The organism is Bradyrhizobium sp. CCBAU 51765, assembly GCF_015291725.1.
GTDB classification, from domain to species: Bacteria; Pseudomonadota; Alphaproteobacteria; order Rhizobiales; family Xanthobacteraceae; genus Bradyrhizobium; species Bradyrhizobium liaoningense.
In genome coordinates, this window is record NZ_CP030038.1 from 393,264 (window position 1) to 450,255 (window position 56,992).

The window sequence follows — 56,992 nt, forward strand, 5'->3', positions numbered from 1 at the left end:
GCTGGGGGCTGAGGAATCCGGAACCGAAAGGACCGGGTCAACGCACGGGACTCTATATCGCAGTGCAGGGCGGCGGGCGGTGGGCGGAAAAGCGGCGATACTATGATTCCTGCTAACGATCCCGTGACGGTTTGCCGCGACAAAGTTCCACCCCTGCGTGTGCCCTGACTCGCAGCCAATTCGGTGGGTTGAGCCCCTTGCGGCGCGGAACGGTTGGCGCAATCATGCAATTGTCATGAGCGCGGTTCCGGGGACGGTCTTCGCGGACGCGGTCATGGCATGCGATGAGGAGGCGCTTCCCATGAGCCTGATGTCGGAGGATGCCGATCCGAGCGAGCAGCGCGCGGCGGCGCGCCCCGCCGCTGCGAATGCGCAGCCGAACCGGGTGACGTTCAACCGGCTCGAGTTGCACCGGATTCTCAATCTCTACGGCCGCATGGTTGCCGACGGCGAATGGCGCGACTACGCCATCGACTTCCTGAAGGACCGCGCCGTGTTCTCGGTCTATCGCCGCGCCTCGGAAGTGCCGATCTATCGCATCGAGAAGGACCCGCGGCTCGCGCGCAAGCAGGGCATGTACAGCGTGATCTCGGCCACCGGGTTGATCCTGCGCCGCGGCCACGAGCTCGAGCGGGTGTTGCTGGTGATCGATCGGAAGCTGGCGGTGGTGTGACGACCTTCGGCGTCATTCCGGGGCGCGCAAAGCGCGAACTCCGTCGCGCGATTGTGCGCCCGAGAATCCAGAGGTTATAAGCCATACGAGGTCGAGATTACGGGTTCGCGACCTGGTCGCGCCCCGGAATGACGAGCTGCCCTACGTCCCCGGCACCGTGCTTGCGCCCTCGCCGAGCTCCAGCTGCATCATCACCGTGTCCAGCCAGCGGCCGAATTTCAGCCCGACATTGGGATGTGTGCCGATCATCTTGAAGCCGCACCGGGTGTGCAGGCCGATCGATCCGGCGTTGGCGGAATCGCCGATCACCGCGATCATCTGGCGAAAGCCGCGCGCCTCGCATTCGGTGATCAGCCGTTCCAGCAGCAACGAGCCGACGCCGCGGCGGTGGAAGGAGGGATCGAGATAGATCGAGTTCTCCACCGTGAAGCGGTAGGCCGGCCGCGGCCGGTAGGCGCCGGCATAGGCATAGCCGGCGACGCGGCGGTCGAGCGTGGCGACGAAATAGGGATAGCCGCCGTCGATCAGCGTGCGGTAGCGACGCGTCATCTCGGCGAGGTCGGGCGGCTCCAGCTCGAACGTCGCCGTGCCCTCGCGGACGGCCTGCTGGTAGATGGCGGTGATGGCGGGAAGGTCGGCCTCGGTGGTGGGCCTGATTTCGGGTGCGGACATGGCGGGAAGATAGCAGCGGTATCGCAACGAGCAACGCTGTTTCCGCATGCGTCATGCCCGGGACAAGCCCGGGCATGACGGCGTGTTACGCAAACAAAAACCCCGGCCTTTCGGCCGGGGGTCGTGTCCGTTCTCTCTCGTCGTTGCGCTTACTCGCGCTGGCCGAGCAGCTGCAGCAGCAGCGTGAACAGGTTGATGAAGTTCAGGTACAGCGACAGCGCGCCGGTGATGGCCGCACGCTCTGCGATGTCACCGCCGGCCGAGGCGTAGCCGTAGATGTAGTCGTTCTTCAGCCGCTGCGTATCCCAGGCGGTGAGGCCCGAGAACACCAGCACGCCGACCACCGACACGATGAACTGCAGCATCGAGCTGGCCAGGAACAGGTTCACCAGACTGGCGAGGACGATGCCGATCAGGCCCATGAACAGGAACGAGCCCATCCCGGTGAGGTCACGCTTGGTGGTGTAGCCGTACAGGCTCAGCGCACCGAAGGTCGCCGCGGTGATGAAGAACACCCGCACGATCGAGGTGTGCGTGAACACCAGGAAGATCGACGACAGCGAGATGCCCATCAGCGCCGAGAACACCCAGAACAGGATCTGGGCGGTCGAGGGGGCGAGACGGTTGATGCCCGCCGAGATCACGAACACCATCGCGAGCGGCGCGAGCATGAACAGCCACTTCAGGGGGCTGACGAACATGGCGTAGCCGAACGGCGTCAGGAACAGCTTGCCGACGCGGACCGCTTCCGGGGTCGCAACGTCGGTCACGGCGGCCATGTAGACGCCGAGGGCGGCAAGGCCAGTGATGGCCAGGCCAATGGTCATGTAGTTGTAGATGCGCAGCATGTAGGCGCGCAGGCCGGCATCGACCGTCGCGGCGTCAACACGCCCGGCGGCCCTGCCGAAAGGAGAAGCGTAGTTACGGTCTAGGTCCGACATGGTCGAAATCCCGCTGGTTGGCCGGTCCGGCATGAGGGTCGCCATGCCGCCGGTTCGTCAATTCTATCTCGGATGCCGATGCCAGCCGACTAAATTTTGGCTAACAATCGGGACTCCGAACCCATTCGATATGTGGGAAACTAACACATTCGCTGCAACCGTCCACGCGCGGCCGAATGTCGCCCTCACCCACAATCCAGACGAGCAGTCGTGGTTAATCGCAGGAATCGTGCGATTCCGCTCCCGCGCGGCGGCCCGCTACATTTTGTCACAAATTCCGCAACACCGTCGCGGGCTTTTTGTTCAACGCCAGCAGCGTGCCGGCGAGCCCCAGCCCGACGGTGACCACGAGGGCGGCCGCGACCACGCCGGCCGCGCTGCCGGCCTGCCAGACGAAGCTGAGCGTCATCAGCCGCGTCACGATCATCCAGGCTGCGATGCTGCCGGCGATCACGCCGAACACCGCCGTGGCGAGCCCGATCAGGAGGTACTCCAGCGCGTAGGCGCCGAGCAGCCGCAGCCGCGTCGCGCCCAGGGTCTTCAGGATCACCGCATCGTACACCCGGTGGCGGTGGCCGGCTGCGAGCGCCCCGCCCAGCACCAGGATCGCCGAGATCAGGGTGACGGCACTGGCGCCGCGGATCGCCAGCGCCAGGTTGGTCACCACCGAGCCGACCGTCTCCATCACCTCGCGCACGCGCACGCTCGTCACCATCGGATAGGCGTCGGCCACCTGCTTGATGATCTTGCCGTCGCCCGCGGCATTGCCGCCGGCCTCGGTCAGCGTTGCGATATGGGTATGTGGGGCGCCCTTGAAGGCGTTCGGCGAGAAGACGAGGACGAAGTTGATGCCGAGCCCCTGCCAGTCGATGGTGCGCAGATTGCCGATTCTCGCCGGGATGTCGCGGCCGAGCACGTTGACCACGATCTCGTCGCCGAGCTTGAGGCCGAGTCCGTCGGCGATCTTCTTCTCCATCGAGACCAGCGGCGGCCCGGAATAATCGGCGCTCCACCATTCGCCCTCGACCACCTTGGAACCTTTCGGCAGGTCGCCGGTGTAGGTCAGGCCGCGGTCGCTCTGCAGCACCCATTCGGAATCGGTGGTCGGCTTGAGTTCCTCGGCGCGGACGCCGCGCGCCGCGACGATGCGCCCGCGCAGCATCGGCACGTCCTCGACCTTCGCGCCGGGTGCGATCTGGCGCAGATAGAGGTCGAACTGCTCGGCCTGCGCGCTCGGAATGTCGATGAAGAAAAAGGACGGCGCTTGATCGGGCAGAGCTGCGAGGAACTGCCGGCGCAGATTGCCGTCGATCTGGGTGATGGTGACGAGCACGGCGAGGCCGAGCCCCAGCGACAGCACGACCGAGGGCGTCAGCGCGCCCGGCCGGTGGATGTTGGCGATCGCCAGGCGCAGCATCGGCAGCCGTGTCCGCGGCAGCCGCCGCGCGATTGTCATCAGCAGGGCGGCGATGCCGCGCAGCAGGACGAACACGACCACTGAGGAGGCGACGAACACCGCGGCGATGCGCTTGTCGAAGGCGAGGCCGATCACGACCGCGATGAGCAGGGCGATCACGAGCCCCATGAACAGGAGATAGCCCAGGCGCGGCCGGTGCCATTCCGAGCTGATGGTGTCGCGGAACAGCGCGGCGACCGGCACGTCGTGCACGCGGCCAAGCGGCCACAGGCCGAAGGCGAGCGCGGTCAAGAGGCCGTAGACGAAGGACAGCGTGAGCTCGTCGGCATGCACGGCCGGCACCACCGGCAGCGGGAGCAACTTGCCGAACAGGCCGACGATCGCAAACGGCATGGCGGCGCCGAGCGCGAGGCCGATCACCGAGCCGATGCCTGCGAGCAGTATGACCTGCGCAAGATAGATGCCGAAGACGTCGCGCCCGGTGGCGCCGACGGCCTTGAGGGCCGCGATCACCTCGAGCCGGCGGTCGATATGGCTCTTCACGGCATTGGCGACGCCGACGCCGCCGACGAGAAGGGCGGCGAGGCCGACCAGGGTCAGGAACTGCGTGAAGCGGCTGATGTTGCGCTCGAGTTGCGGCGAGGCATTGGAGCGGCTGCGGATCTCCCAGCCGGCCTGCGGCGCGGCGTTGCGGGCGTCGGCGATGAAGGCTTCGGTGGCGCGCTCGCTGTTCGCGGCATCGGGCAGCTTGACCCGGTAGACCCAGCGCACCAGGCTGCCGGGCTGGATCAGGCCGGTGGCGCGCAAGGCCGCCTCGCTGATCAGGAAGCGCGGCCCGAAGCCGATGCCTCCGGCGAGCTTGTCGGGCTCGGCTTCGACCGTCGAGCGGATCTGGAAGGTCGCCGAGCCGATGGTGACGCGGTCGCCGGTCCTCAGCGAGAGCCGCGCCAGCAGCGTCGGATCGGCGGCGGCGCCGAACGCGCCGTCACGCTCCGCGAGCAGGTCGGACATCGGCAGGGGCGGTGTCAGCGTCAGCTGTCCCAGCAACGGATAGGTGTCGTCGACCGCCTTCATCTCGACCAGCGCCAGCTTGCCGTCGGTCGTGCGCGCCATGCCGCGCAAGGTCGCCGCCGTCGACAGCGTGCCGCGCGAGCGCAGGAAGGCGACCTCTTCGGGCTTGGCCTCGCGCTGGAACAATACGAAGGAGACGTCGCCGCCGAGCAGCGTGCGGCCTTCGCGCGCGAGGCCGTCGGAGAGGCTCGCGGACACCGAGCCGACGCCGGCGATCGCCATCACGCCGAGCGCGATGCAGGCGATGAAGACATAGAAGCCGCGCAGGCCCCCGCGCAATTCGCGCAGGGCGTAGCGCAGCGACAGCGCGACGCCGCCCGGCCTCGCGAATGGTTCGACTGCCGCGCTCATGCCGGCGCAGACTGCGTGTCGATGCGCCCCGAGCGCAGGCGGATGACGCGATCGCAGCGATGCGCGAGCGAGGAATCGTGCGTGACCAGCACCAGCGTCATGCCGCGCTCGGCGTGCTTGCTGAACAGGAGATCGACGATCTGTTTTCCGGTTGTCTCGTCGAGATTGCCGGTCGGCTCGTCGGCGACCAGGATCGCGGGATCGGGCGCCAGCGCGCGCGCGAGCGCAACGCGCTGCTGCTCGCCGCCGGAAAGCTGCGTGGGATAGTGATGCAGGCGGTCGCCGAGCCCGACCGATTGCAGCTCCTGCGCCGCGCGCCGCGCAGCATCGGGATTGCCGGCAAGCTCAAGCGGCACGGCGACGTTCTCCAGCGCCGTCATGGTTGGAATCAGATGGAAGGACTGGAAGACGATGCCGACCTGGCGGCCGCGGAAGCGGGCCAGCGCGTCCTCGTCGAGGGCATTGAAAGGCGTGCCTGATACCACCACCTCTCCGCTATCAGGACGCTCCAGCCCCGCCATCACCATCAGCAGCGTGGATTTGCCCGAGCCTGACGGGCCGATCAGGCCGATCGTCTCGCCCGAGGCGACCCGCAGGCTGATATCCTTGAGGATGTGAACGCGTGCCGCGCCCGTGCCCAATGAGAGATTGACGTTGGAGATGGCGATGGTGTCCGCGGCGGTAGCGGCGAGCGAAGAGGGGTCGATGCGAGTGTCCATGGTCCGGTCATATGGCAACTTCGATAGCGCGGTCGAGGGGCGTTACGGATTGTTCATGCACATAGCCGTGTTGATGCTCGCTTTGATGACGATCGCACCCCCCGCCTGGGCAGAAGCCGCAAAGCCGATCAGGCTCGTCGTTCTCGGCGATTCCCTCAGCGCCGGCCTTGGCCTCCCGGCCCAGGAGGCGTTCCCCCAGAAGCTCAAAAAAGCGTTGCAGGCCAAAGGTATAGAGGTCGACATGATCAATGCCGGGGTGTCCGGCGACACCTCCTCCGGCGGCCGCGACCGGCTCGACTGGTCGGTGCCCGATGGAACCGATGGCGTCATCGTCGAGCTCGGCGCCAACGATGCGCTACGCGGCATCGATCCCGACCTGACGCGCGCCGCGCTGACCGACATCATCCAGCGGCTCAAGGCGCGCAAGATCGCGGTGATGCTCTGCGGCATGCTGGCGCCGCCGAATTACGGCGCCGACTATGCCGCGCGCTTCAATTCGATTTATCCGGATCTGGCGAAAAAATTCGACGTGCCGCTCTATCCGTTCTTCCTCGAAGGCGTTGCCGCCGACGCCAAGCTCAACCAGGCCGACGGCATCCATCCGACGGCTGAAGGCGTCGACATCATCGTCGGCAACATCATGCCCACCGTGGAGGCATTCATCGGCACGATCGCTGAGCAGCGGCGTTGAAAAGCAGGCAGCGCTAACCCTAATTCCCAGGGTTTTACCGGAGTAAGGCGAGCGATGCTTCGCAGAGTCACACAACTGCGATAGGAATCAGGGTACCGGTGATTCGTCGCCGGCTCTAATTTGGATATGGTCCTTGCCTCAAGGGCTGTACCCAAGCATCGGGAGTGCGAAACGATGCCGCGTTTGTTCACGGGTCTGGAGATTCCGGCCGAGATCGGCCAGTCGCTTTCCAACTTGAGGGGCGGCCTCCCCGGCGCCCGCTGGATCGATCCCGAAAATTATCACGTCACCTTGCGCTTCATCGGCGATATCGACGGCGCCTCCGCCAACGAGATCGCCTCCTTGCTGTTTCGCGTCGACCGCAAGCCGTTCGAGGTCAAGGTGCAGGGGCTCACGAGCTTCGGCGGCCGCAAGCCGCGCGCGGTGGTCGCCACCATCGCGCCGAGCAAGCCGCTGATGGAATTGCAGGCCGAGCTCGAACGCATGATGCAGCGGATCGGCCTTGATCCGGAAGGGCGCAAATACATCCCGCATGTGACGCTGGCGCGCCTGCACGACGCCTCCGACCGCGACGTCGCCGACTATCTGTCGCTGCGCGGCTACTTCCCGAGCAAGGCATTCATGGCCGAGCGCTTCGTGCTGTTCTCGTCGCGCGCATCGACGGGCGGCGGACCGTATGTGGTCGAGGACGCCTACGAGTTGTGTGCTTAGGGTTGCTCTCGTGCCCCGGCCGTAGAGCCGGGGCCCAGCGCTCCGCGATGAACGAAATAGTGGGTCCAGGCTCTGCGCAGCAGCGCAAGAGCGCTGCAGCGCGTCCGGGACACGAAACCGCATAGCCAGTCCACCAATTCACGGCTTGCAATTTCCGCCGGTCTCTGGCGGTAAAGGGCCATGCTCTCCACGCCCAGTTCCCCCTTCAGCGAAGCCTATCAGGCCCAGATCGCCTCCGGCGCGATCGAGCCTGATGCCGCGCAGGCCGAGGTCGCCGAGGCCTATGCGGCGCTGGACCTGCGGCTTGCGAATTACAGCCCCAGGCGGAAGCAGGGCCTGCTCAGCCGCCTGTTCGGCGGTGGTGACAGGGACGATGTGCCGCGCGGGCTCTACATCCATGGCGAGGTCGGCCGCGGCAAGACCATGCTGATGGATCTGTTCTTCCAGCACTCCGATGTCGAGCATAAGCGCCGCGCGCATTTCCACGAATTCATGGCCGACGTGCATGAGCGCATCTACGACTACCGCCAGAGCATCGCGCGCGGCGAGATCGCCGACGGCGACGTCATCGCGCTGACCGCGAATGCGATCTTCGAGGAGAGCTGGCTGCTCTGCTTCGACGAATTCCACGTCACCGACATCGCGGACGCGATGATCCTGGGACGCCTGTTCGCGAAACTGTTCGAGCTCGGCACCGTCGTGGTCGCGACCTCGAACGTCGCGCCCGACGATCTCTACAAAGGCGGCCTGAACCGGTCGCTGTTCCTGCCCTTCATCAAGCAGATCACCGACCACATGGACGTCGCGCGGCTCGATGCGCGCACCGACTTCCGGCTCGAAAAGCTCCAGGGCGTGCCGATGTGGCTGACGCCGGCCGACGGCGATGCGGACGCCGCGCTCGACCGCGCCTGGGCCAAGATGACCGGCAACGCCAAATGCAAGTCGCGCGACATCACCATCAAGGGCCGTACCTTGCACGTGCCGTGCTCGGCCCACGGCGTGGCGCGGTTCACCTTCGCCGATCTCTGCGAGAAGCCGCTCGGCGCATCGGATTACCTCAGGCTGGCGCACGACTATCACACCATCCTGGTCGACCATATTCCAGTGATGGACGTCTCCCAGCGCAACGCCGCCAAGCGTTTCATCACGCTGATCGACACGCTCTATGACAATGCGGTGAAGTTGATGGCCTCAGCCGACGCCAACCCGATCTCGCTTTACCTCGCCCATGACGGCGTTGAGGCCATGGAATTCAAGCGGACGGCCTCGCGTCTGATCGAGATGAGCTCGGAATCCTATCTGGCGCTGGCTCACGGCCGCAAGGATTCCACCGCCAGCGGCTCGACCAAGGGCCTGGTCGAGACTTAAGTCCTATCCCCGCCGTCATTCCGGGATGCGCCGACAGGCGCAGGCCCGGAATCCATTGCGCCACGAACTCTGCCGTCCGATGGATTCCGGGTTCGTGCTCCGCACGCCCCGGAATGACAGGGCTGCGTGCCCGTGGCCGCGCCGAGCCCGACAATTGGGCATTCGGCGACTTGAACGGGGGAGGCGAAAGGGATAACCACCCGTCTCAGTTTTCCCCTCCTTACGTGTCTAAAGGACAGGTTCACATGGCGCGCGACAAGATTGCTTTGATTGGCTCCGGTCAGATCGGCGGAACGCTGGCTCATCTCATCGGCCTGAAAGAGCTGGGCGACGTGGTGATGTTCGACATCGCCGAGGGCGTGCCGCAGGGCAAGGCGCTCGACATCGCGCAGTCCTCGCCGGTCGACGGCTTCGACGCGCACTACAGCGGCGCGAATTCCTACGAGGCGCTCGACAACGCCAAGGTCTGCATCGTGACCGCCGGCGTGCCGCGCAAGCCGGGCATGAGCCGCGACGACCTCCTCTCCATCAACCTCAAGGTCATGGAGCAGGTCGGCGCCGGCATCAAGAAGTACGCGCCCGACGCCTTCGTCATCTGCATCACCAACCCGCTCGACGCCATGGTCTGGGCGCTGCAGAAGGCCTCGGGCCTGCCGCACAAGAAGGTCGTCGGCATGGCCGGCGTGCTGGATTCGGCCCGTTTCCGCTACTTCCTGGCGGACGAGTTCAACGTCTCGGTCGAGGACGTCACCGCCTTCGTGCTCGGCGGCCATGGCGACACCATGGTGCCGCTGGTGAAGTACTCCACCGTCGCCGGCATCCCGCTGCCCGACCTCGTCAAGATGGGCTGGACCTCGCAGGCGCGCCTCGACGAGATCGTCGACCGCACCCGCAACGGCGGCGCCGAGATCGTCAACCTGCTCAAGACCGGCTCGGCCTTCTATGCCCCGGCCGCGTCCGCGATCGCGATGGCCGAGAGCTATCTGAAGGACAAGAAGCGCGTGCTGCCCTGCGCCGCCTATCTCAACGGCGAGTACAGCGTGAAGGACATGTATGTCGGCGTCCCCGTCGTGATCGGCTCCAAGGGCGTCGAGCGCGTGGTCGAGATCGAGCTCGCCGGCAAGGACCGCGAGGCCTTCGACAAGTCGGTCGGTGCCGTGCAGGGCCTGGTCGATGCCTGCAAGAAGATCGCCCCCGATCTTCTCGGCCGCTAAGCCGCAAGCAATACCCCGCCGAAGATCGAAACCCGGTCTTCGGCGGTTTCACTTCCGAAACCCGTGACCGGCGGGTTCCGGCGCAGTCCAGATCTCGAAGTCAAAGAATCCAGGTTGCGGTTCCTGTGGTATATGGTATGCCAGCCACAAGACTGAGGTGGGCCCATGAGGTCACCGCCCGCGGGTTCAGGGAGCGACCATATGAATATCCATGAATATCAGGCCAAAGCGCTGCTGGGCGAGTTCGGCGTGCCGATCTCCAAGGGCGTCCCGGTCCTCAAAGCCGCCGACGCTGAAGCTGCGGCCAAGGCGCTGCCTGGCCCGGTCTGGGTGGTGAAGAGCCAGATCCATGCCGGCGGCCGCGGCAAGGGCAAGTTCAAGGAAGCCTCTGCCGGCGACAAGGGCGGTGTCCGCATCGCCAAGTCGGCCGCAGAGGTCGCCGAATTCGCCAAGCAGATGCTGGGCGCGACGCTCGTGACAGTGCAGACCGGCCCGGCCGGCAAGCAGGTCAACCGCCTCTACGTCGAGGACGGCTCCGACATCGACAAGGAGTTCTACCTCTCGATCCTGGTCGACCGCGAAACCTCGCGCGTCTCGTTCGTCGTGTCGACCGAAGGCGGCGTCAACATCGAGGACGTCGCGCACAACACGCCCGAGAAGATCGTGACCTTCTCGGTCGATCCCGCCACCGGCATCATGGGCCATCACGGCCGCACCGTCGCCAACGCGCTGAAGCTCTCCGGCGATCTCGCCAAACAGGCCGAGAAGCTCACCGCGCAGCTCTACGCCGCCTTCGTCGCCAAGGACATGTCGATGCTGGAGATCAACCCGCTGGTGGTGACCAAGCAGGGCCAGCTCCGCGTGCTCGACGCCAAGGTGTCGTTCGACGACAACGCGCTGTTCCGTCACCCCGAGGTGCTCGCGCTGCGCGACGAGACCGAGGAAGACGCCAAGGAAATCGAGGCGTCCAAGTACGACCTCAACTACGTCACGCTCGACGGCAACATCGGCTGCATGGTCAACGGCGCAGGTCTTGCCATGGCGACGATGGACATCATCAAGCTCTACGGCATGGCGCCGGCCAACTTCCTCGACGTCGGCGGCAGCGCCAGCAAGGAGAAGGTCGCGGCCGCCTTCAAGATCATCACCGCCGATCCCAACGTGAAGGGCATCCTGGTCAACATCTTCGGCGGCATCATGAAGTGCGACGTGATCGCCGAGGGCGTCACGGCGGCGGTTCGTGAAGTCGGCCTCAACGTGCCGCTGGTGGTTCGCCTCGAAGGCACCAATGTCGAGCTCGGCAAGAAGATCATCGATGAATCCGGGCTGAACGTCGTTGCGGGCGACAATCTCGACGATTCCGCGCAGAAGATCGTGAAGGCCGTCAAGGGAGGCTAAGGCCATGACCCAGGACCATCTCGCCGCATCATCTCCGCTTCCCGAGCACGCGCGTCTCGCCGCGTTCGCCGGCGAATGGAATGGCGAAGAGGTGGTCTTCCCGTCGCGCTGGACGGAAGGCGGGCCGGCGACCTCTCGCGTCGCCGCCCGCATGGACCTCAACGGGTTCTACCTGATCCAGGATTCGGCTCAGATGCGCGACGGCAAGCAGGTCTTCGCCACTCACGGCATCTTCACCTACGATCGTGACGACCGGACCTACAAATTGTTCTGGTACGACTCGCTCGGCTACACGCCGCCCTCGCCCGCTTCGGGCGGGTGGGTCGGCAAGACCCTGACGCTGGTGCGCGGCTCGCTCCGCGGCAATGCGCGCCACGTCTACGAGATCATCGACGACGATTCCTATTCGTTGAAGATCCAGTTCTCGCCGGACGCGGAAGGCTGGGCCGACGTGCTCACCGGCGTCTACCGCCGCATCCACTGACCTCTCACTCGTTAGTTCGCGAAAGCAGACCTCATGTCCATCCTGATCGACAAGAACACCAAGGTCATCTGCCAGGGCTTCACCGGCAAGAACGGCACCTTCCATTCCGAGGCCGCGATCGCCTACGGCACCAAGATGGTCGGCGGTACTTCGCCCGGCAAAGGCGGCTCGACGCATCTGGGCCTGCCGGTGTTTGACACCGTACGCGAGGCGCGTGAGAAGACCGGTGCCGATGCCTCGGTGATCTACGTGCCGCCGCCGGGCGCGGCGGACGCGATCTGCGAAGCCATCGACGCCGAGATCCCGCTGATCGTCTGCATCACCGAGGGCATTCCTGTTCTCGACATGGTGCGGGTGAAGCGTTCGCTGGCCGGCTCCAAGTCGCGCCTGATCGGGCCGAACTGCCCCGGCGTCATGACCGCCGGCGAGTGCAAGATCGGCATCATGCCGGCCAACATCTTCAAGACCGGCTCGGTGGGCATCGTCTCCCGCTCGGGCACGCTGACCTATGAGGCCGTGTTCCAGACCTCCCAGGAAGGCCTCGGCCAGACCACCGCGGTCGGCATCGGCGGCGACCCGGTCAAGGGCACCGAGTTCATCGACGTGCTGGAGATGCTGCTCGCCGACCCCAAGACCGAATCGATCATCATGATCGGCGAGATCGGCGGTTCCGCCGAGGAGGACGCCGCCCAGTTCCTCAAGGACGAGGCCAAGCGCGGTCGCAAGAAGCCGATGGTCGGTTTCATCGCCGGTGTCACCGCCCCTCCCGGCCGCCGCATGGGGCATGCCGGCGCGATCATCTCGGGCGGCAAGGGCGATGCCGGTTCCAAGACCGATGCGATGAAATCGGCTGGGATTACAGTGTCCCCGTCGCCCGCCCGCCTCGGGCACACGCTTGCCGAAAAGTTGAAAGGCTAATTCACTCCTTCGTGCTTTTCCGGGCGAAGTTTCGCAGCAAATAGGGTAAAGGGTGCCTGTCGCGCCGAGCCTCTGCCGGGGAGCTCGGCGCCAGCGCCGTTTGTTATGCGCGAACCGAAATCGCCAGGAACTCCAGTATGTCTCGCCAGGACGCGAACGCAGCCTTTGCCTTGTCTTCCTTTTTGCAGGGCACCAACGCCACCTACATCGACGAAATCTACGCCCGCTACGAGAAGGACCCGTCCTCGGTCGATGCCGAGTGGCAGGAGTTCTTCAAAAGCCTCAACGACCAGCCCGCTGACGTCCGGAAGAACGCCCAGGGTCCGTCCTGGGAGCGCGCCAACTGGCCGCTGACTCCGAACGACGATTTGACCTCGGCGCTCGACGGCAACTGGGCCGAAGTCGAGAAGACGGTCGGTGCCAAGATCGCTGCCAGGGCGCAGGCCAAGGGAGGCGACAAGGGCGCCGATATCTCCTCCGCCGATCTGCTCCAGGCCACGCGCGACTCCGTCCGCGCCCTGATGCTGATCCGCTCCTACCGCATGCGCGGCCACTTCCATGCCAAGCTCGACCCGCTGGGCATCGAAGCGCCGCGCAACCGCGAAGAGCTCGATCCGCGCACCTATGGCTTCACCGAGGCCGACTACGATCGCAAGATCTTCCTCGATCACGTGCTCGGCCTCGAATACGGCAGCTTGCGCGAGATCACCGCGATCTGCGAGCGCACCTACTGTCAGACGCTCGGCGTCGAGTTCATGCATATCAGCAATGCCGCGCAGAAGGCCTGGATCCAGGAGCGCATCGAGGGACCCGACAAGGAAATCTCGTTCACCCGCGAAGGCCGCAGAGCCATCCTGATGAAGCTGATCGAAGCCGAAGGCTTCGAGAAGTTTTGCGACACCAAGTTCACCGGCACCAAGCGCTTCGGCCTCGATGGCGGCGAATCGCTGATCCCGGCACTGGAGCAGATCATCAAGCGCGGCGGCAATCTCGGCGTGAAGGAGATCGTGCTGGGCATGCCGCATCGCGGCCGCCTCAACGTGCTGACCCAGGTGATGGGCAAGGCACACCGCGCGCTGTTCCACGAATTCAAGGGCGGCTCGGCCAATCCCGACGCGGTGGAAGGCTCCGGCGACGTCAAATATCACCTCGGCGCCTCCTCGGACCGCGAGTTCGACGGCAACCGGATCCATCTGTCGCTGACCGCCAACCCCTCGCATCTCGAGATCGTCGATCCCGTCGTGCTCGGCAAGGTACGTGCGAAGCAGGACCAGCACGGCGATCCGCCGGACATGCGTATCTCCGTCATGCCGCTCCTGATGCATGGCGACGCCGCGTTCGCCGGACAGGGCGTGGTGGCGGAGTGCTTCGGCCTGTCGGACCTGAAGGGCTACCGTACCGGCGGCTCCGTGCACTTCATCGTCAACAACCAGATCGGCTTCACGACCTATCCGCGCTACTCGCGCTCCTCGCCCTATCCGTCCGATGTGGCGAAGATGATCGACGCGCCGATCTTCCACGTCAACGGCGACGATCCGGAGGCCGTCGTGTTCGCGGCCAAGGTCGCGACCGAATTCCGGCAGAAGTTCCACAAGCCTGTCGTCATCGACATGTGGTGCTACCGCCGCTACGGCCACAATGAGGGCGACGAGCCGGCGTTCACCCAGCCGGTGATGTACAAGCGGATCGCGGCCCATCCGTCGACCCTCACGCTGTACTCCAAGCGCCTGATCGCCGAAGGTGTGGTTACCGAGGGCGAGGTCGACAAGCTGAAGGCCGACTGGCGCGCCCGGCTCGATGCCGAGTTCGAGGCCGGCACCTCCTACAAGCCGAACAAGGCCGACTGGCTCGACGGCAAATGGGCGGGCTTCAAGATCGCCGACCAGGAAGAGGATGCGCGCCGCGGCGTCACCGGCGTCGACCTGCCAATCCTGAAAGACATCGGCCGCAAGATCACGAAGGTGCCGGACGGCTTCCGCGTCCACCGCACCATTCAGCGCTTCCTCGATAATCGCGCCAAGGCGATCGACAACGGCGTCGGCATCGACTGGGCGACCGGCGAGGCGCTGGCGTTCTGCTCGCTGCTCAACGAAAACCACCACGTTCGCCTGTCCGGACAGGATTCGGAACGCGGCACCTTCTCGCAGCGCCATTCGGTCCTGATCGACCAGGAGGACGAGAGCCGTTACACGCCGTTCAACCATCTCGGCCACGAGCAGGGCCATTACGAGGTCATCAACTCGCTGCTGTCGGAAGAAGCCGTGCTCGGCTTCGAATACGGCTATTCGCTCGCCGAGCCGAACACGCTGACGCTCTGGGAAGCCCAGTTCGGCGACTTCGCCAACGGTGCGCAGGTCGTGTTCGACCAGTTCATCTCCTCGGGCGAGCGCAAATGGCTGCGCATGTCCGGTCTCGTCTGCCTCCTGCCTCACGGCTATGAGGGCCAGGGGCCGGAGCACTCCTCGGCGCGCCTCGAGCGCTTCCTGCAGATGTGCGCGGAAGACAACATGCAGGTGGTCTATCCGACCACGCCGGCGAACTACTTCCATGCGTTGCGCCGCCAGCTCCATCGCGAGATCCGCAAGCCGCTGATCATGATGACGCCGAAGTCGCTGCTGCGTCACAAGCGGGCGGTGTCGCGTCTCGAAGAGCTGGCGAAGGGAACGACCTTCCACCGCATCCTGTACGATGACGCCCAGATGCTGCCGAGCGAGGCGATCAAGCTCGTTCCGGACGAGAAGATCCGCCGCATCGTGCTCTGCTCCGGCAAGGTCTATTACGACCTCTACGAGGAGCGCGAGAAGCGCGGCATCGACGACATCTACCTGATGCGCGTCGAGCAGCTCTATCCTGTGCCGCTGAAGGCGCTGGTCGCCGAGCTGTCGCGCTTCAAGAAGGCCGAAGTGGTGTGGTGCCAGGAAGAGCCCCGCAACATGGGTGCATGGCACTTCATCGAGCCCTATCTGGAATGGGTGCTGAACCAGGTGAACGGCGTGAGCCGGCGTCCGCGTTATGTCGGCCGCGCCGCTTCCGCCGCGACCGCCACGGGTCTGATGTCCAAGCATCAGGCGCAGCTGAAGGCGTTCCTGGACGAAGCACTGAGCTGAATTTCTTGAACTGCGTCATGCCCCGCCTCGTGCGCAAACGCGCACTGGAGCGGGGCATCCAACACGCCGTGGCGTCCGTGCAGAGTACGAACGTCCGGTTTGCTGGATGGCCTGCTTTTCGCAGGCGATGACACCCGCACTTATGACCGCATTGGCGATCTCCTTAAGGAAAAGACCATGACTGAAATTCGTGTGCCGACGCTCGGCGAATCCGTCACCGAGGCCACCATCGGCCGCTGGTTCAAGAAGGCCGGCGACCCGGTCGCCGTCGACGAGCCCCTGGTGGAGCTCGAGACCGACAAGGTCACCATCGAAGTGCCGGCGCCATCCGCGGGCACGCTGAGTGAGATCATCGCCGCCGATGGCGCGACCGTCGCCGTCGGTGCGCTGCTCGGCCAGATCACGGAAGGCGCTGCAGGTGCTGCCAAGCCCGCCGCCGCTCCCGCCAAGCCGGCCGCTGCTCCCGCCGCAGCCGCTGCGGCTCCGGCTGCTGCCGCCGCTGCGCCGAAGGCGCCGCCGGCCGATGCGCCGCTCGCCCCGTCCGTGCGCAAGCTGTCGGCCGAGACCGGCATCGACGCCTCGACCGTTCCGGGCTCCGGCAAGGACGGCCGCGTCACCAAGGGCGACATGCTGGCCGCGATCGAGCGCGCCGCCTCCGCGCCGACCCCGGTCAATCAGCCCGCCGCCGCCGTGCAGGTCCGCGCGCCGTCGCCGGCCGATGACGCCGCCCGCGAAGAGCGCGTCAAGATGACCCGCCTGCGCCAGACCATCGCGCGCCGCCTCAAGGACGTGCAGAACACCGCGGCCATGCTCACGACCTTCAACGAGGTCGACATGACCAACGTCATGGCATTGCGTGCGCACTACAAGGACGCGTTCGAGAAGAAGCACGGCGCCAAGCTCGGCTTCATGGGCTTCTTCACCAAGGCCGTCGTGCAGGCGCTGAAGGACATCCCGGCAGTCAACGCCGAGATCGACGGCACCGACCTGATCTACAAGAACTACTACCACATCGGCGTCGCCGTCGGCACCGACAAGGGCCTCGTCGTGCCCGTGGTGCGCGACTGCGACCACAAGTCGATCTCCGACATCGAGAAGAGCATCGCCGATTTCGGCCGCCGCGCCCGTGACGGCCAGCTCAAGATCGACGAAATGCAGGGCGGCACCTTCACCATCACCAATGGCGGCATCTACGGCTCGCTGATGTCGACCCCGATCCTGAACGCGCCGCAGTCCGGCATCCTCGGCATGCACAAGATCCAGGAGCGGCCGATGGTCGTCGGCGGCAAGATCGAGGTTCGCCCGATGATGTATCTGGCCCTGTCCTACGATCACCGCGTCATCGACGGCAAGGAAGCCGTCACCTTCCTGGTTCGCGTCAAGGAGAGCCTTGAAGATCCGGCGCGCCTGGTGCTCGATCTCTGATCCCTGTCGCTTTGCGAGCGCCGTCGCGATCAACGCGGCGGCGCGTGTCGAACCATGGAGGTGCGCATGACGGATAAAGTCGTTGTCATCACCGGCGGCAGCCGCGGCATCGGGCGGGCGACCGCGATTGCGACGGCCGCGCGCGGCTATCGCGTCGTGGTCGGCTATGCCAGCAACAAGAAGGCCGCCGACGAGGTGGTCGCGCAGATCGAGGCCGCCAACGGCAAGGCCATCGCGGTGAAATGCGATGTCGCCGAGGAAAGCGACATCCTTGCCCTGTTCAAGGAAGCTGACAAGCTGGGCACGCTTGGCGCGCTCGTCAACAACGGCGGCATTGTCGGCAAGAGCGGCGTGCGGGTCGACGAGATGTCGGCCGAGCGCATCCAGCGCGTGATGGCGGTCAACGTCACCGGCTCCATCCTCTGCGCGCGCGAAGCCATCAAGCGGATGTCGACCAGGCACGGCGGCGAGGGCGGCGTCATCGTCAACCTCTCGTCCGTTGCTGCCAGGCTCGGCGCACCCAACACCTATGTCGATTACGCCGCGTCCAAGGGCGCGGTGGATTCCTTCACCGTCGGCCTCGGCTACGAGGTCGCGGGCGAAGGCATCCGCGTTGCCGCCATCCGTCCCGGCCTGATCGACACCGAGATCCACGCCGCCGGCGGCGAGCCCGACCGCGCCCATCGTCTGGCCCATCTGGTGCCGATGAAGCGCGTCGGCACCGCCGAGGAAATCGCCAACGCCATCGTCTGGCTGATGTCGGACGAGGCCTCCTACGTCACCTCAGCCATTCTCGATGTGTCCGGCGGACGCTGACGCGCCGCGCGGACGCTGACACATCCTCATCACGCCAAACCTCACGGGACTTTCTCTCATGGCTACCTACGATCTCGTCGTCATCGGCACCGGACCGGGCGGTTACGTCTGCGCGGTGCGCGCAGCCCAGCTCGGCATGAAAGTCGCCGTGGTCGAAAAGAACGCCACGCTCGGCGGCACCTGCCTCAATGTCGGCTGCATGCCGTCCAAGGCGCTGCTGCACGCCTCCGAGATGTTCGAGGAAGCCGGCCATTCCTTCGCGAAAATGGGCGTGTCGGTCTCGTCGCCGAAGCTCGATCTGCCGGCGATGATGAACTTCAAGCAGCAGGGCATCGACGGCAACGTCAAGGGCGTCGAGTTCCTGATGAAGAAGAACAAGATCGACGTGCTCAAGGGCACCGGGAAGATCCTCGGCACCGGCAAGGTCGAAATCTCCGCCGACGGCAAGTCGCAGGTGGTCGAAACCAAGAACATCGTGATCGCCACCGGCTCGGACATCGCGCGCCTGAAGGGCATCGAGATCGACGAGAAGCGCATCGTGTCGTCCACCGGCGCGCTGTCGCTGGACAAGGTCCCCGGCAAGCTCCTGATCGTCGGCGCCGGCGTGATCGGCCTCGAGCTCGGCTCGGTCTGGCACCGCCTCGGTGCCGAAGTCGTCGTGGTCGAATTCCTCGATCGCATCCTGCCCGGCATGGACGGCGAGATCGCCAAGCAATTCCAGCGTATCCTCGAGAAGCAGGGCTTTGCGTTCAAGCTGGGGGCCAAGGTCACCGCGGTCGACACCTCGGGCAAGACGCTGAAGGCGACGATCGAGCCCGCCGCCGGCGGCGCTGCCGAGACGCTGGAAGCCGACGTCGTGCTGGTCTGCATCGGCCGCGTGCCCTACACCGACGGTCTTGGCCTGAAGGAAGCCGGCGTCGCGCTCGATCCGCGCGGCCGCGTGCAGATCGATCCGCATTTCGCCACCAGCCTCAAGGGCGTCTACGCCATCGGCGACGTCGTCGCGGGCCCGATGCTCGCGCACAAGGCCGAGGATGAAGGCGTTGCCGTCGCGGAGATCATCGCCGGCCAGGCCGGCCACGTGAACTACGATGTCATCCCGGGCGTCGTGTATACCACGCCGGAAGTGTCCTCCGTCGGCAAGACCGAGGAGGAGCTGAAGCAGGCGGGCATCGGTTACACCGTCGGAAAGTTTCCGTTCACCGCCAATGGCCGCTCCAAGGTCAACCAGACCACTGACGGCTTTGTGAAGATTCTCGCAGATGCGAAGACCGACCGCGTGCTCGGCGTGCACATTATCGGCCGCGAAGCCGGCGAAATGATCCATGAAGCCTGCGTTCTCATGGAATTCGGTGGCAGTGCGGAGGATCTCGCGCGCACCTGCCACGCCCATCCGACCCGCTCGGAGGCCGTCAAGGAAGCCGCGCTTGCGGTCGGCAAGCGGGCCATCCATATGTAGGCACGCGCCCCAGCACCGAATCGGGCGGGGAAACATATGCTGCGCCGCCTTCTTCAACCGGTCTGGGTCCTGCTTGCGATCATCTTCCTGATCGAAGCCTGGCTGTGGGACCATCTCGAGCCGATCGTTGCCAAGGTCGTCGCAGCCATCCCGCTGGCGCGGTTCAAGCATTGGCTGACGGAGCGCGTCAATGCGCTGTCGCCGGCCATGACGCTGATCGTGTTCGCGGTCCCCATCGTCCCGCTGTTTCCGCTCAAGCTGGTCGGCCTCTGGCTGCTCGCGCACGAATACTGGACCAGCGCGGTCTTCATGATCGTGTTCGCAAAGCTGGTCGGCGTCGGCGTCACTGCCTTCGTATTCGACGTGACGCGCCACAAGCTGCTGGAGATGCACTGGTTCGAGCGGATCTACGATCTGGTGCTGAAGGTGCGCGCCAAGGCCGCCGAACTGGTCGATCCGATCAAGCGCCGCATCAGGGAGCTGATCGCCGGCAACGGCGAGGGATGGTCGTCACGAACGCTGCGCATGATCCAGCGCTTCCGCAGGAGCGTGCACCAGGCGCGCTAGCTGCCGAAGGCATGCGCCTCTATCCTCCGTCATTGCGAGCGCAGCGAAGCAATCCAGAATCCTTCCGCGGAGGCAGTCTGGATTGCTTCGTCGCTTCGCTCCTCGCAATGACGCTGAGAGAGACGAGCGATCGCTGCTCACCTCAATGCAAATGCAACAGGTGCGGCCACCACAGGCCGAGCGCGGTCATGATCAGGCCGGCGATCGTCAGTACGCCGCTGACATAAGCAAGCGCGAGCATGCCGGTGATGATGGTGGCGGAGGCCAGCACGATGCCGATCTGGAACGCGGCGGAGGCCAGCTCGAAATGGTGGTATTTCGCGGTCGCCTCGTCGCGCGCATGCTCGGCGTGCTTGGCCTTCTCGGCGAGCTGCTCGGTGCCTTCGCCGGTCTCCGGCTCGGAGCGGTAGCGCTGTGCGGTCTTGGTCCAGTCGTCGATCTGCTTCTGCACGGCCGGCTTCTGGGCCTCGTCCGCGGCGGCGAGCGTCAGCTTGCCCTGCTCGGCCGCGGTCACCACCACGGTGCGGCGGATGCTCTTGGCCTGGAAGAACGCCCAGAGATTGGCAGCCTCGACGTTCTTGCTGATCGATTCGGTCTGGGCACCCTTGCCGAGCGTCTCCGAGATCGCCAGGAACAGCGCCAGCACCGCGATCAGGAGCGCGATCTTCTTGTTCGAGCCGGACGCGTGTTCGGCGTGCTCGGCATGCTCCATGCTTTCGTGGGCGCCCATCATGTCTCTCCTGTCTCGGTTCCCCACGATTTGACCGAACCGTGGACGCCGCGCAAGAGGCACGCGAGCTATGACGAGAGTGTGTCAGCGCCGCGGATGCGCGCTCGCATAGACTTCGAGCAGCCGCTCGGAATCGATGCCGGTATAGACCTGCGTCGTCGAGAGCGAGGAATGGCCGAGCAATTCCTGGATGGCGCGCAGGTCGCCGCCGCGCGAGAGCAGATGCGTGGCGAAGGAATGCCGGAGCGCGTGCGGCGTGGCGCTGTCGGGAAGGCCCAGCGCGCCGCGCAGCCGCTCCATCGCGAGCTGGATGATGCGCGGGCTCAAGGGCCCGCCGCGCGCGCCGACGAAGATCGGCCCCTCCGCGGGTAGCGGATAGGGGCACATCGAAACGTACTCCTGCACCAGCTCCAGCACGTTTTGCAGTACCGGCACCATGCGGGTCTTGTTGCCTTTGCCTGTCACGACCAGCACGTCGCCTTCGCCGGGACGCGGCACCTCGCGGCGCTTCAGGCCGAGCGCTTCGGAGATGCGCAGGCCCGAGCCATACAGCAGCGCCATCACCGCAGCGTCGCGCGCCAGGATCCAGGTCTCGCGGTCCTCGCCGGCGCGCTCGTCGGCGTCGGCCAGGCGTTTTGCGGAGGCCATCGGCAGCGGTTTCGGCAGGCTCTTGGCCACCTTCGGTGCGCGAATCGCCGAGAGCGCACCGACCTTGCCCTTGCCCTCGCGCTCGAGGAAGCGCCCAAACGAGCGCAGGCCTGCGAGCGCACGCATCAGGCTACGTCCGGCAATGTCGTCGGCCCTGCGCATCGCCATGAACGCGCGGACGTCGGTGGCCTCCAGCGCCGCGAAGCGCGCGAGGGTGACGCGCTCGCCCCAATGATTGCTGAGGAAATCCAGGCACTGCCGCAAGTCGCGGCCATAGGCCTCCAGCGTCTTCGGCGACAGCCGCCGCTCGGCGCCGAGATGCGACAGCCAGCGTGCCATCTCCTGCGCGATCGAGGGATCGGCGCTGGCGAGCTCGATTCTTGGGGCGGCCGCTTTGCTCATGCGCTCTGGACGTGGTGATTCCGTACAGTATATCGCATCACACTCGTTTATCGTTCGCTAAGGCCGGCCCGCGGCGCTAGCCTGAAGTCCCCGAGTTCCGATTCTCCACCCATGGATCACACACCGCGCAGCCCCGCCTCCGCCCACGCGACCGGCATGGTCGACGTGCTGGTGCCGGTCGCGCTCGACCAGACCTATTCCTACAAGGTGCCGCGCGGGATGGAGCTGAAAGCGGGCGATCTCGTCGGCGTGCCGCTCGGGGCCCGCGAGGTGCTGGCGGTGGTCTGGGGCGAGAACGCCAATCCCGATCCGCGCCTGCACAATCGCCTCAAGGAGGTCAGCGAGAAGCTCGACATCCCGCCGCTGAAGCCCGAGCTGCGCTCGGTGGTCGACTGGGTCGCCAATTACACGCTGAGTCCGCGCGGCATGGTGCTGCGCATGTGCCTGCGCATGGGCGAGACTCTCGGCCCGGAGCGGGTGCGCGCCGGCGTTCGCCTGGTCGGCGATCCCCCGAAGCGCCTGACGCCGGCGCGGCAGAGGGTGATCGCGGTGCTGTCCGACCGGCTGCTGCACGGCAAGTCCGAGGCGGCCAAGGAAGCGGGCGTCTCCTCAGGCGTGATCGACGGCCTCGTCGACGAAGGCACGCTCACGGTCGAGCCGATGCCGCCGCCCCCGCCGCCGCCCGCGCCAGATCCTGATTTCGGCCGGCCGGATTTCTCGCCGCTGCAGCGTGCCGGCGTGGATGCGATGCGCGCGCTCGCGGCCAACGGCACCTTCCATGTCGCGCTGCTCGACGGTGTCACCGGCTCGGGCAAGACCGAGGTCTATTTCGAAGCCGTGGCCGAGGTGATCCGTCGCGGAAAACAGTCGCTGATCCTGATGCCGGAGATCGCGCTCACCGGCCAGTTCCTCGACCGCTTTGCGCAGCGTTTCGGCGTGCGGCCGATCGAATGGCATTCCGAACTCACCCCGCGCACCCGCGCGCGCAATTGGGCCGCGATTTCCGAAGGTTCAGCGCCGGTCGTGGTCGGCGCGCGCTCGGCGCTGTTTCTGCCCTATGCCAATCTCGGCCTCATCATCGTCGATGAAGAGCACGACCAGGCCTACAAGCAGGACGACGGCGTGCATTACCACGCCCGCGACATGGCGGTGGTGCGCGCGCATATCGCAAAAATCCCGGTCGTGCTGGCCTCCGCGACGCCGTCGGTGGAGTCCGAGGTCAATGCGCGCAAGAGCCGCTACCAGCGCATCGCGCTGCCTTCGCGCTTCGGCGGCCAGCACATGCCGCATATCGAGGCGATCGATCTGCGGCGCGAGCCGCCCGCGCGCGGCCGCTTCATCTCGCCGCGGCTTGCCGGCGAGATCAGAATCGCGATCGAGCGGCGCGAGCAGGCGCTGCTGTTCCTCAACCGCCGCGGCTATGCGCCGCTGACCTTGTGCCGTGCCTGCGGCCATCGCTTCGCCTGCACCATCTGCGATGCCTGGCTGGTCGATCATCGCTTTCGCCAGCGCCTCGTCTGTCACCATTGCGGCTTCTCGATGCCGCGCCCGCACATCTGCCCGAACTGCTCGGCGGAGGAATCGCTGGTCGCGGTCGGGCCCGGTGTCGAGCGCCTGCAGGAGGAGGCGGCCGCGCTGTTCCCGGAAGCGCGCACCATGGTGCTGTCCAGCGATCTCATCACCTCGATCGAGACGATGCGCTCGGAGCTCGCCGAGATCGCGGAGGGCCGCGTCGACATCATCATCGGCACGCAGCTCGTGGCGAAGGGCCACAATTTCCCGCGGCTCAATCTGGTCGGCGTGGTCGATGCGGATCTTGGCCTCAGCAACGGCGATCCGCGCGCCGCGGAGCGCACCTGGCAATTGCTCAACCAGGTGATCGGCCGCGCCGGACGCGAGCAGGGCCGCGGCGTCGGCTACCTCCAGACCCACCAGCCCGATCATCCCGTGATGAAGGCGCTGATCGCCTGCGACCGCGAGGCCTTCTACGACAGCGAGATCGAGCTGCGCGAGAAGACGCTCTATCCGCCGTTCGGCCGGCTCGCGAGCCTGATCATCTCGGCCGGCGACCGCCCGAGCGCGGAAGGTTTCGGCCGCAAGCTCGTTGCGCTCGCGCCGCGCGACGAGCGCGTGGTGGTGCTCGGCCCGGCGGAAGCGCCGCTCGCCGTCATCAAGGGCCGCTACCGCTTCCGCATCCTGGTGAAATCGGCGCGGGGCTTCGATCTGTCGGACTATTTGCGCAACTGGCTCGCCGTCTGCCCGAAGCCGACGGGCAATCAGAAGCTCGAAGTGGACGTCGATCCGCAGAGCTTCTTGTAAGCGCCACTGTCACCAAATGCTTGGTCGTCATTCCGGGGCGCGACGAAGTCGCGAGCCCGGAATCCATTCCTCCACCAACTCTGCCGCGCGATGCATTCCGGGTTCGCGCTGCGCGCGCCCCGGAATGACGACAAAAAAAGCCCGCGGTCCCCCAAGACCACGGGCTTGTCTCACGCGCGCAGCAAACTGATGGAAACTACGCGTGCGAGGAGAGGCGTTGAAGCGCCCCTTTAGGAAACGACTTCCGCGGTGACGCGGCCGACGCCGGCACCGGTGAGGCCGATGGCGCGGGCAGCGCCGGTGGAGAGGTCGAGGACACGGCCGCGAATGAACGGACCGCGGTCATTGATGGTGACGACCACGCTCTGGCCGCGATGGGTGACACGCAGCTTGGTGCCGAACGGCAGTGAACGGTGCGCCGCGGTCATGGCGTTCTGGTTGAAGCGCTGGCCCGACGCCGTCCGGCTGCCGGACTCGTTGCCGTAAAAGGAAGCCATGCCGGAGAAGCTGCGGCCCGTGCCGGAGGTTGGCGTCATCGACGCATTGGCGTTGCGCCAATCGGAGGTCGCGTTGGTGTCGGTCTGGGCGTGGTGGCGGTGATGATGATGGTGCCGGTGATGCCGGGATTTGGCGGACGCTTCGGTGGCGGTTCCACCGATGAGGAGGGTTGCGGCGACGAAAGCGATCGCCGTACGCGGCCGGGTCACAAAGCCCAGCGTCTTCAAAGACAGCATTTATTGGTCCCTAAGCTAGTATTGCCACATGTGTGGCTAGTGGAGCCCCCATCAGTTTGTGAGCGGTTTGGCGTTTCGATTCCCAATGAGGCGTGAATTGGGCAGTAAATTGGGTATGTTTCGTCATGAAACATCTTGTTACCGTTGTGCGATAATCAGAGGATGTTCCGTAATCTTCGGCTTTAACGATTCATTAACCTCATGATTACTTCGTAATACTGTAAAACGAAGTGATCGCTTCGATTGTTCAGAATTCGGTAAGTATTCGGCCAGTGGAACCGGCGCCTTCGAAATCACGCCTCAGCGATCCGTGTTCATGGCCGCTATGCGCTAGGGGCGGGAACCAAACGCCGGGAGGCTCCCGGCAATTTCCGCAATGCGGGAGGTCATCAGCCCGAACGCGTCAGCGACGCCGTCGCGGCGTCGTCCGCTGCGACGAACTGGCGAGAGAACCTCGTGCCTTTAATTTGGCGTCATGTTGCACGTGCGCGCCTGCTATGTTAGCAAAGCCGCGATTTTAACGAGCCCGGCACCTCCCGTGCTGGTCGAAAATCGAAGTCCCGCTTGAATTCCAAGGGCTTGGATCGCTAGGCGCCGCTTCGTGGCGACGGTTTTTCCCTTGCGAGTTTGACAGCAAAAAGAGCGCGTCTGTGGCTGCAGAAGATACGTCCGTTTCAGGTGTGTCCGGCCGTTATGCAACGGCCTTGTTTGAACTGGCCCGCGACCAGAAAGTGGTCGACGAGGTCAAAGCCGATCTCGATAAATTCGATGCCCTGCTGAACGAGAGCGCGGATCTCAAACGCCTCGTCCGCAGCCCGGTGTTCGCGGCCGACGCCCAGTCTCGGGCCCTCTCGGCCGTGCTGGCCAAGGCCGGGATCGCCGGCATCTCCGCCAACTTCCTCAAGGTGCTGACCGCCAACCGCCGCCTGTTCGTGGTGGCCGACGTCATCCGCGGCTACCGCGCCCTCGTCGCCAAGTTCAAGGGCGAGACGACGGCCGACGTCACCGTGGCGGAAGCGCTCTCGGACAAGAATCTCGATGCCCTCAAGGTTGCCCTGAAGTCGGTGACCGGCAAGGACGTCGCGCTGAACGTGAAAGTCGATCCTTCGATCATCGGTGGCCTCGTCGTCAAGCTTGGCAGCCGCATGGTGGATGGTTCGCTTCGCACCAAACTCAATTCGATCAAGCACGCGATGAAAGAGGCAGGCTGATGGACATCCGCGCCGCGGAAATTTCCGCGATCCTCAAGGACCAGATCAAGAATTTCGGCCAGGAAGCTGAAGTCTCCGAAGTCGGACAGGTGCTGTCCGTCGGCGACGGTATCGCCCGCGTCTACGGTCTGGACAACGTCCAGGCCGGTGAAATGGTCGAGTTCGAGAACGGCACCCGCGGCATGGCGCTGAACCTCGAAACCGACAACGTCGGCGTCGTTATTTTCGGTGCCGACCGCGAGATCAAGGAAGGCCAGACCGTCAAGCGTACCCGCGCCATCGTGGACGCGCCGGTCGGCAAGGGGCTGCTCGGCCGCGTCGTCGACGCGCTCGGCAACCCGATCGACGGCAAGGGCCCGATCCAGGCCGAGAAGCGCATGCGCGTCGACGTCAAGGCGCCCGGCATCATTCCGCGCAAGTCGGTGAGCGAGCCGATGGCGACCGGCCTCAAGGCGATCGACGCCCTGATCCCGATCGGCCGTGGCCAGCGCGAGCTGATCATCGGCGACCGCCAGACCGGCAAGACCGCGATCGCACTCGACACCATCCTGAACCAGAAGCCGCTCAACGCGCAGCCCGACGAGAACATCAAGCTGTACTGCGTCTACGTCGCGGTCGGCCAGAAGCGCTCCACCGTCGCCCAGTTCGTGAAGGTGCTGGAAGAGCAGGGCGCGCTCGAATATTCGATCGTCGTCGCCGCCACCGCCTCCGATCCGGCGCCGATGCAGTACATCGCGCCCTTCACCGGCTGCACCATGGGCGAGTACTTCCGCGACAACGGCATGCACGCGGTCATCATCTATGACGACCTCTCCAAGCAGGCCGTCGCCTACCGCCAGATGTCGCTGCTGCTGCGCCGCCCGCCGGGCCGCGAAGCCTATCCGGGCGACGTGTTCTATCTGCACTCCCGCCTGCTCGAGCGCGCGGCGAAGCTGAACAAGGACCAGGGCTCGGGCTCGCTGACGGCGCTGCCGGTCATCGAAACCCAGGCCAACGACGTGTCGGCCTACATCCCGACCAACGTCATCTCGATCACCGACGGCCAGATCTTCCTGGAAACCGACCTGTTCTTCCAGGGCATCCGTCCTGCCGTGAACGTCGGTCTGTCGGTGTCGCGCGTCGGCTCCTCGGCGCAGACCAAGGCCACCAAGAAGGTCGCCGGCAAGATCAAGGGCGAGCTCGCGCAGTACCGCGAAATGGCGGCGTTCGCGCAGTTCGGCTCCGACCTCGACGCCTCGACCCAGCGCCTGCTCAACCGCGGCTCGCGCCTGACCGAGCTCCTGAAGCAGCCGCAGTTCTCGCCGCTGAAGATGGAAGAGCAGGTTTGCGTGATCTGGGCCGGCACCAACGGCTATCTCGATCCGCTCCCGCTCAACAAGGTGCGCGCGTTCGAGGATGGCCTGCTCTCGCTGCTGCGCGGCAAGCACGTCGACATCCTCAACGCGATCCGCGACAGCCGCGATCTCGCCGACGACACCGCTGGCAAGCTGAAGTCGGTGGTCGAAGGTTTCGCGAAGAGCTTCGCGTAACAACGCCGTCATGGCCGGGCTAAAGCGCGAAGCGCGTCTTCGCAACTGAAGTCCCGGCCATCCACGCCTTGCTGCGTGGAATGTGAAGACGTGGATGCCCGGGACGAGCCCGGGCATGACGACAGAGATAGGCTAGCGGCTTGATCCGAGGGATCGAACCGTCGGGGACGAAGAATGGCGTCACTTAAAGACATGCGCGTCCGCATCGCCTCCACCAAGGCGACGCAAAAGATCACCAAGGCCATGCAGATGGTTGCAGCCTCCAAGCTGCGCCGTGCGCAGACTGCCGCGGAAGCGGCGCGTCCCTATGCCGACAAGATGAGCGCGGTGATCTCCAACATCGCCAGCGCCGCCGCGGGCTCGCCCGGCGCGCCGGTTCTGCTGGCCGGCACCGGCAGGGATCAGGTGCATCTGCTGCTGGTCTGCACCGGCGAGCGCGGCCTGTCCGGCGCCTTCAACTCCTCGATCGTGCGCCTGGCGCGCGAGCGCGCCCTCGCGCTGATGGCGCAGGGCAAGGACGTGAAGTTCTTCTGCGTCGGCCGCAAGGGCTACGAGCAGCTGCGCCGCCTGTTCGACAAGCAGATCGTCGAGCATCTCGATCTGCGCAGCGTCCGCCAGCTCGGCTTCGTCAACGCCGAGGACATCGCCAAGAAGGTCCTGGCCCGTTTCGAGAACGGCGAGTTCGACGTCTGCACGCTGTTCTATTCGCGCTTCAAATCGGTGATCGCGCAGATCCCGACCGCCCAGCAGGTGATCCCGCTGGTCGTCGAGGAGAGCGCTGCTGCGAGCACCACGTCCTACGAATACGAGCCGGAAGAGGACGAGATCCTCACCCGCCTTCTGCCGCGCAACCTCGCGGTCCAGATCTTCCGCGCGCTGCTCGAGAACAACGCCTCGTTCTACGGTGCGCAGATGAGCGCGATGGACAACGCGACGCGCAACGCCGGTGAAATGATCCGCAAGCAGACGCTGGTCTACAACCGCACGCGTCAGGCGCAGATCACCAAGGAACTGATCGAAATCATCTCGGGCGCCGAAGCCGTCTGATCAAGGCGCGTCGGTACCCATCATACGCAACATCCCGGTCACGCTGACCGTGGTTTAGAAGTTCGGATCGAAGGAGACATTCAATGGCAGCCCAGGTCGGTCGCGTCACCCAGGTCATCGGCGCCGTCGTCGACGTGCAGTTCGAAGGCCACCTCCCGGCCATTCTCAACTCGCTCGAGACCAAGAACGGCGGCAACCGCCTGGTGCTCGAGGTCGCCCAGCATCTCGGCGAATCCACCGTGCGCACGATCGCGATGGACACCACCGAAGGTCTGGTCCGCGGCCAGGAAGTGACCGACACCGGCGCGCCGATCCGCGTTCCCGTCGGTGAAGGCACGCTCGGCCGCATCATCAACGTCATCGGCGAGCCGATCGACGAAGCCGGCCCGGTCAAGTCGGAAGGCCTGCGCGCCATCCACCAGGAAGCGCCGAGCTACACCGACCAGTCGACCGAAGCCGAAATTCTCGTCACCGGCATCAAGGTCGTGGACCTGCTCGCGCCCTACGCCAAGGGCGGCAAGATCGGCCTGTTCGGCGGCGCCGGCGTCGGCAAGACCGTGCTGATTCAGGAACTGATCAACAACGTCGCGAAGGCCCACGGCGGCTACTCCGTGTTCGCCGGTGTCGGCGAGCGCACCCGCGAGGGCAACGACCTCTATCACGAGTTCATCGAGTCCAAGGTCAACGCCGATCCGAAGAATCCGGATCCGAGCGTGAAGTCGAAGTGCGCGCTGGTGTTCGGCCAGATGAACGAGCCGCCGGGCGCCCGCGCCCGCGTCGCGCTCACCGGCCTCACCATCGCAGAGGACTTCCGCGACAAGGGCCAGGACGTGCTGTTCTTCGTCGACAACATCTTCCGTTTCACCCAGGCCGGCTCGGAAGTGTCGGCGCTGCTCGGCCGTATTCCTTCGGCGGTGGGCTATCAGCCGACGCTCGCCACCGACATGGGCGCGCTGCAGGAGCGCATCACGACCACGCAGAAGGGCTCGATCACCTCGGTGCAGGCCATCTACGTTCCGGCCGACGACTTGACCGACCCGGCGCCCGCGACCTCGTTCGCGCATCTTGACGCGACCACCACGCTGTCGCGTTCGATCGCCGAAAAGGGCATCTACCCCGCGGTGGATCCGCTCGACTCGACCTCGCGCATGCTCTCCCCGCTGGTCGTCGGCGAGGAGCACTACGCCGTCGCCCGTCAGGTCCAGCAGGTGCTGCAGCGCTACAAGGCGCTCCAGGACATCATCGCCATTCTCGGCATGGACGAGCTTTCGGAAGAGGACAAGCTGACGGTGGCCCGCGCCCGCAAGGTCGAGCGCTTCATGTCGCAGCCGTTCCACGTTGCCGAAATCTTCACGGGATCGCCGGGCAAGTTCGTCGAGCTCGCCGACACCATCAAGGGCTTCAAGGGCCTGGTGGAAGGCAAGTACGATCACCTGCCGGAAGCCGCCTTCTACATGGTCGGCACCATCGAAGAAGCGGTCGAGAAGGGCAAGAAGCTCGCCGCTGAAGCGGCTTAAGAGGCGAATGGCGAATGGGGAGTAGCGCATCGTCCGCTGCTCCCGACCGCCACTCGCTATTCGCCACTCGCTATTCGCAGGTTTCCCATGGCCACCTTCCACTTCGATCTCGTCTCTCCGGAAAAGCTCGCCTTCTCGGGCGAGGTCGATCAGGTCGACATCCCCGGCGTCGAGGGTGATTTTGGCGTGCTGGCCGGACATGCGCCGGTCGTGGCCGCGATCCGCCCGGGCATTCTCACCATCACCAGCGGCGGCAGGCACGAGAAGGTCATCGTGCTCGGCGGCATCGCCGAAGTCTCCGACAAGGGCCTGACCGTGCTCGCCGACGTCGCGACGTCGCTGGCCGAGCTCGACCGTGCCCAGTTCGCCGAGACGATCGCGGAGATGGAAGAGGGATTGAAGGAGCACGAAGGCGGCGAGCTCGATCACGCCATCGAGCGGCTCGACCACTTCAAGAGCATCCAGCAGCAGCTCAGCTCCACGGCTATGCACTAAGCCCCGGGGCACCGCTCCGGGGCTCAAATCTGCAATTTCTGAACAGTTTCAGCGCTCGTCACGGAAGTGGCGGGCGCTGAAACTTTGTTGCGGGATCGCTGGAGCTGCCGCCGATTTTATCGCGACGTGTCAAACACTTCGCTACTGTGCATGGGGTTGTTTTCGCCCCTTCAGCTTCCGAAGGCAGCAAACTCTCGCGCCACGGCGCGGTACACGTCGCGGCGGAACGGCACCACGAGATCGACGACACGGTCGAGGCGCTCCCAGCGCCAGGCGTCGAACTCGGCGGGCTGGCCGTTGCGCGGTGTCAGCGGATCGATCTCGTCGTCGCGGCCGGTGAAGCGCAGCGCGAACCATTTTTGCCGCTGGCCTCGGAATTTCGCCAGCCGGTGCGTCTCCGGCCCGTCGTAAGGCGGGAACTCGTAGGCCAACCAGTCGGTTTCGCCGAGAAAGTCGGCGCTCACGACATTGGTCTCCTCCCAGAGCTCGCGCATCGCCGCATCGCGCAGATCCTCGCCCTCGTCGACACCGCCCTGCGGCATCTGCCAGTCGAGCCCCGGCAGGATGATCTCCGGCCCGTCGCCCTTGAAGCGGTGGCCGATCAGCACACGGCCGTCGGCATTGAATAGCGCGATCCCGACGTTGGGGCGGTAGGGTTTTTCATTGGTCACGCGCGGATCCCTTGTCGTCATTCCAGGGCGATGCGAGGCACCGAACCCGGAATATCGAGGCTCTCAGGTGCGCAATTGCGCACTGGGGGTTCGATACTTCGTATCGCCCCGGAGCGACAGTGGATCATTCATCCGCCAGCGCAGAAAATTCCTTCACCACGCGCTCGTAGACCGGGCGCTTGAAGGGGATGATCAACTGAGGGAGATTCTTCATCGATTCCCAGCGCCAGCTCACGAATTCCGCCTTGTGGCCGCCACCGCCGGGCTTCTCGACATTGATCTCGCTGTCCTTGCCGGTGAAGCGCACCGCGTACCATTTCTGGCGCTGGCCGCGGTAGCGGCCCTTCCAGGCGCGCCCCGCAACCGTGCGCGGAATGTCGTAAGTGAGCCAGTCCGGGACTTCCCCGAGCCGCTCGACCGAGCGCACGCTGGTCTCCTCGTAGAGCTCGCGCTTGGCGGCTTCCCAGGTGTCCTCGCCGGGGTCGACGCCGCCCTGCGGCATCTGCCAGACATGGGTGTCGTCGACATGCTCGATGCCGCCGGCGCGGCGGCCGATGAACACCAGTCCCTTTGGATTGAGCAGCATCACACCGACGCAGGTCCGGTAGGGCAGATCCTCGTAACGCGCCATTCCGCCAGACCTCTCGCATGCCTCAGGTCCGGCTTGATGCGGCCCCGCGGGAGCCGTGCCGTACCAATTCGTTGATTTAGCTGGATTTTGATTTCAGCATCGCGGTTGTCAATGGCACCAAAAGGATACCTCGGTCGCCCAATGTCTTGGTCCAGGCGCCGATGCGCTCGATCGAGACGGGCAGGGCCGAGGCCGTGCCGACAGCGATGCCGCGTTCGCGTGCGGTCGATTCGAGCTTGTTGAGGGCGCGGTCGATCTCGGTCGGCGTCGGCACCACGTCGATGGCGATGTCGCCCCTGCCGAACGGCATGGCCTGGTTCGCCGCGGCCTGGGGCGCGATGCTGCGCGGCGAGGAGCCGTCGTCGAAGAAGCCGAGGCCGCGCTTGGCCGCCTCGCGGATGATCGGCTGCATCGCCGGCTCGGTCGCGATGAATCGCGCGCCCATGAAATTGGTGAGGCCGGCATAGCCTTGCATCCGGCTCAGGTGCCAATAGAGACGGTCCATGTTCTGGTCCGGGCTGAGCGAGGTCAGCAGCGTCTGCGGTCCCGGATCGTTGTCGGGGAAGTCATAGGGCTCCATCGGGATCTGGAGGAAGATCTCGTGGCGCTGCGCGCGGGCGCGCTCGGCGAGCTTGCCGGGGTCGGCGCCATAGGGCGTGAAGGCCAGCGTCACCGCCGCCGGCAGCTTCATGATCGCGTCGGTTGTCTTGGCGGCGCCGACGCCGAGGCCGCCGATCACGATCGCCACCACGGGCATCTTTGCGACCTTGGCGCGGTCGGCGTCCGCCGCATAGACGTCGAACGGCTTCAGCCCGTCAGCGGCCACCGGGATCATGCCGTAGCGCGATTTCTCCAAGAGCTTCGGATTGATTCCGGCCATGACGGGCGGCGGGGCGGATGCTGCCTCGCCCCTGTCGGCGGCGTCGCCACCGCCGATCACCACGTCGTGGCGGGCGCCGGTCGAGCCGTCGATCATGGTGATGGTCTTCTGCTCACCGGGGGCGGCCTGCTTCGGCGCCTCCTTGGTCTCGTGCTTGCCCTCCGGCTTGGTCTCCGAGCCGTGGCCGGAGGCCGCCGGCTTCTCGTCCGTGGCATCGGGAGCGCGGATCGCGATCCGGGTCATCGGCTCGCCGCCGAGCGGATCCTTGTTGAAGATGGCGAAGCCGGCAAAGGTGAGGAGGAAAAGTCCGAGCAGGACGGCAAGCAGCTGCATGGCCGTGAACGGCAGCCGCAGCCGGCGTTTCCGGCGCGGCTTGTCCTGTCCGAGCGGCGCACTCAGATCATCGGCCGTTTCAGTCATGCGAGATCCCGAATCACTCCAGCCGACGATACCATGCCGAGGTCAAGCGGCGGCAGGCCGGGATAGGCCGGGGATCGGACTTGCAAGCAAAAGGGCAGCTCCAGGAGCCGCCCTTTTCGTCAGATCGCAGAATGCGAGGACTCAGTTCGCCGCTTTTGGCTTGTCGGTCGTCGCCTTGTTGTCGTTGCCCGGCGTGGGCGCCGCGGAGGCGCTGTTCTTGATGCCGTGGAGCAGGTCGCCGGCGAGCTTGAGCGCCTTGTCGTCCTTGGCGTCCGGCGGGACGTAGGACTGCGAGCCGGTCTTCTCGTCGCCGTCGTTCTTCAGATGGCCGCGCAGCGAGGCCTCGCCCTTGGTGTCGGTGCGCGACTTCAGCTCGTCCGGCACGTCCTGCAGCACCTCGATGTCGGGCACGATGCCCTTGGCCTGGATCGACTTGCCCGACGGCGTGTAGTAGCGGGCCGTGGTCAGCCGCAGCGCTCCGTTGCCACTTCCGAGCGGAATGATGGTCTGCACCGAGCCCTTGCCGAACGAGCGCGTGCCGACGATCGTCGCACGCTTGTGGTCCTGCAGCGCGCCGGCGACGATTTCCGACGCCGAGGCCGAGCCGCCATTGACCAGCACGATGACCGGCTTGCCCTTGGTCAGGTCGCCCGCATGCGCGGTGCGGCGCTGGGTCTCCTCGGCATTGCGGCCGCGGGTCGACACGATCTCGCCCTTCTCAAGGAACGAGTCGGAGACGGTGACCGCCTCCTCGAGCAGGCCGCCCGGGTTGTTGCGCAGGTCGATGATGAAGCCCTTGAGCTTGTCGGCGCCGATCTGGTTCGTGAGGTTGCCGACCTCGCGCTTCAGGCCTTCGGTGGTCTGCTCGTTGAAGGTGGTGATGCGGATGTAGCCGATGTCGTCCTGCTCGACACGCGCGCGCACCGAGCGGACGCGGATGTTGTCGCGCACGAGCGTCACGTCGAGCGGATTGTCCTGACCCTTGCGGATGATCTTGAGCTTGATCTTGGTGTTGACCGGACCGCGCATCTTCTCGACCGCCTGGTTCAGGGTCAGGCCCTGCACCGCCTCGTCGTCGAGATTGGTGATGATGTCGTTGGCCATGATGCCGGCGCGCGAAGCGGGCGTGTCGTCGATCGGCGAGACCACCTTGATCAGGCCGTCTTCCATCGTGACCTCGATGCCGAGGCCGCCGAACTCGCCGCGGGTCTGCACCTGCATGTCGCGGAAGCTCTTGGCGTCCATGTAGCTCGAATGCGGATCGAGGCCGGTGAGCATGCCGCTGATGGCGGATTCGATCAGCTTGGTGTCATCGGGCTTCTCGACATAGTCGGAGCGCACGCGCTCGAAGACGTCGCCGAACAGATTGAGCTGGCGATAGGTGTCCGCGGTGGCGGCTCGTGCGCTTGAGCCCATGAATACCGCGCGGGGCTGGGTCACGAACAGCGTCAGCGCTGCACCGGTGGCGGCGCTGAGGAGGATTACTGAAGTCTTGCGCATCATCCGCGAACCTTCTCGCCTTCATTTGCGGCCCACCATGGGCCTGGATCGATTGGAGTGCCGTCTTTACGGAACTCGACATACAGCACAGGTTGACTCGCGTTCGTGGCGAGAATGGAGGCGACTTGAGAGGTCGACCCCATGGTCGCGACCGGCTCCCCCGTGAGCACAAACTGTCCGATGTTGACCGAAATGCGCTCCATCCCGGCGATCAGGACATGATACCCGCCACCGGCGTTGAGGATCAAGAGTTGTCCATAGCTGCGGAACGGCCCGGCATAGACCACCCAGCCGTCACACGGCGTCGTGACCTGGGAGCCGGGCTTGGTGGCCAGCGAAATCCCCTTCTGGACCCCGCCAACCCCATCGGAACCGCCAAAGTCCCTGATCTTGTTACCGTTAACCGGCAGAGGCAGGAGTCCCTTGGCGGAAGCGAAGGCGATCGCCGGGGTGGTGCGGGACTTGTCCTTGAAAGCGCCTGGACCCGACTTGGCGCTGGCGGCCGCTTTCGCCTCGGCCTGCCTTGCGGCCTCCGCGGCCTTCTCGGCAGCCTTGGCGGCGCTTTGCAGGTCCTGCTCCATCTTGGCGATCAGCCCCTGGAGATCGCCGACCTGCCTTGAAAGCGCGATGGCGCGCGAACTCTCGGCGTCCAGGTCCTTCTCGCGCGCCGCCTGCTGGCGTTGCCGCTCGTCGACCAAAGCCGCGAGCCGAGTCTGATCGTTGCGAACCCTGTCGCGGTCTGAGGCGAGCTGGTCGCGCTCGGTGGCGATGGCCTTGCGCAAGGCCACGAGCTCGCCGAGCTCGGCCGCGATCTTCTCCGCGCGGCCGCGCAATTCCGGCACGACGGCGCCGAGCAGCATCGCTGTGCGCAGCGATTGCAGCGCATCTTCGGGCCGCACCAGCAGCACCGGAGGCGTGCGCCGGCCGGCGCGCTGCAAGGCCGCGAGCACTTCGACGATGTCGGCACGGCGCGAATCGAGCGAAGCACGCATCTGCTGCTCGCGGCCGTTCAGCGCGCGCAGCCGCGCTTCGGCCTCGTCGATCTTAGTCTCCACGGTGCGCACATTGGCGGCGGTCTCGATCAGCTGCTGATTGAGTTGGGTGCGGTCCTGGCCGAGCGCGGTGATCTCGGCCTTGAGCTTGGCCTGCGCTTCTTCCGCGCTCTTCTGCCTGGCGCGCGCAGCTTCCAGCTCCTGCTCGCGCTGCTTGATCGCGTCGGGCGAGATGGCTGCGGTCTGGGGCGCCGGTGTTGCCGTCTGGGCTTGCGCGAGGCTTGCGCCGGCGACGTTGGCGATCAGCAGCAGGTTGAGAATCGGCGCTCGCATCGCTTCTCGGCAAAAGTGCCCGTTGTGGCGCGCATCACGCGCGGTGATAGGGATGGCCGGCCAGAATGGTGGCGGCCCGATAAAGCTGTTCCAGAAGCATGACGCGGACCATTTGGTGCGGCCAGGTCGCAGAGCCGAACGCGATCGCGAGCTTGGCCTTACGGCGCAATTCGGGCGAAAGTCCGTCCGCCCCTCCGATCACGAAAATAGTATGTCCGATGCCTTCGTCGCGCCAGCGCCCGAGATGCCGTGCGAATACGGTGGAGTCGAGATTCTGGCCGCGTTCGTCCAGCGCCACCAGGACGGATCTTTCCGGGATATGCGCCGAGATCGCCGCGGCCTCTTCGGCCATCCGTGTCGCGGTATCGCGCGCGCGGCTCTCGGGAATTTCGTGGATGCTGAGCTCGCGGAATCCAAGCTTGCGGCCGGCCTCGTCGAACCGCTCGAAATAGCGGTCGGCAAGCTCCCGTTCGGGGCCCTGCTTGAGCCGGCCCACCGCAATGACAGCAACACGCATGATATCTTCGGGGTCTGATATCTTCAGGGTCGCGCTTCAGGACCGCGCGCAACAAGCGCGCGCACGACGCTAGCATGCGCGTCAGCCGATTCGAAATCGGCTCGATGAGCCTAGATCGCCTTCGCCGCCCCTGGGCCCTGCGTGTACAATCTCTCGAGATTGTAGAACTCGCGGACCTCGGGTCTGAACACGTGCACGATCACGTCGCCGGAATCGATCAGCACCCAGTCGCAATTGGGCAAGCCCTCGACATGGATGTTCTTGATGCCGTTTTCCTTGAGGCTCTTGGTGACGTTTTCCGCGATCGCGCCGACGTGCCGGTTCACCCGGCCGGTGGTCACGATCATGTAGTCGGAGTACGCCGATTTGCCGCGAAGGTCGATGGTGACCGTCTCTTCCGCCTTCATGTCCTCGAGGCGGGAGAGGATCAGGCTCAGCGTCTTGTCGGCGTCGGGTTGCGCCTTCAAGGCCGCAGCTTTGGTCGATGTTTTACGCGTAGGCTTGGCAACCTTGGGTAAAACAGGCTTCGTCGAAGCTGACTTGGACAATACAGATGTGGTCAGGGACCATTCCTTTCACTGTATCGCGAACGCCGAATCCGGCGCTCACTGGTTACACTACATCATGTGGGGTTAAGGGTTTCAATATGCCAGAGAGCCTTCAGCCCGCACAGTTCGTCTCACTTCGTACCTTTCCAGCTCCCGTCCGGGTTCCGCAGGCCCGTCGAGGAGAGGTTCAGCTTCAATCCGGTCAGGAAGACCCAGGCGGGCGCCCGCCGATCCGCAAGTCCTGCTGCCTTCGTCTCGGGCAGGCGGTAGCGCGATAACGCCTGGGCGGCGGGGGAGGCGAGGGCACGAAAACTCTGCGGCGGGCGATCGATGATGGCCATCGGCACCTGGGCGGCGATGCGCCGCCAGTCCTGCCAACGGTGGAATTGAGCGAGATTGTCGGCGCCCATGATCCAGACAAAGCGCAGGCCAGGGAAGCGGCGGCGCAACGTGTTGATCGTGTCGATAGTGTAGCGCGTACGGATGACGGATTCGAGACAGCTCACCTCGATGCGCGGATCATCAGCGACGTCGCGTGCGGCCTGCATGCGCTCGCCGAGCTCGTGCAGCGTGCCGTTCTCCTTCAGCGGATTGCCGGGCGTGACCAGCCACCACACGCGATCGAGCTGCAATCGCTTCAGCGCAAACCGGCTGATGGCGCGATGCGCCTGATGCGGCGGATTGAAGGAGCCGCCGAGCAGGCCGATGCGCATGCCCGGCGTGTGGGGCGGGACCGCTTGCGCCGGGGAACGCGGCACGACGAAATTGTTGCTCAATGCCGGCGCCTCGCGACGTCTACGGCCGGGTCTGCCCGGTGCCGTGGACGCGATATTTGAAGCTCGTCAACTGCTCGGCGCCGACCGGACCGCGGGCGTGAAACCGGCCGGTGGCAATTCCGATCTCGGCGCCGAAACCGAACTCGCCGCCGTCGGCAAACTGCGTCGAGGCGTTGTGGAGCACGATCGCGGAATCGACCTCGCTCAGGAACTTGTTCGCCGCAGCCTCGTCCGCGCTCACGATTGCATCGGTGTGATGCGAGCCGTGGTCCTGGATGTGCGCGATCGCGCCGTCGACGCCGTCGACCACCTTCGCCGCGATGATGGCGTCGAGATATTCGGTGTCCCAATCCTCCTCGCTCGCCGGCTTGACGCGCGCATCGGCCTTCTGCACGGCGTCGTCGCCGCGCACCTCGCAGCCGGCATCGAGCAGCATCTCGACCAGCGGCTTCAGGTTCTTCGCAACAGCGGCGCGATCGACCAGCAGCGTCTCGGCCGCGCCGCAGACGCCGGTGCGTCGCATCTTGGCATTGAGCACGATCGACTTCGCCATTGCGAGGTCGGCGCTGCCGTCGACATACACGTGGTTGACGCCTTCGAGATGCGCGAACACCGGCACGCGCGCCTCCTGCTCGACACGCGCGACGAGGCTCTTGCCCCCGCGCGGCACGATCACGTCGATCGCACCGTTCAGGCCTGACAGCATCATGCCGACCGCGGCGCGGTCCCGCGTCGGGACCAGCGTGATCGCAGCCTCGGGAAGGCCCGCTTCGCGCAGGCCCTGCACCAGGCACTCATGAATGGCACGGCAGGAGCGAAAACTGTCGGAGCCGCCGCGCAGGATGACGGCATTGCCGGACTTCAGGCACAGCACGCCGGCGTCCGCCGCAACGTTCGGACGGCTCTCGAAGATCACGCCGACGACGCCGAGCGGCACGCGCACGCGCTCGATGGTCATGCCGTTCGGCCGCTGCCAGCTCTCGGTGACGACGCCGATGGGATCGGCGATGCCGCGGACGATGGCGATCCCTTCGGCCATGCCCTCGATCCGCGCCGGCGTCAGCGTCAGGCGGTCGATGAAGGAAGCGGTCATGTTGCCGGCGGCGCGGGCTTCGGCGACGTCCTCGGCATTGGCGGCGAGAATCGCAGCAGAGCTTGCGCGGATCGCCCGCTCCATGGCCTCGAGTGCCCGGTTCTTCTGCTCCGGCGGCGCCAGCGCCAGCACACGCGCGGCAGCGCGGGCTCTTGCGGCGAGATCGGACATCAGCGCCAAGAGATCGCCAGCTCGATCGGCATTGCCGTCAACGGCTTTGAGGGGGGCGGCCATGGGGTTCAACCTTCTGCTAAGGCGGTGTCCTAGCACGGAAATCCCGCTTTTGCGAAGGGTCGGGAGGGTATGGCAGGTCTCCCCGATGGGTTGGCATTGGCTCACCCCGGACGTCATGGCCGGGCCTGTCCCGGCCAACCACGACCTTCGCGCGGTACCAAGAACGTGGATGCCCGGGACAAGCCCGGGCATGACGGCAGGGGTTCTACCCACCCACCACCAGATCGTCGCGGTGGATCATCTCCGAGCGCCCGCTGATGCCGAGGATGGCCATTACATCAGGCGAAGAGCGGCCCTTGATCCGCTCGGCGACCTCGGCGTCATAGGCGATCAGGCCGCGGCCGACCTCGCTGCTGTCGGGGCCGCGGACGATGACGGCATCGCCGCGGGCGAACTGGCCCTCCACCTTGATCACGCCGGCCGGCAGCAGGCTGGCGCCGGCGCGCAGCGCCGTCACGGCGCCGGCATCGATCGTCAGCGTGCCCTTCGGCTCCAGCGTGCCTGCGATCCAGCGCTTTCGCGAGGTGATGGGGTTGGCCGGCGTCAGGAACCAGGTGCAGCGGCCGCCATTGGCGATCGCCTGCAGGGGATGCTCGATCTTGCCGGAGGCGATCAGCATGTGCGTGCCGCCCGTCGTGGCGATCTTGGCCGCCTCGACCTTGGTGCGCATGCCGCCGCGCGACAGCTCGGACTCGGCGTCTCCCGCCACCGCCTCGATCTCCGAGGAGATGCTCTCGACCACGGGAATGAGCTTTGCGTCCGGGTTGTTCTTCGGCGGGGCGTCGTAGAGCCCGTCGATGTCGGACAGCAGCACGAGCAGGTCGGCGCTCGCCATGGTGGCAACGCGCGCGGCGAGGCGGTCATTGTCGCCGTAGCGGATTTCGTTGGTGGCGACCGTGTCGTTCTCGTTGATCACGGGGATGGCGCGCCATTCCAGCAGCTTGCCGATGGTGGAGCGGGCGTTGAGATAACGGCGGCGCTCCTCGGTGTCCTGGAGCGTCACCAGGATCTGGCCGGCGCCGATGCCGTGCGCCCCCAACACCTCGGACCAGATCCGCGCCAGCGCGATCTGGCCGACCGCGGCGGCGGCCTGGCTCTCCTCCAGCTTCAGCGGGCCGCGCGGCAGCTTGAGGCGGCTGCGGCCGAGCGCGATCGAGCCGGAGGAGACGACGAGGACGTCGCGCCCTTCGTTGTGCAGCTTGGCCATGTCGTCGGCGAGCGCGGCGAGCCAGGACGCCCGCACCTCGCCCTTGTCGGAATCAACCAGCAGCGCGGAGCCGACCTTGACGACGATACGGCGGAATTGACTGAGTTCGGGGCTGGCCATGTGGGTATGTGTTGGCGCGCGTGGCGAATTGCTCTGCATCGGAAGCGGCGGAGCGAAAGAGCGGCGCCGGTGAGGCCTGCTTTTGCAGCAGGACGATGGCCGGCGCAAGGCGGGCGAGATGGTAAACGGCCAACCCCGGCCTTGTCTTGGATGCCGTTCAGGTTCTAATGCCGGCAACCAAAAACGGGGCTGGAGAGGAAACCTATGGACCGCCGCAAATTCATGACCGGATGCCTCGGCCTGCCGCTCCTGGCGCATGCGGGTGGAGCGCAGGCGCAGGCCGGGCTGAGCAAGATCATCTTCCCGTTCGCAGCGGGAGCCGGCGGCGATACGCTGTGCCGCCTGATCGCACATGAGATGGCCCCGGTGCTGCAACGGACCATCGTGGTCGAGAACCGCACCGGCGGCGACGGCCTGATCGGGATCAAGGCGGTGAAAGGTGCAAGCCCCGACGGCAGCATGGTGCTGGTGACGACCGGGCCCACCATGTACCTGCTGCCGATGGTGGAGACGACACCGAGCTTCGACACGGCCAGGGACTTCATGCCGGTGTCGCTGCTGGCACGGTTCGAGTTCGCCGTCGTGATCGGCCCGGGGATCGACGCCCCGGATTTCAAGAGTTTTGCCGCCTGGCTGAAGGCGCATCCCGACAAGACGTCGTTCGGCGTGCCTAGCAACGGCACCATCCCTCATTTCACCGGCTCCAAGCTCGAGAAGGATCTCGGCATTGCCATGACCCGCGTGCCCTATCGCGGCAGCGCGCCGATCCTCAACGACCTCGTCGGCGGCCACATCTCGTTCGGCATCGTGACACTGGCCGACGCGCTGCCGCAGCACCGCGCCAAGGGCGTAAAGATCGTCGCGGTCGCGAGTGCCGAGCGCTCGCCGTTCGCGCCCGACGTTCCGACGCTGAAGGAGAGCGGCATCGATCTCGTTGCAGACGCCTGGTACGGCATGTGGCTTCCCGCCGGCAGCCCGCCGGAGTTTGCGACCAGGCTCGGCGCGGCCGCGAGCGCGGCGCTGGCCAAGCCCGAAGTGAAGGAGAAACTGACGGCGATCGGGATGATCCCGGTCGGCAGCAATGCAGATGGGCTCACCAAGGAGCTGGCAGCGAACATCGCCTTGTGGCAGCCGATCGTGAAGGCGACGGGCTACAAGATCGAGAATTGAGCTTTCTCCTCCGTCATTGCGAGGAGCCCTTGCGACGAAGCAATCCAGAATCTCTCCGAGGAAAGAACTGGATTGCTTCGCTGCGCTCGCAATGACCGCGTGGATAGATGTTCGATCGTATCGACGTTATGGCGCGCGGAGCAGCTCACATCTTCGCGCGCTGGGCGATGCCATCCTTGATCGCGGCGAGCTCTTGCTCGTCCCAGATGCCGATCAGGATCCCGCCCTTCACCTGCAGCTGGTTGTCCGCATAGGCGGCGATCTTCTCGCGCGGCGTGGTGATGTGGCCGTTCGGATGCAGCGCCCAGTCGAACAGCTCGGCCTGCAATCGCGCGATGATCGGGGCGCAATCGGGGTCGTCGCCGCGATCCAGATATTCGTCCGGGTCGGTTTCGAGGTCGTACAGCATCGGGCGGAAGCCGGAGGCGTGAATGTATTTCCAGCGGCCGTCGAACACCATGAACAGGCGGCAGCGCTCGATCGGCTGGTTCAGCTTCAGCCGCACGTCCTGCATGGCGTAGTCGTATTCGGAGAATGCCACCTTGCGCCAATCCGATGGCTTCGGGCCACGCAGCAGCGGCAGCAGCGAACGTCCTTCGAGAATGTGGCCCGGTACCTTGCCGCCGAAATAATCGACGAAGGTCGGCGCGAGATCGATCGCCTCCACCAGCGCATCGCTGTGCGTGCCGCGCGTGGCGTCGGCCTCCTTCGAGGGATCGATGACGATGAGCGGGATCTTGGCTGACTGCTCGTGGAACAGATCCTTTTCGCCCATCCAGTGATCGCCGAGATAATCGCCGTGATCGGAGGTGAACACGATCATGGTGGTGTCCAGGAGGCCTCGGTCCTCCAGGAACTTCATCAGCACGCCCATCTGGTCGTCGATCTGCGTGATCAGGCCCATATAGGTCGGGATTACCTTGTCGCGGGCATCGTCGCGCGCCATGTTGCGGGAGTAGCGCATGTCCATATAGGCGCCGAACACGGGATGCGGATTCTGGCGCTCGCGCTCGGAGCGGATCACCGGAATCATGTCGTCAGTCGAATACATGCTCGCATAGGGCTCTGGCGCGATGTAGGGCCAGTGCGGCTTGATATAGGACAGATGCAGGCACCACGGCCGGCCGTCGGTCTCGGCCTCGCTGATGAAGTCCATCGCGCGCCGCGTCATGTAGGGCGTCTCGGAATGCTCGTCCGGCACGCGCGCGGCCTTGTCGGCATGCACCAGCAGCCAGCCGTTCTGCAGGGAGCCATCGTCGGCCGCGCCTGAATTGGCCCAGTGCTCCCAGGGATTGGTCGCGTCAAAACCCTGCTGGCGAAGATATGCGTCGTATTTCGGTCGCGGACGTCCCGTCGGATGCAGGCCGTCGTCGCGCTCATAGGGCTCGAAACCGCATTCGGCGACGTGCACGCCGATGATCGATTCCGGCGGGATGCCGAGCGCCTTCATGCCTTCGAGGTCGGGCGCCATGTGGGTCTTGCCGACCAGCACGTTGCGCACGCCGACCTTGTTGAGGTGATCGCCGAGCGTGGGCTCGCCGACGCGCAAGGGCCAGCCGTTCCAATGCGAGCCGTGCGAGCGCATGTAGCGCCCAGTGTAGAACGACATCCGCGAGGGCCCGCAGATCGGTGATTGCACATAGGCCTTGCTGAACAGCACGCCGCGCTTCGCCATGGCGTCGATGTTCGGTGTCTTCAGCGTGGGATGGCCGGTGCAGCCGAGATAATCATAGCGAAGCTGGTCGCACATGATCCAGAGAACGTTCTTCGCGCGCGCCATGCTTTGTCCCTGCATTTCTTGATTATTTGATGCTGCGCTATCGATAGCGCGATGACAAGCCGGTGATGCGCGCATTCATAGCCGCATCCTCCGCTGTCGTCCCTGCGAACGCAGGGACCCATAACCCCAGGCAGTGGTTTGGCGAAGACTGGTCGTGCGGGACTGCGACCATCCGCAATCGATGAATCACGCGGTATGGGTCCCTGCGCCCGTGCGCAATTGCGCACTAGGCAGGGACGACGATCAAGCCGACCACGGCTCCGCCTCGGCCGCGCTCTTTGCCTTCGCTGACACCGGGCTCTCGCCGATCACCTCGGCAAGCGCGCGCAACGCTTCCTTGACGCCCTGGCCGGTCGCGCCCGAGAGCAGCAGCGGCGTCTTCTTCGCGGCACGCTTGAGGCGGTCCTTCTGCTTCTTGAGCTCATCCGGCTCGACCGCGTCGATCTTGTTCAACGCGACGATCTCGATCTTGTCGGTGAGCTGTCCGCCATAGGCATCGAGCTCCTTGCGCACGGTCTTGTAGGCCTTGCCGGCGTGCTCGCAGGTCGCATCGACGAGATGCAGCAGCACCCGGCAGCGTTCGACATGGCCGAGGAAGCGGTCGCCGAGGCCCGCGCCCTCATGCGCGCCTTCGATCAGACCGGGAATGTCGGCCAGCACGAATTCACGGCCGTCGGCATTCACGACGCCGAGCTGCGGATGCAGCGTGGTGAAGGGATAGTCGGCGATCTTGGGCTTCGCCGCGCTGACCTTGGAGAGAAAGGTCGACTTGCCGGCATTGGGCAGGCCGACGAGGCCGGCATCGGCGATCAGCTTCAGCCGCAGCCAGATCCAGCGCTCCTCGCCGGGCTGGCCGGGATTGGCGTTGCGCGGCGCGCGGTTGGTCGACGACTTGAAATGCGCGTTGCCGAAGCCGCCATTGCCGCCTTCGGCCAGCACGAACTTCTCGCCGACCTTGGTGAAGTCGTGGATCAGCGTCTCGCGATCCTCGTCGAAGATCTGGGTCCCCACCGGCACCTTGAGCACGATGTTCTTGCCGTTGGCGCCGTGGCGGTCCGAGCCCGAGCCGTTCTCGCCCTTCTGGGCCTTGAAGTGCTGCTGGTAGCGGTAGTCGATCAACGTGTTGAGCCCGTCGGCGACCTCGATGATGACATTGCCACCGCGGCCGCCATTGCCGCCGGAGGGACCGCCGAATTCGATGAACTTCTCGCGGCGGAACGCCACGCAGCCGTTCCCGCCGTCACCGGAGCGGATATAGACCTTTGCTTCGTCGAGGAATTTCATGGGCCATAGGTAGGCCAGCCGGTGCCTTGCGGCAACCCGCATTACCCCGCGGCGCGGCCGAATTCTCGCGATTTGGTGCCTTGCTTAACCTGTCGGGCGGCGCCGGATCAGGAATTTCTGCATGCCGTCCAGCACCAGCTCCTTGCGCTGGTTGAACACGGTACTGCGAAGCGTCACCACGCCGGTCGAGCGGCCCGGCACCAGCTCGGTGACTTCGAGCGCGGGGTAGATCGTGTCGTCGGCCAACACCGGCTTGAGGAACCGGCTCGATTGCTCGAGGAAGCCGACCAGGGAGTCCTCGACCATGAACGGAAACAGGCCGGCGCCGGGCGCAGTGTGGATCAAGGTCTGGAAGCCGTGGGCGAGCAGATGCGGCATGCCGCGGGCGCGGCAATATTCCACGTCATAGTGGACCGGATGGGTGTCGCCGCTCGCGGTCTGGAATGCGGCGAACACCGCCGAGGTCTGGGTGCGGCTCGGCAGCACGAAACGCTCGCCGACGACGAAATCCTCAAACCAGCGCTGCGCGGGGATCATGCGATGCTGGGTGGGATCGAAGTCGGTCATGCGCTGCACCATCGGAACGGACTTGGAGAATGATCCGTATCGCGCCGCACGCAGTGCGACAATGCGTTCAATTGATCGAACTCGGACTTGTTTGGTGCCTTGTCGCCATTAAAAGGACCTTCCGACGCCCTATCGATCGCGCTGCTGCCCCGTCCTCCGTCATTGCGAGGAGCGCAGCGACGAAGCAATCCAGGCTGCCGCCGTGGTGACAGCCTGGATTGCTTCGCTTCGCTCGCAATGACGCGTTTCCCGAAGCAAACCCTGTCGATGCCCCTGTTCAAGAACCTCTCCGCCTATGACGACCGCTCGGCGCGGCTGGCCGGCATCGCGCTGATGGTGCTGTCGATCTTCATGTTCTCGTTCGGCGACGCCATGGGCAAGTTTCTGGTCGGCACCTATTCGGTCGGGCAGCTCTTGTTCCTGCGTGCCTGCGCGGCGCTGCTTCTGCTGTCGCCGCTGGTCTGGACGCAGCGTCACCAGTTCCTGCATCTGGAGCGGCCGGGCTTGCAGCTGATCCGCGTCGTGCTGTCGACGCTGGAGGTGGCGGCCTTCTTCCTCGCGACCGTCTATCTGCCGCTCGCCGACGTCATCACCTATTATCTCGCCGGTCCGATCTTCGTCACTGCGATGTCGGCTATCTTCTTAGGCGAGAAGGTCGGCTGGCGGCGCTGGACCGCGATCCTGATCGGCTTTTGCGGCGTCTTGATCGCGCTGCGCCCGTCCGCGCAGACCGCCAGCCTGCCGGCGCTGATCGCGCTCGGCGGCAGCCTGTCGTTTGCGACCTTGATGCTGATCACGCGCAGCCTGCGCAAGACGCCGGACATCGTGATGGCGTCCTCGCAATTCATCGGCACGTTTTCGCTGGGGGCCGTGCTGTCGGCGTTCCACTGGGTGCCGCCGACGCCAGGCAGCCTCGTGATCTTCGCTGCCGCCGGGCTGGTTTCGGTGACGGCGCTGTTCTGCGTCAACCGCTCGCTCAAGCTGGCGCCGGCCAGCGTCGTCGTGCCCTACCAATATTCGATGATCGTCTGGGCCGTGATCTTCGGCTTCGTCGTGTTCGGCGACGTGCCGTCGATCGCAACCCTCGTCGGCGCGGCGATCATCATCGGCGCCGGGTTCTACATCTATCTGCGCGAGCGAGATCTGGGGCGCGCGAGCGCCGATGTGAATCCGCCGGCGTAGCTCTTACCCTGCCCTGGAGAGGGAGGGTCGCTCGCGCGAAGCGCGAGCGGGGTGGGGTGACAGTCTCTCCGCGCAGATGGTGCTGCGGTCGGATCAAGCATTGCATGCGGGTGGGGTAAGACCATTGCCGTGGCTTCACCCCACCCCGCTGCGCATTCCGCTTCGCTGCATGCGCATCGACCCTTCCCCTCCAGGGGAGGGTGATCGGCGCCCTACCTCAGCCGCCGCGCACTGCTCCAGCTCTTCAGCGACGCCCACACCCCGCGCGACAGGCGGAAGCAGTCGACGGGCGTCGAGGAGCCCAGCGCCAGGAAGCGGTGCAGCTGAACGCCGCTCCACTGGAAGCCGCACTTCTCCAGCACGTTGCGCGAGGCCGGATTGGTGACGCGCGCACCGGCATGGAGATGCTCGTCCGCGAACTCCTCGAAGAAGAAGTCGATCGCGCCGCGCGCGGCTTCGGTCGCAAAACCCCGGCCCCAGTGCTCGACGCCGAGCCAGTAGCCGAGTTCGGCGTTGCCGGGCGTGGAGCAGTCGATGCCGACCATGCCGACCGGCCCGGTGTCGTGCTCGATCAGGAACACGGTCTCGCTGCCGAACTCGGCGGTTGTGCGGATGAATGCGACGGCGTCGTCCTGCGAATAGGGATGCGGCAGGCGCCGCGTGTTCTCGGCGACACGGCGGTCATTGGCGAGCCGGGCGATGGTCCTGACGTCGGCGAGGGTGGGGCGCCGCAAGGTCAGCCGCTCGGTGGCGACGACGCTGGGTCTCGCCTCCTGCAAGGTCACGCTCGAGAAATCCTGCAACATGTCCGGCTCCGTGAAAGTCACTAATTCGAAGTGAGCAAGTCAAAGAAAAGGGGAGGCCGGTTTCCCGCCTCCCCTGGAGCCTGCTTGTGGACTCCGCCGGTTCAGTCAGGACCCGGCGGACTCCAAATTTGATCCACCGTCTATTCAGCCGCCTCGGCGATCGGGAGTACCGATACGAAGGTGCGGCCGTTGGCTTTAGCCTGGAACGCAACGCGGCCCTCGATCTTGGCGAACAGAGTGTGGTCCGTGCCCATGCCGACATTGAGGCCCGGGTGCCAGGTCGTGCCGCGCTGACGCGCAATGATGTTGCCGGGAGTGACGATCTCCCCGCCGAACGCCTTGATACCGAGGCGCTTGCCTTTGGAATCGCGTCCGTTACGCGATGAACCGCCTGCTTTTTTGTGAGCCATGGCTCGTCTCCGAAATCCTGCGTATGTCTAGGTCAATTCCTTGACGGAATCATTTCAAAAGGTCTCACGCCTCATTTCGTGAACTGGCGTGATCGATTCTCGTTACTCGGCAGCTTCGGCTGCCGGCTCCTTGGCCACCTTCTCCCGCTTCGGGCGCGGGCCCTTGGTGGGCTTGGCGCCGTCCGTCAGGATCTCGCTGACGCGCAGCACGGTGATCTCGTCGCGGTAGCCGCGCTTGCGGCGCGAATTCTTGCGGCGGCGCTTCTTGAACGCGATGACCTTGGGGCCGCGCTTGTGGTCGAGCACCTCGACCGCGACGGAGGCACCCGCGACCGTCGGAACGCCCAGCACCGGCGTGTCGCCACCGACCACCAGAACTTCATTCAACTGCACGATCGAGCCGACTTCGCCTTCGATCTTGCCTACTTCCAGGACATCATCCGGCACGACGCGGTATTGCTTGCCGCCGGTTTTGATGACTGCGAACATCGTTTTTTTCCTTCGTGTTCAATCCCGGCCTCGCGACTGATATCGTCGGGGCCGGCTTTTTGTCAGTCGCTAAGGGTTTATGCGCGATTGTGCGGGCGGGACGTACCCCTTTGAAAACCCACGCAAAAGCAAGCGGCGCGAGAAACGCCCCGCGCCGACTGTGGGACTTATAGCCGCTGGACGCCGCGAGTCAAGGAAAACCACGGGAAAAGGCCGAGATCTGAAGGATTTGGAGCGTTTGCGAGGGCCGAGGGGAATCTCGGCCCGGGCTGCAACCATCGGGTTCCCTCGCCGTTGTCCTCGCAAATCTCTCGCGGGCAAGGGCTATCATGGCAACTGACGAACTGGTCAAGACAACGGGCATCGCCCAGCACGGCGCCGAGCGGCTGCCGTCGGTGGATGTCGACAGCTTCAACATCGAGATCAAGGACGAGGACGGCTTTCTCGGCGACCGCGCCAGCAAGGGCGCGTTCCGGGACGTCCTCGAGCGCTGGCGCAAGCCGCTGCGCAAGACGGGAGAGGACCCGTTCGGCAAGGTGCCGACGGAGGAGATCAACAAGAAGACGCTGGACGCCATCCTGGTCGGGGACGACACCGAGGCCTCGGCAGTGGTGCACAGCGCGATCGAGGATTTCTCCCAGGAGCTCGCCTATGTCACGCGCCGCTTCCTCAAGACCAAGGCCTGGGCCAAGACCGAGCGCATCGTCGTCGGTGGCGGCTTTCGCGATTCCCGGCTCGGCGAGCTCGTGATCGCCCGCGCCGAGATCATCCTGAAATCCGAGGACTTCAAGATCGACCTGCAGCCGATCCGCCATCATCCCGACGAAGCCGGCCTGCTCGGCGCGCTGCATCTGGCGCCGTCCTGGATCTTCGAAGCCCATGACAGCATCCTCGCGGTCGACATCGGCGGCACCAACATCCGCTGCGGCCTGGTGGAGACCAGCTGGAAGAAGGCCAAGGATCTGTCGAAGGCCAAGGTGGTGCATTCCGAGCTGTGGCGTCATGCCGATGACGAGCCGACGCGTGAAGGCGCGGTGAAGCGGCTCACCAAGATGCTGAAGGGACTGATCACGGAAGCCGAGAACGAAGGCTACAAGCTCGCGCCTTTCATCGGCATCGCCTGCCCCGGGGTGATCAACGCGGACGGCTCGATCGAGAAGGGCGCACAGAACCTGCCGGGCAATTGGGAGAGCAGCAAGTTCAACCTGCCAGCGAGCCTCATCGAGGCGATCCCCATCATCGGCGAGCACGACACCGCGATCCTGATGCACAATGACGGCGTCGTTCAGGGCCTGTCGGAAGTGCCGTTCATGCAGGACGTCGATCGCTGGGGCGTGCTCACCATCGGCACCGGGCTCGGCAATGCGCGCTTCACCAACCGCCGCAAGGAGAATGGCAACGGCAAGGACCGGGATTCCACGGAGAACGGGAAGAAAAAGGGCAAGTCGGACAAGGAGTAACCTTGACCGGTTAGGTTAAGGGACGGATTGCGTTGCGCCATGCGGACTGCACGCTACGGTCGAAAGCGCCGCTTTCACTCGGCCGGCGAAGCCGCCCTTCCTGGCCAGTATTTCAATGAGCGGCACGGGACCGCCAGTGTTTACCGCGTCTGGCGGTCCCACCCCCGTCTGTTTTCCTTCGAGACGTGATTCGCGTCTGCGTCCGCGGTCCCCCGCGCCGGGCGAAGCGCGAAAACTCCGGGCCGAAAGGCTCAAACGCACGCCAAAATCCGCAATCGACGCCGTCAGCACCGCGACCGGCGCGGGTTCGGCGGAAAACCGTTCCGATTTTCGTCTCCCGCGCCTTGTCTGGCCCGCCATCCTCGCCTATTAACGCCCCGAACCACGGGAGCCGCTGCTCCTATATGGCGCCTTCAGGAGAGGTGGCAGAGTGGTTGAATGCACCGCACTCGAAATGCGGCATAGGTGCAAGCCTATCGGGGGTTCGAATCCCTCCCTCTCCGCCATATCAAACACGACGCTTCCAAAAAGCTCTGCCAAATCAGCCTGATGCCGGTGCCGTTCGCCCCGCCAGCACGGTCCGCGCTGTCGCGACGAACGCCTGCGCCGCCGGCGACAGCGTCCGGCCTTGGCGCTGCAGCAGCGACACCGGACGGGTGATGGCCGGCCGCACCAGCGGTCTTGCGATCAGCGTGGGAAACTGATCGGCCGGCAGCATCGTGGCGGGGAGAATGGCGAGGCCGAGGCCCTGCGCCGTCATGGCGAGGGCAGTGTTGATCAGCGTCACTTCATAGGTCGGATCGAGGCGCTTGCCCTGCGCGCTCAGGGCCTGATCGATCTGCATCCGGATCCGGCTCTCGCGGCGCATCGCAATGGTCGGCAGTTGCGCCAGCTCGTCCCATGTGAGGGAGCGACGTGCCGCGAAGTCGGCGGTGCGGCGGCCGATGGCGCTGAGGCGGCCGCTCGTCAGCGTCTCGATCGTCATGTCGGCGAATTCGCCCTCCGCGCTGCCGATCGCGAACTCCGCATCGGTTGCGGTCAGGCGTGGTACGAGATCGTCGGCGGCAACATCCCGCATGTCGATCTCGATGTCGGGATGGCTGGCGCGGAATTTCGCCAGAACCAGGGGTAGCAGCGCCGATGCGGTGCCGGCCGAGGAGAGAAACGCAACGCGGCCGGCGCGGGCCTGCGCGAGGTCGCGCATGCGGCGCGACAGGCCTTGCGCATCGCTCAGCATGCGTTCGGCGGCATCGAACGCCTCGTCGGCGGCCAGCGTCGGCTGCACCGAGCGCGTGGAGCGGTCGAACAGTTTGACGCCGAGCTGGGCTTCGAGCTGCTGGATCAACAGGCTCGCCGCCGACTGCGTGATGCCGAGCTCGCGCGCGGCCCGTGTAATGCTGCGCGTCCGGTACACGCCGGTGAAGGTCCGCAATTGGCGCAAGGTGACATTCATAGGCAAAGCTCATGAATTGATGAGTTCTTTCTGGCTTATCGCATAAACGGACCTGCAATAAAATGCATGCTGCGGGCAACGAATTCCGCGGCGATAGAGGAAACGAGCATGAGGACACAGGTGCTGGTGGTAGGCGCCGGGCCCGTCGGATTGACCGCGGCGATGGACCTGGCCTCGCGCGGGATCGATGTCATCGTCGCGGAGATCCGTCACGCCGGCGATCCGCCCAGCGTCAAGTGCAATCACGTGTCGGCGCGCTCGATGGAGATTTTTCGACGGCTCGGCGTTGCCGCCAAGCTGCGCGATGCGGGGCTCCCTGCGGACTTTCCCAACGACTGCTCCTACCGGACCACGGCGACTGGCATCGAGCTGTGCCGCATCGACATTCCCTCGCGCGCGCACCGCTATAGCGCGACCGGCGGCCCCGACACCTGGTGGCCGACGCCCGAGCCGCCGCACCGGATCAACCAGATCTATCTCGAACCGATCCTGTTCAGCCATGCCGCGGCGCAGCCGCGGATCAATATCCTGGCGCGCACGGAAATCATCGAGATCGAGCAGCACGACGACCGTGTCGTCGCACTGGCGCGCGATCTCGACAGCGGAAATTCACTTCGCATCGAAGCCAGCTTCGTGATCGGCTGCGACGGCAGCCGCTCCCTCGTTCGCAAATCGATCGGCGCCAGCCTGTCCGGCACACCCGTAATCCAGCGCGTGCAGTCTACCTTCATCGAAGCGCCGCAACTGAAAGAGTTGATGGGCGCACACAAGCCGGCCTGGATGGTGCTCTCGCTCAATCCGCGCCGCTCCGGCACCACCGTTGCGATCGACGGTCTCGATCGCTGGCTGATCCACAATCACCTCAAGCCCGACGAGCCCGAGTTCGATTCGGTCGATCGCGACTGGGCCATCCGTGCCATCCTCGGCGTCGACGAGCGCTTCGAATACCGGGTGCTCAGCAAGGAGGACTGGGTCGGACGTCGTCTCGTGGCCGATCGCTTCCGCGACCGCAGGGTCTTCATCTGCGGCGACGCCGCGCATCTGTGGATGCCCTATGCCGGCTACGGCATGAATGCGGGCATTGCGGACGCCGTCGACCTCTGCTGGCAATTGGCGGCGCATCTGAACGGCTGGGCCCCGGCTGCGATCCTCGATGCCTATGAGGCGGAGCGCCAGCCCATCACCGAGCAGGTGTCGCGCTTTGCGATGGACCATGCGATGAAGATGATGGCCCAGCGCGGCGGCGTCTCGGCGGAGATCGAGGACGACACGCCGCGCGGCCATGCGGCGCGCGCAGCGCTGGCGAGAGCGGCCTACGATCTCAACGTGCAGCAATATTGCTGCGCTGGCCTCAACTTCGGCTACTATTACGACGCCTCGCCGATCATCGCCTATGATGGCGAGACACCGCCGCCCTACGCGATGGGGAGCTTCACGCCCTCCACCGTGCCAGGCGCCCGCGCGCCGCATCTGTTCCTGCGCGACGGACGATCGCTCTACGATGCGTTCGGCGCTGGCTACACATTGTTGCGGTTCGACCCGGCGATCGATGTGACGCGGCTGCAATCTGCCGCGAAGGAGCGTGGCGTGCCGCTCGCGCTGGTCGACATCGCGCCTGATGAGGCGAACGGCGCCTATGCTGAAAAGCTGGTGCTGGCGCGGCCCGACCAGCACATCGCCTGGCGCGGGCAAGCTGCGCCCGAAAATCCACTGGGCTTGCTGGCGCGCATCACCGGCGCTGCGGCGTAAGGCGACTTCAAGCGGACGGCCGGCGGCGCCGGCCGCCGGCCGTGTTTCAAGAACAAGAGCACACTTAAGGAGGAGAACGTGTTTCACGTTGCAAGGCGCCGCATCCTGGCCGTGCTGACGGCTGCGACTTTCGCTGTGTTGCCTCTGGAGGCAGGCCGTGCCGCCTATCCCGAGCAATTGATCAAGATCATGGTGACCTTCCCGCCCGGCGGCAGCGCCGACACCGTCATCCGCGCGCTCGAGCCGTTGGTCTCGGCCGAGCTCAAGCAGAGCCTGGTCATCGAGAACCGCGCCGGCGCCGGCGGCAACATCGGCATGGCCGCCGTCGCGCAGGCCAAGCCCGACGGCTACACGCTCGGCGTGGCGCCGGCGGGCGCGCTGACGGTGAATCCGCACCTCAATTCCGCGATGCCGTTCGAGCTGAAGGATCTCGCGCCCATCACCCTGCTTGCGGAAATTCCCTTTGTGCTGGTCGCCTCCGCGAATGTCCCGGCGCACAGCACGGCGGAGACGATCGCGCTCGCCAAGGCCAAGCCGGGCGCGCTGTCGATCGGACATGGCGGCAACTCGACGGCGATGCATTTGACCGCCGCGCTGTTCACGCAGAAGGCCGGGATCGCCATGGAACTGGTCCCGTATCGCGGGACAGCGCCGGCGACGGTCGATGTTCTCGCGGGGCACGTCCCCTTCGCAGTGCTGGACATTCCGTCGTCGCGGCAATTGATCCTCGATGGCAAGCTCAATGCGATCGGCGTTTCCTCCGCGCGCCGCCTTCCGTCCTTGCCCGATGTACCGACGCTGGCCGAGAGCGGTATTGCGGGCTTCGAATCCGTGGGCTGGTTCGGGCTCGTTGCTCCCGCCGGCACGCCTGCGGATGTCATTGGCCGGCTGAACGAAGCCTTCACCAAAGCCCTGAAGGATCCTTCGGTGGCGGAAAAGATCCGGACCCTCGGCGCAGAGCCAGCACCGACATCGCCCGGGCAGTTCGGCCGCTTCATTCAGAACGAAAGCACGAAATGGGGCAAGCTCATCAGCGAGGCCGGGATCAAGGCGAATTAGGTTCGCTCGTCACGCCACGCCGACCGGCTTTTCCAGATCGGCCCAGATCTTCGCAAAGTAATCCTGGAACTGCGGGTCGGTCCGCAGTGCCGCCGGGTCACGGCCGGCGCGGGGCAGGTCGATCACGTGCAGCGCACGGACCATGGCCGGCCGTGCGCTCAGGACCAGTACACGATCGGCCATGGCGATGGCCTCGCCGATGTCGTGGGTGACGAGAATGGCGCTCTTGCCGCGCTCGGCGATGATTCGAGAGACGTCGGCCTGCATCAGCAGCCGGGTCTGGAAGTCGAGCGCCGAGAACGGCTCGTCGAGCAGGATGACCTCGGGATCGAAGGCCAGCGTGCGCATGATGGCGACGCGCTGGCGCATGCCGCCGGAGAGCGCGGCCGGCTTGGCATGCTCGAACCCGGCGAGGCCATAGGCCTTGATCAGCTCCAGCGCGATCTCGCGCGCGCGAGGTTTTGGTGTCTTGCGGATCTCCAGCCCAAGCATGACGTTGTCGAGCACGCTGCGCCACGGCAACAGCAGGTCCTTCTGCAGCATGTAGCCGACATGACCGGCGGCATCGTCGACGCGGCGGCCGCCGACCTCGACATGGCCGCGGGTCGGCCGCAGCAGCCCGGCAATGGCGTTGAACAGCGTAGATTTGCCGCAGCCCGAAGGACCGACGATTGCCAACGTCTCGCCGCGGCGGAGCTCGAAGTCCACTTTCCGGATCGCCTCGACCGGCCGGCCGGCGCCATCGAAGGTGACGCCGAGATTCTCGGCGCGCAGCACGATCGGCGCCGCTTCAGCGAGAGTCTGCGCGAGCGCGTTCATCGGTCCACCTCCTTGCAGAAGCCGAGCAGCGTGTCGTTGAAGATTCCTGGCGTGACCACGGTGAAGGCGTGTGCGCCCCAATCGACCTCGTGCACCCGCGCCCCGGGAATGGCGGCAGCGAGCTCGCGGGTGAGATAGGCCGGCACCAGCGCGTCGTCTTTTGCCGAGGACAGCAGCGTCGGCACGTTGATCTCAGCGAGGCGCCTGCCGCCCTCGAACGCCAGAAACATGTCGATTCGCTGGTTCATCGTCGCGACGGGCGGGAAATGCTTGAGGATGCGCTCTTCCTCGGCGTCGAGATGGGCGATGTTCTCGGAGATCCATTGCGGTGGATAGAGGAACAGCGGCTGCGCCCGCACGTAGGCCTGCGGGCCGGATTGGTTCAGCAATGCTTTGCGGATTTCGAAGCAGCGCCGCAGGAACGGATCGGCGCGGCCCCAGCCGTTGACGACAACGAGGCTGCGCAGGCGTTTCGGATGGCGCAGCGCCAGCTCGATGCCGACGATGCCGCCGATGGCGTGGCCGACCACATGCGCGGTGTCGACGCCGGCATGGTCGAGCACGCAGGCGACGTCGTCGGCCATGCCGGCGATGCTGCGGCTGGCAGCCGCGCTGCGGCCGGTGCCGACATGATCGTAGAGAATGACCTGGTGTCGCTCCGCCAGCGCGTCGAGCTGCGGTGCCCAGAACGAGCCGCTGCCACCCATGCCGGCCGAGAGCACGACCGGCGTGCCGCGCCCGTGAACCTCGTAATAGATATCGGCATCCTCGCCGCGCGCAAAAGCCATGACGTCCCAGCTGTTGAAGTGATGTCGTTTCGGATCAGGAGAGCAGGCGCCGTTCGATCAGGTCGATCGCGCCGTACATCAGGAGCGCCACCACCATCAGCGCCGCGATGCCGACCCAGACTGCGTTGAGGTCGTAGAGAACGCCCGCGTAGTAGATCATGTAGCCGAGGCCCTCTTTCGAGGCGATGTACTCGCCGACGACGGCGCCGATCAGGGCGAAGCCGACATTGAGGCGGAAGGCCGCGACGATCCACGGCATCGCGCCGGGCACGATGACGGTGCGCCAGGTCTTCAGCCGGCTGGCACCGAGCGAGCGCAACAGCTTGACGAGATCGGCATCGACCTCCTTGGCGCCCTGGAGCGCGGTGATCACAGCGACGATGAAGGTGATGATCGCCGCGATCGCGATCTTCGAGGAGAGGCCGATGCCGAACCAGACGATGATCAGCGGCGCCAGCGCGATTTTCGGCAGGCCGTTGAGCGCGACGAGGTAGGGACGCAGCACGGCGGCGCCGGTCGGGACCAGCCACAACGACAGGCCCGCCGCGCTGCCGAGCACCGTTCCGATCAGGAAGCCGGCGATGGCTTCCCATGCGGTGAGCGCGGCGTCGCGGAGCAGCTCGCCGCTGCCGATCAGCTTGCCCGCCTTGGCGATGATGCCGCTCGGCTGGCCGTAGAGATAGACGGCGATCAACCCGAACCGGATCGCGAGCTCCCACGCCGCCAGCAGCGCTATCAACAACGCGATCTGGAGCAGCGCGATGCGAACCGCGGACGGCAGTTTGACTCGCGTTCCCGTCACCGCAGCCTGGCCGGCGTCGAGCACGGCCACCTCACGGCCTCTTGTGCGCGATCGAGGCGATCTCGACGAGACAGGCCGGCTTCACGAGACCGCACTGGATGCAGAAGCGCGCCGGCTTCTCGCCCGGAAAATACTCGGCATAGACCTTGTTGACGGCGGCATAGTTCGCCCAGTCGGTGATGAAGATCGAGTTGAAGGTGACGTCGGCAAGGCTCGAGCCCGCTGTCTCCAGCACGCGCTTGATCGTTTCCAGGATGTGCCGGGTCTGGCCGGCGGCATCGCCCTCGTGGACGACGTCGTTGTTGGCATCGAAGGCCAGCGTACCCGACACGTAGATCACGTTGTCGGCCATCATGCCCGGCGAGAACGGGGCGATGGGGGCGTGGGTGCCCGGCGGAATGATGGCGCGGTCGGTCATGGCGTATCCTCTTTTGCTGGAACGGCTTCGGTCTGGGCAAAGGCGCGGCGGAAGTCGCTCGCGCTTGAAACCCAGCCGAAGAAGGTCTCGATGTTGAAGACGGAGGCCTTCTGGATGTAGTCGGGACCGGCCTGATGCGTTGCGTCCTCCAGCATCACGCCGAAATATTCGAGGTGGAAGCCGTCGCGCAGCGTCGATTC

Annotated in this window: 53 protein-coding genes and 1 tRNA gene (1 of these 54 running past the window's edge); 25 read left to right on the forward strand and 29 right to left on the reverse strand. The window is 65.4% G+C overall.

The features are described from left to right. The first annotated feature begins 301 nt into the window (after positions 1–301). Positions 302–673: a DUF2794 domain-containing protein gene (locus XH96_RS01855; RefSeq protein ID WP_028177741.1), complete on the forward strand. Its 372-nt coding sequence runs from the start codon at positions 302–304 to the stop codon at positions 671–673. Between the two features lie 141 nt (positions 674–814). On the opposite strand, the gene XH96_RS01860 is transcribed toward XH96_RS01855, so the two are convergent. The 4 genes from XH96_RS01860 to XH96_RS01875 form a co-directional block, all read right to left on the reverse strand. Continuing rightward, positions 815–1,345 carry a GNAT family N-acetyltransferase gene (locus XH96_RS01860; RefSeq protein ID WP_194390807.1) on the reverse strand — a complete coding sequence of 177 codons (531 nt, stop codon included), beginning with the start codon at positions 1,343–1,345 and terminating at the stop codon, positions 815–817. 149 nt (positions 1,346–1,494) lie between these two features. Continuing rightward, on the reverse strand, positions 1,495–2,286 hold the full coding sequence (locus XH96_RS01865) for a Bax inhibitor-1/YccA family protein (RefSeq protein ID WP_028177739.1): 792 nt from the start codon (positions 2,284–2,286) through the stop codon (positions 1,495–1,497). Between the two features lie 268 nt (positions 2,287–2,554). Further along, positions 2,555–5,125 carry an ABC transporter permease gene (locus XH96_RS01870; RefSeq protein WP_194390808.1) on the reverse strand — a complete coding sequence of 857 codons (2,571 nt, stop codon included), beginning with the start codon at positions 5,123–5,125 and terminating at the stop codon, positions 2,555–2,557. Next, positions 5,122–5,844: an ABC transporter ATP-binding protein gene (locus tag XH96_RS01875; protein WP_194390809.1), complete on the reverse strand. Its 723-nt coding sequence runs from the start codon at positions 5,842–5,844 to the stop codon at positions 5,122–5,124. Before XH96_RS01875 ends, XH96_RS01870 begins: the two co-directional genes overlap by 4 nt. A gap of 55 nt (positions 5,845–5,899) precedes the next feature. On the opposite strand from XH96_RS01875, the gene XH96_RS01880 reads away from it, so the two are divergent. The 12 genes from XH96_RS01880 (at position 5,900) to XH96_RS01935 (ending at position 20,002) form a co-directional block, all read left to right on the forward strand. Then, positions 5,900–6,535, forward strand: a complete 636-nt coding sequence (locus tag XH96_RS01880; protein ID WP_194393997.1) for an arylesterase — start codon at positions 5,900–5,902, stop codon at positions 6,533–6,535. 174 nt (positions 6,536–6,709) lie between these two features. Beyond that, positions 6,710–7,246, forward strand: coding sequence for an RNA 2',3'-cyclic phosphodiesterase (gene thpR / locus XH96_RS01885; protein ID WP_194390810.1), 537 nt, complete (start codon positions 6,710–6,712; stop codon positions 7,244–7,246). A gap of 180 nt (positions 7,247–7,426) precedes the next feature. Beyond that, positions 7,427–8,614, forward strand: a complete 1,188-nt coding sequence (gene zapE / locus XH96_RS01890) for a cell division protein ZapE (protein ID WP_194390811.1) — start codon at positions 7,427–7,429, stop codon at positions 8,612–8,614. Between the two features lie 245 nt (positions 8,615–8,859). Beyond that, positions 8,860–9,828, forward strand: a complete 969-nt coding sequence (gene mdh / locus XH96_RS01895; RefSeq protein ID WP_028177733.1) for a malate dehydrogenase — start codon at positions 8,860–8,862, stop codon at positions 9,826–9,828. A 201-nt stretch (positions 9,829–10,029) separates the two neighbouring features. Then, a complete protein-coding gene (sucC, locus tag XH96_RS01900) occupies positions 10,030–11,226 on the forward strand; it encodes an ADP-forming succinate--CoA ligase subunit beta (RefSeq protein ID WP_194390812.1) in 1,197 nt (398 codons plus the stop codon). Between the two features lie 4 nt (positions 11,227–11,230). Further along, positions 11,231–11,710, forward strand: a complete 480-nt coding sequence (locus tag XH96_RS01905; RefSeq protein WP_194390813.1) for a DUF1579 family protein — start codon at positions 11,231–11,233, stop codon at positions 11,708–11,710. A 33-nt stretch (positions 11,711–11,743) separates the two neighbouring features. Then, a complete protein-coding gene (sucD, locus tag XH96_RS01910) occupies positions 11,744–12,628 on the forward strand; it encodes a succinate--CoA ligase subunit alpha (protein WP_194390814.1) in 885 nt (294 codons plus the stop codon). Between the two features lie 137 nt (positions 12,629–12,765). Next, positions 12,766–15,735 (forward strand): 2-oxoglutarate dehydrogenase E1 component, encoded by a 2,970-nt coding sequence (locus tag XH96_RS01915; RefSeq protein WP_194390815.1) that lies wholly within the window; start codon positions 12,766–12,768, stop codon positions 15,733–15,735. A gap of 177 nt (positions 15,736–15,912) precedes the next feature. Next, the gene (gene odhB / locus XH96_RS01920) at positions 15,913–17,160 is read left to right on the forward strand and encodes a 2-oxoglutarate dehydrogenase complex dihydrolipoyllysine-residue succinyltransferase (RefSeq protein ID WP_194390816.1); all 1,248 of its coding nucleotides are present in this window, start codon (positions 15,913–15,915) and stop codon (positions 17,158–17,160) included. 66 nt (positions 17,161–17,226) lie between these two features. Then, positions 17,227–17,976 (forward strand): SDR family oxidoreductase, encoded by a 750-nt coding sequence (locus tag XH96_RS01925; protein ID WP_194390817.1) that lies wholly within the window; start codon positions 17,227–17,229, stop codon positions 17,974–17,976. 58 nt (positions 17,977–18,034) lie between these two features. Continuing rightward, positions 18,035–19,435, forward strand: a complete 1,401-nt coding sequence (gene lpdA / locus XH96_RS01930; protein ID WP_194390818.1) for a dihydrolipoyl dehydrogenase — start codon at positions 18,035–18,037, stop codon at positions 19,433–19,435. A gap of 36 nt (positions 19,436–19,471) precedes the next feature. Next, positions 19,472–20,002, forward strand: coding sequence for a hypothetical protein (locus XH96_RS01935; protein WP_194390819.1), 531 nt, complete (start codon positions 19,472–19,474; stop codon positions 20,000–20,002). A gap of 142 nt (positions 20,003–20,144) precedes the next feature. Here the strand turns inward: XH96_RS01935 and XH96_RS01940 are convergent, their stop codons facing one another. Next, a complete protein-coding gene (locus tag XH96_RS01940) occupies positions 20,145–20,732 on the reverse strand; it encodes a DUF4337 domain-containing protein (RefSeq protein WP_194393998.1) in 588 nt (195 codons plus the stop codon). Between the two features lie 84 nt (positions 20,733–20,816). After that, complete coding sequence (locus XH96_RS01945) at positions 20,817–21,782, reverse strand: tyrosine recombinase XerC (protein ID WP_194390820.1); 966 nt, start codon at positions 21,780–21,782, stop codon at positions 20,817–20,819. Between the two features lie 111 nt (positions 21,783–21,893). On the opposite strand from XH96_RS01945, the gene XH96_RS01950 reads away from it, so the two are divergent. After that, positions 21,894–24,101, forward strand: coding sequence for a primosomal protein N' (locus tag XH96_RS01950; protein WP_194390821.1), 2,208 nt, complete (start codon positions 21,894–21,896; stop codon positions 24,099–24,101). Between the two features lie 230 nt (positions 24,102–24,331). Here XH96_RS01950 and XH96_RS01955 read toward each other — a convergent pair whose 3' ends face one another. Further along, positions 24,332–24,835, reverse strand: coding sequence for a septal ring lytic transglycosylase RlpA family protein (locus tag XH96_RS01955; RefSeq protein WP_194390822.1), 504 nt, complete (start codon positions 24,833–24,835; stop codon positions 24,332–24,334). Positions 24,836–25,485: 650 nt separating this feature from the next. On the opposite strand from XH96_RS01955, the gene XH96_RS01960 reads away from it, so the two are divergent. From XH96_RS01960 to XH96_RS01980, 5 genes are all read left to right on the forward strand, one after another. After that, the gene (locus XH96_RS01960) at positions 25,486–26,046 is read left to right on the forward strand and encodes a F0F1 ATP synthase subunit delta (protein ID WP_131874110.1); all 561 of its coding nucleotides are present in this window, start codon (positions 25,486–25,488) and stop codon (positions 26,044–26,046) included. Beyond that, a complete protein-coding gene (gene atpA / locus XH96_RS01965) occupies positions 26,046–27,575 on the forward strand; it encodes a F0F1 ATP synthase subunit alpha (RefSeq protein WP_061880207.1) in 1,530 nt (509 codons plus the stop codon). Before XH96_RS01960 ends, atpA begins: the two co-directional genes overlap by 1 nt. A gap of 174 nt (positions 27,576–27,749) precedes the next feature. Continuing rightward, positions 27,750–28,622 (forward strand): F0F1 ATP synthase subunit gamma, encoded by an 873-nt coding sequence (locus XH96_RS01970; protein WP_194390823.1) that lies wholly within the window; start codon positions 27,750–27,752, stop codon positions 28,620–28,622. Between the two features lie 83 nt (positions 28,623–28,705). Next, positions 28,706–30,139, forward strand: coding sequence for a F0F1 ATP synthase subunit beta (atpD, locus tag XH96_RS01975; protein WP_131874106.1), 1,434 nt, complete (start codon positions 28,706–28,708; stop codon positions 30,137–30,139). Positions 30,140–30,226: 87 nt separating this feature from the next. Further along, positions 30,227–30,634, forward strand: coding sequence for a F0F1 ATP synthase subunit epsilon (locus tag XH96_RS01980; protein WP_028177716.1), 408 nt, complete (start codon positions 30,227–30,229; stop codon positions 30,632–30,634). Between the two features lie 170 nt (positions 30,635–30,804). Here XH96_RS01980 and XH96_RS01985 read toward each other — a convergent pair whose 3' ends face one another. The 10 genes from XH96_RS01985 to proB form a co-directional block, all read right to left on the reverse strand. After that, positions 30,805–31,305, reverse strand: coding sequence for an RNA pyrophosphohydrolase (locus XH96_RS01985; RefSeq protein WP_194390824.1), 501 nt, complete (start codon positions 31,303–31,305; stop codon positions 30,805–30,807). Between the two features lie 124 nt (positions 31,306–31,429). Further along, positions 31,430–31,936, reverse strand: coding sequence for an RNA pyrophosphohydrolase (locus XH96_RS01990; protein WP_194390825.1), 507 nt, complete (start codon positions 31,934–31,936; stop codon positions 31,430–31,432). 76 nt (positions 31,937–32,012) lie between these two features. Continuing rightward, on the reverse strand, positions 32,013–33,236 hold the full coding sequence (locus tag XH96_RS01995) for a divergent polysaccharide deacetylase family protein (RefSeq protein WP_194390826.1): 1,224 nt from the start codon (positions 33,234–33,236) through the stop codon (positions 32,013–32,015). 141 nt (positions 33,237–33,377) lie between these two features. Next, positions 33,378–34,739 carry a S41 family peptidase gene (locus XH96_RS02000; RefSeq protein WP_194390827.1) on the reverse strand — a complete coding sequence of 454 codons (1,362 nt, stop codon included), beginning with the start codon at positions 34,737–34,739 and terminating at the stop codon, positions 33,378–33,380. Continuing rightward, on the reverse strand, positions 34,736–36,061 hold the full coding sequence (locus XH96_RS02005; RefSeq protein WP_194390828.1) for a murein hydrolase activator EnvC: 1,326 nt from the start codon (positions 36,059–36,061) through the stop codon (positions 34,736–34,738). Before XH96_RS02005 ends, XH96_RS02000 begins: the two co-directional genes overlap by 4 nt. 34 nt (positions 36,062–36,095) lie before the next feature. Further along, complete coding sequence (rlmH, locus tag XH96_RS02010; protein ID WP_194390829.1) at positions 36,096–36,578, reverse strand: 23S rRNA (pseudouridine(1915)-N(3))-methyltransferase RlmH; 483 nt, start codon at positions 36,576–36,578, stop codon at positions 36,096–36,098. A gap of 110 nt (positions 36,579–36,688) precedes the next feature. Then, complete coding sequence (gene rsfS / locus XH96_RS02015) at positions 36,689–37,045, reverse strand: ribosome silencing factor (protein ID WP_024338888.1); 357 nt, start codon at positions 37,043–37,045, stop codon at positions 36,689–36,691. Between the two features lie 212 nt (positions 37,046–37,257). Continuing rightward, positions 37,258–37,902: a nicotinate-nucleotide adenylyltransferase gene (locus XH96_RS02020; protein ID WP_194390830.1), complete on the reverse strand. Its 645-nt coding sequence runs from the start codon at positions 37,900–37,902 to the stop codon at positions 37,258–37,260. A 19-nt stretch (positions 37,903–37,921) separates the two neighbouring features. Beyond that, a complete protein-coding gene (locus tag XH96_RS02025; protein ID WP_194390831.1) occupies positions 37,922–39,229 on the reverse strand; it encodes a glutamate-5-semialdehyde dehydrogenase in 1,308 nt (435 codons plus the stop codon). Between the two features lie 205 nt (positions 39,230–39,434). Then, positions 39,435–40,556, reverse strand: coding sequence for a glutamate 5-kinase (proB, locus tag XH96_RS02030; protein ID WP_194390832.1), 1,122 nt, complete (start codon positions 40,554–40,556; stop codon positions 39,435–39,437). A gap of 204 nt (positions 40,557–40,760) precedes the next feature. Here proB and XH96_RS02035 point away from each other — a divergent pair, with 204 nt between their 5' ends. Beyond that, positions 40,761–41,726, forward strand: coding sequence for a Bug family tripartite tricarboxylate transporter substrate binding protein (locus tag XH96_RS02035; protein ID WP_194390833.1), 966 nt, complete (start codon positions 40,761–40,763; stop codon positions 41,724–41,726). Positions 41,727–41,871: 145 nt separating this feature from the next. On the opposite strand, the gene XH96_RS02040 is transcribed toward XH96_RS02035, so the two are convergent. From XH96_RS02040 to XH96_RS02050, 3 genes are all read right to left on the reverse strand, one after another. Beyond that, positions 41,872–43,506 carry an alkaline phosphatase family protein gene (locus tag XH96_RS02040; RefSeq protein WP_194390834.1) on the reverse strand — a complete coding sequence of 545 codons (1,635 nt, stop codon included), beginning with the start codon at positions 43,504–43,506 and terminating at the stop codon, positions 41,872–41,874. A 243-nt stretch (positions 43,507–43,749) separates the two neighbouring features. After that, positions 43,750–44,790, reverse strand: coding sequence for a GTPase ObgE (obgE, locus tag XH96_RS02045; protein WP_194390835.1), 1,041 nt, complete (start codon positions 44,788–44,790; stop codon positions 43,750–43,752). A gap of 84 nt (positions 44,791–44,874) precedes the next feature. Beyond that, positions 44,875–45,357: a MaoC family dehydratase gene (locus tag XH96_RS02050; protein ID WP_194390836.1), complete on the reverse strand. Its 483-nt coding sequence runs from the start codon at positions 45,355–45,357 to the stop codon at positions 44,875–44,877. Positions 45,358–45,624: 267 nt separating this feature from the next. Between XH96_RS02050 and XH96_RS02055 the strand changes: the two genes are divergently transcribed. Next, complete coding sequence (locus XH96_RS02055) at positions 45,625–46,539, forward strand: DMT family transporter (RefSeq protein ID WP_194390837.1); 915 nt, start codon at positions 45,625–45,627, stop codon at positions 46,537–46,539. 212 nt (positions 46,540–46,751) lie between these two features. Here XH96_RS02055 and XH96_RS02060 read toward each other — a convergent pair whose 3' ends face one another. The 3 genes from XH96_RS02060 to rplU form a co-directional block, all read right to left on the reverse strand. Further along, positions 46,752–47,345 carry a GNAT family N-acetyltransferase gene (locus tag XH96_RS02060; RefSeq protein WP_194390838.1) on the reverse strand — a complete coding sequence of 198 codons (594 nt, stop codon included), beginning with the start codon at positions 47,343–47,345 and terminating at the stop codon, positions 46,752–46,754. Positions 47,346–47,485: 140 nt separating this feature from the next. Next, positions 47,486–47,755 (reverse strand): 50S ribosomal protein L27, encoded by a 270-nt coding sequence (gene rpmA, locus XH96_RS02065; RefSeq protein ID WP_008538809.1) that lies wholly within the window; start codon positions 47,753–47,755, stop codon positions 47,486–47,488. Positions 47,756–47,857: 102 nt separating this feature from the next. Continuing rightward, a complete protein-coding gene (gene rplU, locus XH96_RS02070; protein WP_124163569.1) occupies positions 47,858–48,244 on the reverse strand; it encodes a 50S ribosomal protein L21 in 387 nt (128 codons plus the stop codon). Positions 48,245–48,573: 329 nt separating this feature from the next. On the opposite strand from rplU, the gene XH96_RS02075 reads away from it, so the two are divergent. After that, positions 48,574–49,704: an ROK family protein gene (locus tag XH96_RS02075; RefSeq protein ID WP_194390839.1), complete on the forward strand. Its 1,131-nt coding sequence runs from the start codon at positions 48,574–48,576 to the stop codon at positions 49,702–49,704. 416 nt (positions 49,705–50,120) lie between these two features. After that, a tRNA-Ser gene (locus XH96_RS02080) sits at positions 50,121–50,210 on the forward strand. A gap of 35 nt (positions 50,211–50,245) precedes the next feature. Here XH96_RS02080 and XH96_RS02085 read toward each other — a convergent pair. Further along, the gene (locus XH96_RS02085; RefSeq protein WP_194390840.1) at positions 50,246–51,157 is read right to left on the reverse strand and encodes a LysR family transcriptional regulator; all 912 of its coding nucleotides are present in this window, start codon (positions 51,155–51,157) and stop codon (positions 50,246–50,248) included. 108 nt (positions 51,158–51,265) lie between these two features. Here XH96_RS02085 and XH96_RS02090 point away from each other — a divergent pair, with 108 nt between their 5' ends. After that, positions 51,266–52,906: an FAD-dependent oxidoreductase gene (locus XH96_RS02090; protein ID WP_194390841.1), complete on the forward strand. Its 1,641-nt coding sequence runs from the start codon at positions 51,266–51,268 to the stop codon at positions 52,904–52,906. A gap of 78 nt (positions 52,907–52,984) precedes the next feature. Further along, the gene (locus tag XH96_RS02095) at positions 52,985–53,965 is read left to right on the forward strand and encodes a tripartite tricarboxylate transporter substrate binding protein (protein WP_194390842.1); all 981 of its coding nucleotides are present in this window, start codon (positions 52,985–52,987) and stop codon (positions 53,963–53,965) included. A 9-nt stretch (positions 53,966–53,974) separates the two neighbouring features. Here XH96_RS02095 and XH96_RS02100 read toward each other — a convergent pair whose 3' ends face one another. The 5 genes in view from XH96_RS02100 to rutB are tightly spaced (at most 34 nt apart) and all read right to left on the reverse strand, a layout consistent with a single transcriptional unit that may run on beyond the window. Next, positions 53,975–54,784 (reverse strand): ABC transporter ATP-binding protein, encoded by an 810-nt coding sequence (locus XH96_RS02100; protein WP_194390843.1) that lies wholly within the window; start codon positions 54,782–54,784, stop codon positions 53,975–53,977. Further along, positions 54,781–55,572, reverse strand: coding sequence for a pyrimidine utilization protein D (rutD, locus tag XH96_RS02105; protein WP_194390844.1), 792 nt, complete (start codon positions 55,570–55,572; stop codon positions 54,781–54,783). The genes XH96_RS02100 and rutD overlap by 4 nt, the downstream gene beginning before the upstream one ends. 34 nt (positions 55,573–55,606) lie before the next feature. After that, entirely contained in the window at positions 55,607–56,404 is a 798-nt protein-coding gene (locus XH96_RS02110; protein ID WP_194390845.1) for an ABC transporter permease, read from the reverse strand. Between the two features lies 1 nt (position 56,405). Then, positions 56,406–56,792 (reverse strand): pyrimidine utilization protein C, encoded by a 387-nt coding sequence (gene rutC, locus XH96_RS02115; protein ID WP_194390846.1) that lies wholly within the window; start codon positions 56,790–56,792, stop codon positions 56,406–56,408. Continuing rightward, positions 56,789–56,992, reverse strand: the final stretch of a protein-coding gene (gene rutB / locus XH96_RS02120; RefSeq protein ID WP_194390847.1) for a pyrimidine utilization protein B. Its footprint extends 537 nt past the window's final position; 204 of the gene's 741 nt are visible here — the last part of the coding sequence; the start codon falls outside the window, past its right edge; its stop codon occupies positions 56,789–56,791. Before rutB ends, rutC begins: the two co-directional genes overlap by 4 nt.

Coding starts and splice junctions, on each gene's coding strand:
- XH96_RS01855 (WP_028177741.1), top strand. CDS start 302: ATGAGCCTGATGTCGGAGGATGCCGATCCGAGCGAGCAGCGCGCGGCG.
- XH96_RS01860 (WP_194390807.1), bottom strand. CDS start 1,345: ATGTCCGCACCCGAAATCAGGCCCACCACCGAGGCCGACCTTCCCGCC.
- XH96_RS01865 (WP_028177739.1), bottom strand. CDS start 2,286: ATGTCGGACCTAGACCGTAACTACGCTTCTCCTTTCGGCAGGGCCGCC.
- XH96_RS01870 (WP_194390808.1), bottom strand. CDS start 5,125: ATGAGCGCGGCAGTCGAACCATTCGCGAGGCCGGGCGGCGTCGCGCTG.
- XH96_RS01875 (WP_194390809.1), bottom strand. CDS start 5,844: ATGGACACTCGCATCGACCCCTCTTCGCTCGCCGCTACCGCCGCGGAC.
- XH96_RS01880 (WP_194393997.1), top strand. CDS start 5,900: ATGCACATAGCCGTGTTGATGCTCGCTTTGATGACGATCGCACCCCCC.
- thpR (WP_194390810.1), top strand. CDS start 6,710: ATGCCGCGTTTGTTCACGGGTCTGGAGATTCCGGCCGAGATCGGCCAG.
- zapE (WP_194390811.1), top strand. CDS start 7,427: ATGCTCTCCACGCCCAGTTCCCCCTTCAGCGAAGCCTATCAGGCCCAG.
- mdh (WP_028177733.1), top strand. CDS start 8,860: ATGGCGCGCGACAAGATTGCTTTGATTGGCTCCGGTCAGATCGGCGGA.
- sucC (WP_194390812.1), top strand. CDS start 10,030: ATGAATATCCATGAATATCAGGCCAAAGCGCTGCTGGGCGAGTTCGGC.
- XH96_RS01905 (WP_194390813.1), top strand. CDS start 11,231: ATGACCCAGGACCATCTCGCCGCATCATCTCCGCTTCCCGAGCACGCG.
- sucD (WP_194390814.1), top strand. CDS start 11,744: ATGTCCATCCTGATCGACAAGAACACCAAGGTCATCTGCCAGGGCTTC.
- XH96_RS01915 (WP_194390815.1), top strand. CDS start 12,766: ATGTCTCGCCAGGACGCGAACGCAGCCTTTGCCTTGTCTTCCTTTTTG.
- odhB (WP_194390816.1), top strand. CDS start 15,913: ATGACTGAAATTCGTGTGCCGACGCTCGGCGAATCCGTCACCGAGGCC.
- XH96_RS01925 (WP_194390817.1), top strand. CDS start 17,227: ATGACGGATAAAGTCGTTGTCATCACCGGCGGCAGCCGCGGCATCGGG.
- lpdA (WP_194390818.1), top strand. CDS start 18,035: ATGGCTACCTACGATCTCGTCGTCATCGGCACCGGACCGGGCGGTTAC.
- XH96_RS01935 (WP_194390819.1), top strand. CDS start 19,472: ATGCTGCGCCGCCTTCTTCAACCGGTCTGGGTCCTGCTTGCGATCATC.
- XH96_RS01940 (WP_194393998.1), bottom strand. CDS start 20,732: ATGGGCGCCCACGAAAGCATGGAGCATGCCGAGCACGCCGAACACGCG.
- XH96_RS01945 (WP_194390820.1), bottom strand. CDS start 21,782: ATGAGCAAAGCGGCCGCCCCAAGAATCGAGCTCGCCAGCGCCGATCCC.
- XH96_RS01950 (WP_194390821.1), top strand. CDS start 21,894: ATGGATCACACACCGCGCAGCCCCGCCTCCGCCCACGCGACCGGCATG.
- XH96_RS01955 (WP_194390822.1), bottom strand. CDS start 24,835: ATGCTGTCTTTGAAGACGCTGGGCTTTGTGACCCGGCCGCGTACGGCG.
- atpA (WP_061880207.1), top strand. CDS start 26,046: ATGGACATCCGCGCCGCGGAAATTTCCGCGATCCTCAAGGACCAGATC.
- XH96_RS01970 (WP_194390823.1), top strand. CDS start 27,750: ATGGCGTCACTTAAAGACATGCGCGTCCGCATCGCCTCCACCAAGGCG.
- atpD (WP_131874106.1), top strand. CDS start 28,706: ATGGCAGCCCAGGTCGGTCGCGTCACCCAGGTCATCGGCGCCGTCGTC.
- XH96_RS01980 (WP_028177716.1), top strand. CDS start 30,227: ATGGCCACCTTCCACTTCGATCTCGTCTCTCCGGAAAAGCTCGCCTTC.
- XH96_RS01990 (WP_194390825.1), bottom strand. CDS start 31,936: ATGGCGCGTTACGAGGATCTGCCCTACCGGACCTGCGTCGGTGTGATG.
- XH96_RS01995 (WP_194390826.1), bottom strand. CDS start 33,236: ATGACTGAAACGGCCGATGATCTGAGTGCGCCGCTCGGACAGGACAAG.
- XH96_RS02000 (WP_194390827.1), bottom strand. CDS start 34,739: ATGATGCGCAAGACTTCAGTAATCCTCCTCAGCGCCGCCACCGGTGCA.
- XH96_RS02005 (WP_194390828.1), bottom strand. CDS start 36,061: ATGCGAGCGCCGATTCTCAACCTGCTGCTGATCGCCAACGTCGCCGGC.
- rlmH (WP_194390829.1), bottom strand. CDS start 36,578: ATGCGTGTTGCTGTCATTGCGGTGGGCCGGCTCAAGCAGGGCCCCGAA.
- XH96_RS02025 (WP_194390831.1), bottom strand. CDS start 39,229: ATGGCCGCCCCCCTCAAAGCCGTTGACGGCAATGCCGATCGAGCTGGC.
- proB (WP_194390832.1), bottom strand. CDS start 40,556: ATGGCCAGCCCCGAACTCAGTCAATTCCGCCGTATCGTCGTCAAGGTC.
- XH96_RS02035 (WP_194390833.1), top strand. CDS start 40,761: ATGGACCGCCGCAAATTCATGACCGGATGCCTCGGCCTGCCGCTCCTG.
- XH96_RS02040 (WP_194390834.1), bottom strand. CDS start 43,506: ATGGCGCGCGCGAAGAACGTTCTCTGGATCATGTGCGACCAGCTTCGC.
- obgE (WP_194390835.1), bottom strand. CDS start 44,790: ATGAAATTCCTCGACGAAGCAAAGGTCTATATCCGCTCCGGTGACGGC.
- XH96_RS02050 (WP_194390836.1), bottom strand. CDS start 45,357: ATGACCGACTTCGATCCCACCCAGCATCGCATGATCCCCGCGCAGCGC.
- XH96_RS02055 (WP_194390837.1), top strand. CDS start 45,625: ATGCCCCTGTTCAAGAACCTCTCCGCCTATGACGACCGCTCGGCGCGG.
- XH96_RS02060 (WP_194390838.1), bottom strand. CDS start 47,345: ATGTTGCAGGATTTCTCGAGCGTGACCTTGCAGGAGGCGAGACCCAGC.
- rpmA (WP_008538809.1), bottom strand. CDS start 47,755: ATGGCTCACAAAAAAGCAGGCGGTTCATCGCGTAACGGACGCGATTCC.
- rplU (WP_124163569.1), bottom strand. CDS start 48,244: ATGTTCGCAGTCATCAAAACCGGCGGCAAGCAATACCGCGTCGTGCCG.
- XH96_RS02075 (WP_194390839.1), top strand. CDS start 48,574: ATGGCAACTGACGAACTGGTCAAGACAACGGGCATCGCCCAGCACGGC.
- XH96_RS02085 (WP_194390840.1), bottom strand. CDS start 51,157: ATGAATGTCACCTTGCGCCAATTGCGGACCTTCACCGGCGTGTACCGG.
- XH96_RS02090 (WP_194390841.1), top strand. CDS start 51,266: ATGAGGACACAGGTGCTGGTGGTAGGCGCCGGGCCCGTCGGATTGACC.
- XH96_RS02100 (WP_194390843.1), bottom strand. CDS start 54,784: ATGAACGCGCTCGCGCAGACTCTCGCTGAAGCGGCGCCGATCGTGCTG.
- rutD (WP_194390844.1), bottom strand. CDS start 55,572: ATGGCTTTTGCGCGCGGCGAGGATGCCGATATCTATTACGAGGTTCAC.
- rutC (WP_194390846.1), bottom strand. CDS start 56,792: ATGACCGACCGCGCCATCATTCCGCCGGGCACCCACGCCCCCATCGCC.